This window comes from Ensifer sp. 22521 (assembly GCF_052044795.1).
GTDB lineage: Bacteria > Pseudomonadota > Alphaproteobacteria > Rhizobiales > Rhizobiaceae > Ensifer.
In genome coordinates, this window is sequence record NZ_JBQENM010000007.1 from 196,556 (window position 1) to 250,954 (window position 54,399).

The 54,399-nt window shown below is 63.2% G+C and carries 56 protein-coding genes (1 of these 56 running past the window's edge); 28 read left to right on the forward strand and 28 right to left on the reverse strand.

What is annotated here, in order from left to right; translation table 11 throughout:
- Positions 1 to 36, reverse strand: the 5' end (the start) of a protein-coding gene (locus ACTJKE_RS12460) for an arylsulfatase B (protein ID WP_113512517.1). Its footprint begins 1,482 nt before the window's first position; the window shows 36 of its 1,518 coding nt (coding positions 1-36); the start codon lies at positions 34 to 36; its stop codon lies off the left edge, out of view.
- Positions 37 to 748: 712 nt separating this feature from the next.
- Between ACTJKE_RS12460 and ACTJKE_RS12465 the strand changes: the two genes are divergently transcribed.
- Positions 749 to 1,966: an RDD family protein gene (locus ACTJKE_RS12465; RefSeq protein WP_113512503.1), complete on the forward strand. Its 1,218-nt coding sequence runs from the start codon at positions 749 to 751 to the stop codon at positions 1,964 to 1,966.
- A 170-nt stretch (positions 1,967 to 2,136) separates the two neighbouring features.
- Here the strand turns inward: ACTJKE_RS12465 and ACTJKE_RS12470 are convergent, their stop codons facing one another.
- From ACTJKE_RS12470 to ACTJKE_RS12480, 3 genes are all read right to left on the reverse strand, one after another.
- On the reverse strand, positions 2,137 to 2,733 hold the full coding sequence (locus tag ACTJKE_RS12470) for a class I SAM-dependent methyltransferase (RefSeq protein WP_058322434.1): 597 nt from the start codon (positions 2,731 to 2,733) through the stop codon (positions 2,137 to 2,139).
- A gap of 291 nt (positions 2,734 to 3,024) precedes the next feature.
- Entirely contained in the window at positions 3,025 to 3,471 is a 447-nt protein-coding gene (locus tag ACTJKE_RS12475) for a hypothetical protein (RefSeq protein WP_057253765.1), read from the reverse strand.
- 162 nt (positions 3,472 to 3,633) lie between these two features.
- Positions 3,634 to 5,271 carry an arylsulfatase gene (locus ACTJKE_RS12480; protein WP_082616045.1) on the reverse strand — a complete coding sequence of 546 codons (1,638 nt, stop codon included), beginning with the start codon at positions 5,269 to 5,271 and terminating at the stop codon, positions 3,634 to 3,636.
- Between the two features lie 553 nt (positions 5,272 to 5,824).
- Here ACTJKE_RS12480 and ACTJKE_RS12485 point away from each other — a divergent pair.
- From ACTJKE_RS12485 to recX, 3 genes are all read left to right on the forward strand, one after another.
- Entirely contained in the window at positions 5,825 to 7,054 is a 1,230-nt protein-coding gene (locus ACTJKE_RS12485; protein WP_113512501.1) for an aminotransferase-like domain-containing protein, read from the forward strand.
- Positions 7,055 to 7,324: 270 nt separating this feature from the next.
- Complete coding sequence (locus ACTJKE_RS12490) at positions 7,325 to 8,095, forward strand: siderophore-interacting protein (RefSeq protein ID WP_113133712.1); 771 nt, start codon at positions 7,325 to 7,327, stop codon at positions 8,093 to 8,095.
- A gap of 262 nt (positions 8,096 to 8,357) precedes the next feature.
- A complete protein-coding gene (gene recX / locus ACTJKE_RS12495) occupies positions 8,358 to 8,918 on the forward strand; it encodes a recombination regulator RecX (protein ID WP_440636511.1) in 561 nt (186 codons plus the stop codon).
- A gap of 11 nt (positions 8,919 to 8,929) precedes the next feature.
- On the opposite strand, the gene ACTJKE_RS12500 is transcribed toward recX, so the two are convergent.
- The gene (locus ACTJKE_RS12500) at positions 8,930 to 9,397 is read right to left on the reverse strand and encodes a group III truncated hemoglobin (protein ID WP_093236220.1); all 468 of its coding nucleotides are present in this window, start codon (positions 9,395 to 9,397) and stop codon (positions 8,930 to 8,932) included.
- 151 nt (positions 9,398 to 9,548) lie between these two features.
- The gene (locus ACTJKE_RS12505) at positions 9,549 to 10,058 is read right to left on the reverse strand and encodes an NUDIX hydrolase (RefSeq protein WP_058322398.1); all 510 of its coding nucleotides are present in this window, start codon (positions 10,056 to 10,058) and stop codon (positions 9,549 to 9,551) included.
- On the opposite strand from ACTJKE_RS12505, the gene ACTJKE_RS12510 reads away from it, so the two are divergent.
- Both ACTJKE_RS12510 and ACTJKE_RS12515 read left to right on the forward strand, forming a co-directional pair.
- Positions 10,057 to 10,368, forward strand: a complete 312-nt coding sequence (locus ACTJKE_RS12510) for a hypothetical protein (protein ID WP_162764664.1) — start codon at positions 10,057 to 10,059, stop codon at positions 10,366 to 10,368. The two genes, ACTJKE_RS12505 and ACTJKE_RS12510, sit on opposite strands and share 2 nt — an antisense overlap.
- 28 nt (positions 10,369 to 10,396) lie before the next feature.
- On the forward strand, positions 10,397 to 10,828 hold the full coding sequence (locus ACTJKE_RS12515; protein WP_113512499.1) for a GNAT family N-acetyltransferase: 432 nt from the start codon (positions 10,397 to 10,399) through the stop codon (positions 10,826 to 10,828).
- Between the two features lie 22 nt (positions 10,829 to 10,850).
- On the opposite strand, the gene ACTJKE_RS12520 is transcribed toward ACTJKE_RS12515, so the two are convergent.
- The 9 genes from ACTJKE_RS12520 to ACTJKE_RS12560 all read right to left on the reverse strand — a co-directional run bounded on the left by ACTJKE_RS12520 (position 10,851) and on the right by ACTJKE_RS12560 (position 18,725).
- Entirely contained in the window at positions 10,851 to 11,192 is a 342-nt protein-coding gene (locus ACTJKE_RS12520; RefSeq protein ID WP_057253779.1) for a DUF6616 family protein, read from the reverse strand.
- A gap of 388 nt (positions 11,193 to 11,580) precedes the next feature.
- Positions 11,581 to 12,339: a DUF1194 domain-containing protein gene (locus tag ACTJKE_RS12525; protein WP_440691916.1), complete on the reverse strand. Its 759-nt coding sequence runs from the start codon at positions 12,337 to 12,339 to the stop codon at positions 11,581 to 11,583.
- A gap of 128 nt (positions 12,340 to 12,467) precedes the next feature.
- Positions 12,468 to 13,286, reverse strand: coding sequence for an arginase family protein (locus tag ACTJKE_RS12530; protein ID WP_058327144.1), 819 nt, complete (start codon positions 13,284 to 13,286; stop codon positions 12,468 to 12,470).
- A 129-nt stretch (positions 13,287 to 13,415) separates the two neighbouring features.
- Positions 13,416 to 14,300, reverse strand: coding sequence for an NAD(P)/FAD-dependent oxidoreductase (locus tag ACTJKE_RS12535; protein WP_440691886.1), 885 nt, complete (start codon positions 14,298 to 14,300; stop codon positions 13,416 to 13,418).
- A 172-nt stretch (positions 14,301 to 14,472) separates the two neighbouring features.
- Positions 14,473 to 14,907, reverse strand: coding sequence for an Rrf2 family transcriptional regulator (locus ACTJKE_RS12540; protein WP_058322403.1), 435 nt, complete (start codon positions 14,905 to 14,907; stop codon positions 14,473 to 14,475).
- A gap of 530 nt (positions 14,908 to 15,437) precedes the next feature.
- Positions 15,438 to 16,169 carry a hypothetical protein gene (locus tag ACTJKE_RS12545; protein ID WP_113512495.1) on the reverse strand — a complete coding sequence of 244 codons (732 nt, stop codon included), beginning with the start codon at positions 16,167 to 16,169 and terminating at the stop codon, positions 15,438 to 15,440.
- A gap of 72 nt (positions 16,170 to 16,241) precedes the next feature.
- Positions 16,242 to 17,165 carry a DMT family transporter gene (locus ACTJKE_RS12550; protein ID WP_113512493.1) on the reverse strand — a complete coding sequence of 308 codons (924 nt, stop codon included), beginning with the start codon at positions 17,163 to 17,165 and terminating at the stop codon, positions 16,242 to 16,244.
- Positions 17,166 to 17,181: 16 nt separating this feature from the next.
- A complete protein-coding gene (locus ACTJKE_RS12555) occupies positions 17,182 to 18,153 on the reverse strand; it encodes a DMT family transporter (RefSeq protein WP_113512491.1) in 972 nt (323 codons plus the stop codon).
- Positions 18,150 to 18,725: a TetR/AcrR family transcriptional regulator gene (locus ACTJKE_RS12560; protein WP_058327140.1), complete on the reverse strand. Its 576-nt coding sequence runs from the start codon at positions 18,723 to 18,725 to the stop codon at positions 18,150 to 18,152. The genes ACTJKE_RS12555 and ACTJKE_RS12560 overlap by 4 nt, the downstream gene beginning before the upstream one ends.
- Before the next feature lie 241 nt (positions 18,726 to 18,966).
- Here ACTJKE_RS12560 and ACTJKE_RS12565 point away from each other — a divergent pair, with 241 nt between their 5' ends.
- The 3 genes from ACTJKE_RS12565 (at position 18,967) to ACTJKE_RS12575 (ending at position 21,465) form a co-directional block, all read left to right on the forward strand.
- Entirely contained in the window at positions 18,967 to 20,370 is a 1,404-nt protein-coding gene (locus tag ACTJKE_RS12565) for a DUF1254 domain-containing protein (RefSeq protein WP_113512487.1), read from the forward strand.
- A gap of 173 nt (positions 20,371 to 20,543) precedes the next feature.
- The gene (locus tag ACTJKE_RS12570) at positions 20,544 to 21,239 is read left to right on the forward strand and encodes an SOS response-associated peptidase (protein WP_113512515.1); all 696 of its coding nucleotides are present in this window, start codon (positions 20,544 to 20,546) and stop codon (positions 21,237 to 21,239) included.
- Between the two features lie 10 nt (positions 21,240 to 21,249).
- The gene (locus ACTJKE_RS12575; RefSeq protein WP_113512485.1) at positions 21,250 to 21,465 is read left to right on the forward strand and encodes a hypothetical protein; all 216 of its coding nucleotides are present in this window, start codon (positions 21,250 to 21,252) and stop codon (positions 21,463 to 21,465) included.
- A gap of 21 nt (positions 21,466 to 21,486) precedes the next feature.
- Here ACTJKE_RS12575 and ACTJKE_RS12580 read toward each other — a convergent pair whose 3' ends face one another.
- Positions 21,487 to 21,873 (reverse strand): hypothetical protein, encoded by a 387-nt coding sequence (locus ACTJKE_RS12580; RefSeq protein ID WP_113512483.1) that lies wholly within the window; start codon positions 21,871 to 21,873, stop codon positions 21,487 to 21,489.
- Positions 21,874 to 22,151: 278 nt separating this feature from the next.
- Between ACTJKE_RS12580 and ACTJKE_RS12585 the strand changes: the two genes are divergently transcribed.
- A complete protein-coding gene (locus ACTJKE_RS12585) occupies positions 22,152 to 22,757 on the forward strand; it encodes a histidine phosphatase family protein (protein WP_058327157.1) in 606 nt (201 codons plus the stop codon).
- Positions 22,758 to 22,823: 66 nt separating this feature from the next.
- On the opposite strand, the gene ACTJKE_RS12590 is transcribed toward ACTJKE_RS12585, so the two are convergent.
- A complete protein-coding gene (locus tag ACTJKE_RS12590) occupies positions 22,824 to 23,747 on the reverse strand; it encodes a bifunctional helix-turn-helix transcriptional regulator/GNAT family N-acetyltransferase (RefSeq protein ID WP_440636520.1) in 924 nt (307 codons plus the stop codon).
- Between the two features lie 364 nt (positions 23,748 to 24,111).
- Between ACTJKE_RS12590 and ACTJKE_RS12595 the strand changes: the two genes are divergently transcribed.
- The gene (locus ACTJKE_RS12595) at positions 24,112 to 25,848 is read left to right on the forward strand and encodes an adenylate/guanylate cyclase domain-containing protein (protein WP_113512479.1); all 1,737 of its coding nucleotides are present in this window, start codon (positions 24,112 to 24,114) and stop codon (positions 25,846 to 25,848) included.
- Between the two features lie 212 nt (positions 25,849 to 26,060).
- On the opposite strand, the gene ACTJKE_RS12600 is transcribed toward ACTJKE_RS12595, so the two are convergent.
- Positions 26,061 to 26,714 (reverse strand): hydrolase, encoded by a 654-nt coding sequence (locus ACTJKE_RS12600; protein ID WP_113512477.1) that lies wholly within the window; start codon positions 26,712 to 26,714, stop codon positions 26,061 to 26,063.
- Positions 26,715 to 26,869: 155 nt separating this feature from the next.
- Here ACTJKE_RS12600 and ACTJKE_RS12605 point away from each other — a divergent pair, with 155 nt between their 5' ends.
- On the forward strand, positions 26,870 to 27,763 hold the full coding sequence (locus tag ACTJKE_RS12605; protein WP_113512513.1) for a LysR family transcriptional regulator: 894 nt from the start codon (positions 26,870 to 26,872) through the stop codon (positions 27,761 to 27,763).
- A gap of 174 nt (positions 27,764 to 27,937) precedes the next feature.
- Here the strand turns inward: ACTJKE_RS12605 and ACTJKE_RS12610 are convergent, their stop codons facing one another.
- The gene (locus tag ACTJKE_RS12610; protein WP_113512475.1) at positions 27,938 to 28,858 is read right to left on the reverse strand and encodes a LysR family transcriptional regulator; all 921 of its coding nucleotides are present in this window, start codon (positions 28,856 to 28,858) and stop codon (positions 27,938 to 27,940) included.
- 310 nt (positions 28,859 to 29,168) lie between these two features.
- On the opposite strand from ACTJKE_RS12610, the gene ACTJKE_RS12615 reads away from it, so the two are divergent.
- Positions 29,169 to 30,611 carry an MFS transporter gene (locus ACTJKE_RS12615; protein ID WP_113512473.1) on the forward strand — a complete coding sequence of 481 codons (1,443 nt, stop codon included), beginning with the start codon at positions 29,169 to 29,171 and terminating at the stop codon, positions 30,609 to 30,611.
- Between the two features lie 78 nt (positions 30,612 to 30,689).
- Here the strand turns inward: ACTJKE_RS12615 and ACTJKE_RS12620 are convergent, their stop codons facing one another.
- A complete protein-coding gene (locus ACTJKE_RS12620) occupies positions 30,690 to 31,064 on the reverse strand; it encodes a DUF4180 domain-containing protein (protein WP_440691887.1) in 375 nt (124 codons plus the stop codon).
- A 388-nt stretch (positions 31,065 to 31,452) separates the two neighbouring features.
- On the opposite strand from ACTJKE_RS12620, the gene napE reads away from it, so the two are divergent.
- The 9 genes from napE to ACTJKE_RS12665 all read left to right on the forward strand — a co-directional run bounded on the left by napE (position 31,453) and on the right by ACTJKE_RS12665 (position 40,144).
- The gene (gene napE, locus ACTJKE_RS12625) at positions 31,453 to 31,641 is read left to right on the forward strand and encodes a periplasmic nitrate reductase, NapE protein (RefSeq protein ID WP_058322415.1); all 189 of its coding nucleotides are present in this window, start codon (positions 31,453 to 31,455) and stop codon (positions 31,639 to 31,641) included.
- A gap of 8 nt (positions 31,642 to 31,649) precedes the next feature.
- Positions 31,650 to 32,150, forward strand: a complete 501-nt coding sequence (gene napF / locus ACTJKE_RS12630; RefSeq protein WP_440636525.1) for a ferredoxin-type protein NapF — start codon at positions 31,650 to 31,652, stop codon at positions 32,148 to 32,150.
- Positions 32,143 to 32,427 carry a chaperone NapD gene (locus ACTJKE_RS12635; RefSeq protein WP_440636527.1) on the forward strand — a complete coding sequence of 95 codons (285 nt, stop codon included), beginning with the start codon at positions 32,143 to 32,145 and terminating at the stop codon, positions 32,425 to 32,427. Before napF ends, ACTJKE_RS12635 begins: the two co-directional genes overlap by 8 nt.
- Entirely contained in the window at positions 32,424 to 34,931 is a 2,508-nt protein-coding gene (gene napA, locus ACTJKE_RS12640) for a periplasmic nitrate reductase subunit alpha (RefSeq protein WP_058322418.1), read from the forward strand. Before ACTJKE_RS12635 ends, napA begins: the two co-directional genes overlap by 4 nt.
- A 110-nt stretch (positions 34,932 to 35,041) precedes the next feature.
- Positions 35,042 to 35,497, forward strand: coding sequence for a nitrate reductase cytochrome c-type subunit (locus ACTJKE_RS12645; protein WP_057253823.1), 456 nt, complete (start codon positions 35,042 to 35,044; stop codon positions 35,495 to 35,497).
- 4 nt (positions 35,498 to 35,501) lie between these two features.
- On the forward strand, positions 35,502 to 36,200 hold the full coding sequence (locus ACTJKE_RS12650; RefSeq protein ID WP_162764663.1) for a NapC/NirT family cytochrome c: 699 nt from the start codon (positions 35,502 to 35,504) through the stop codon (positions 36,198 to 36,200).
- 571 nt (positions 36,201 to 36,771) lie between these two features.
- Positions 36,772 to 37,194: a YciI family protein gene (locus ACTJKE_RS12655; RefSeq protein ID WP_113512463.1), complete on the forward strand. Its 423-nt coding sequence runs from the start codon at positions 36,772 to 36,774 to the stop codon at positions 37,192 to 37,194.
- A gap of 499 nt (positions 37,195 to 37,693) precedes the next feature.
- On the forward strand, positions 37,694 to 38,542 hold the full coding sequence (locus ACTJKE_RS12660) for a hypothetical protein (protein WP_113512461.1): 849 nt from the start codon (positions 37,694 to 37,696) through the stop codon (positions 38,540 to 38,542).
- A gap of 162 nt (positions 38,543 to 38,704) precedes the next feature.
- Positions 38,705 to 40,144: a DUF1254 domain-containing protein gene (locus tag ACTJKE_RS12665; RefSeq protein ID WP_113512459.1), complete on the forward strand. Its 1,440-nt coding sequence runs from the start codon at positions 38,705 to 38,707 to the stop codon at positions 40,142 to 40,144.
- Between the two features lie 154 nt (positions 40,145 to 40,298).
- Here the strand turns inward: ACTJKE_RS12665 and ACTJKE_RS12670 are convergent, their stop codons facing one another.
- The gene (locus ACTJKE_RS12670) at positions 40,299 to 40,655 is read right to left on the reverse strand and encodes an antibiotic biosynthesis monooxygenase (RefSeq protein ID WP_162764673.1); all 357 of its coding nucleotides are present in this window, start codon (positions 40,653 to 40,655) and stop codon (positions 40,299 to 40,301) included.
- A 125-nt stretch (positions 40,656 to 40,780) separates the two neighbouring features.
- Here ACTJKE_RS12670 and ACTJKE_RS12675 point away from each other — a divergent pair, with 125 nt between their 5' ends.
- From ACTJKE_RS12675 to ACTJKE_RS12685, 3 genes are all read left to right on the forward strand, one after another.
- Positions 40,781 to 41,668: a LysR family transcriptional regulator gene (locus ACTJKE_RS12675; protein ID WP_113512663.1), complete on the forward strand. Its 888-nt coding sequence runs from the start codon at positions 40,781 to 40,783 to the stop codon at positions 41,666 to 41,668.
- Between the two features lie 112 nt (positions 41,669 to 41,780).
- Positions 41,781 to 42,548, forward strand: coding sequence for an adenylate/guanylate cyclase domain-containing protein (locus ACTJKE_RS12680; protein ID WP_058327124.1), 768 nt, complete (start codon positions 41,781 to 41,783; stop codon positions 42,546 to 42,548).
- A gap of 202 nt (positions 42,549 to 42,750) precedes the next feature.
- On the forward strand, positions 42,751 to 44,283 hold the full coding sequence (locus tag ACTJKE_RS12685; RefSeq protein ID WP_162764674.1) for a PAS domain-containing protein: 1,533 nt from the start codon (positions 42,751 to 42,753) through the stop codon (positions 44,281 to 44,283).
- Between the two features lie 69 nt (positions 44,284 to 44,352).
- On the opposite strand, the gene ACTJKE_RS12690 is transcribed toward ACTJKE_RS12685, so the two are convergent.
- Positions 44,353 to 44,871 (reverse strand): GNAT family N-acetyltransferase, encoded by a 519-nt coding sequence (locus ACTJKE_RS12690; RefSeq protein ID WP_057253840.1) that lies wholly within the window; start codon positions 44,869 to 44,871, stop codon positions 44,353 to 44,355.
- Positions 44,872 to 45,338: 467 nt separating this feature from the next.
- Here ACTJKE_RS12690 and ACTJKE_RS12695 point away from each other — a divergent pair, with 467 nt between their 5' ends.
- Positions 45,339 to 46,535: a TCR/Tet family MFS transporter gene (locus ACTJKE_RS12695; RefSeq protein ID WP_440691888.1), complete on the forward strand. Its 1,197-nt coding sequence runs from the start codon at positions 45,339 to 45,341 to the stop codon at positions 46,533 to 46,535.
- Here ACTJKE_RS12695 and ACTJKE_RS12700 read toward each other — a convergent pair.
- The 5 genes from ACTJKE_RS12700 to ACTJKE_RS12720 form a co-directional block, all read right to left on the reverse strand.
- The gene (locus ACTJKE_RS12700; protein ID WP_440691889.1) at positions 46,463 to 47,053 is read right to left on the reverse strand and encodes a GNAT family N-acetyltransferase; all 591 of its coding nucleotides are present in this window, start codon (positions 47,051 to 47,053) and stop codon (positions 46,463 to 46,465) included. The genes ACTJKE_RS12695 and ACTJKE_RS12700 overlap by 73 nt on opposite strands.
- Positions 47,054 to 47,529: 476 nt before the next feature.
- Positions 47,530 to 48,219, reverse strand: coding sequence for an RES family NAD+ phosphorylase (locus tag ACTJKE_RS12705; RefSeq protein ID WP_113512671.1), 690 nt, complete (start codon positions 48,217 to 48,219; stop codon positions 47,530 to 47,532).
- Positions 48,216 to 48,620, reverse strand: coding sequence for an antitoxin Xre-like helix-turn-helix domain-containing protein (locus ACTJKE_RS12710; protein WP_440691890.1), 405 nt, complete (start codon positions 48,618 to 48,620; stop codon positions 48,216 to 48,218). Before ACTJKE_RS12710 ends, ACTJKE_RS12705 begins: the two co-directional genes overlap by 4 nt.
- 201 nt (positions 48,621 to 48,821) lie before the next feature.
- Positions 48,822 to 50,579, reverse strand: a complete 1,758-nt coding sequence (locus tag ACTJKE_RS12715; RefSeq protein WP_440639637.1) for an adenylate/guanylate cyclase domain-containing protein — start codon at positions 50,577 to 50,579, stop codon at positions 48,822 to 48,824.
- A gap of 312 nt (positions 50,580 to 50,891) precedes the next feature.
- Entirely contained in the window at positions 50,892 to 51,941 is a 1,050-nt protein-coding gene (locus ACTJKE_RS12720; RefSeq protein ID WP_093234769.1) for an aldo/keto reductase, read from the reverse strand.
- Between the two features lie 293 nt (positions 51,942 to 52,234).
- Here ACTJKE_RS12720 and ACTJKE_RS12725 point away from each other — a divergent pair, with 293 nt between their 5' ends.
- Positions 52,235 to 52,423 carry a hypothetical protein gene (locus ACTJKE_RS12725; protein ID WP_244495692.1) on the forward strand — a complete coding sequence of 63 codons (189 nt, stop codon included), beginning with the start codon at positions 52,235 to 52,237 and terminating at the stop codon, positions 52,421 to 52,423.
- The gene (locus tag ACTJKE_RS12730) at positions 52,423 to 53,142 is read left to right on the forward strand and encodes a SphA family protein (protein WP_440691917.1); all 720 of its coding nucleotides are present in this window, start codon (positions 52,423 to 52,425) and stop codon (positions 53,140 to 53,142) included. Before ACTJKE_RS12725 ends, ACTJKE_RS12730 begins: the two co-directional genes overlap by 1 nt.
- A 361-nt stretch (positions 53,143 to 53,503) precedes the next feature.
- On the opposite strand, the gene ACTJKE_RS12735 is transcribed toward ACTJKE_RS12730, so the two are convergent.
- Positions 53,504 to 54,184: a glutathione S-transferase family protein gene (locus tag ACTJKE_RS12735; protein ID WP_057253852.1), complete on the reverse strand. Its 681-nt coding sequence runs from the start codon at positions 54,182 to 54,184 to the stop codon at positions 53,504 to 53,506.
- Positions 54,185 to 54,399: the final 215 nt, after the last annotated feature.

Genomic DNA, 54,399 nt, shown 5'->3' on the forward strand with positions numbered 1-54,399 from the left:
GCCCGCGCGGGCGTTGTTCGCTTGCAGGTCAGACATGCGCACCCCCTGGAAAATAGACCCCGCCGGCCGGCGGATCTTTTCATTCGATATTGCTAATATCTACATCTTCCGGTAGCGCCGTCAATCGGTTTGCCGCGGCGCCGGCGCTGGGCTTTATCCTGAGAGCCGTTCGCCGACGAAGGCGCGTGAAGGCCGCCACGGGAAGGGCAATCTCGCCTCCGAGCGGGCCGGGGCGCCTCGGGCAGTTGAAGGAAATCAAGTCGTTCGGCATTCCGATCGAGAGCCGAATCTTGAAGTTGTGCGGGTCTTGATGTTGGAATCGTCATTGTGCGGCGCCGAAATAAATTTGCTGCGGAGCAATAATAATGCCGAGTAATATCAATTGAACGTCAGTATAGCCCGGTATTCTTCTTCCAAACCGTGGAAATATGTGCTCTCATAGGTTTAGTTGGAAGGAGGAAATGCCATGCTCTCGTTCTTCGAGCATTTTGCACTTTTCGACGCATTGATCGTTGCAGCGATCTGCACGCTTTTGATCCTGAGTTACTTTAGCAGCGAGGCCTGAGGCGAAGCGGATCGGATACCGGGTTCGGCCGATGCACGGTGCCGGCTGCTGCCGCTTCGGCGCGCCAGAGCTGTTGTTGTGACGACGGCGCGGCGACAACTCCTGGAATGTTCATTTTGATTTCTGCAACTTTACCGCTGCGATGGCTTTTGCTACTCGTGCCGCAAGGCAAGGGGCAACAGCATGGCAGCTTGGTACTACTCGGCAGGACCAGAACAACATGGGCCTGTCGGTGACGACGAGGTTCGTACCCTCATTCGAGACGGCAAGATTGCGGACGAGACCGTCGTCTGGCGGGAAGGGGCGGAAGAACGGCGGGTGGCCGCAAGCCATCCCGAACTTGCCGAGGTCTTCGCAACGCTGCCGGAGCAACCGGGCGCGCTGGAACCTGTCGCCGAACCGGTCGCGGTCCTGCCAAGGCCGGCCGTCAGCTACCGGCCCTGGCCGCGGTTTTGGGCGCGCTTCATCGACAATTTCCTGTTCGTCCCGCTGCTTGGCGCGGGCATAGGTCTGTGGGCTGTCTTCTACGCGCCGAGCACCTACCTGCGAATGGTTTCCATGCCCAGCGTGCTGCTGGGCTTGATGTTGTTGCCCCTCGTCGCGGTGGTGCTTGCCATCAGCATGGCCGTCACGGGGACCACGCCCGGCAAGGCAATCGTCGGTGTGCGAGTTCCCGTGCCGCCCGGTCGCGACCGCTTCGCGTTCTTCCTGGTCAGGGAGTTCATGGTCTGGGTGGCGGGCCTGGGGTTCGGCATTCCCTTCGTTTCCCTGTTCACGCAAATCCGGCAGCACCGGCGCGTTGGCCTGGGGCAGCCCGCGAGCTACGACGATGGCAATCCGGCAGTTCTTGCCGATCCCTCAGAGGTTCGTTTCGGGGTCGCGCTCGCCGTTTCGGCCGCTCTGTTTGTCGGCACCTCCGTGCTCGGGATGGAGGATCGGCAGATGGAGAGGAACCTCCGCACAACCCAATCCTGGTCCAATCCGGTGACGCAGAGGGCGGCAACTATCGGAGCGTCCTGGCAGCCCGAGGAACTCGAAGTCGAGGATGGTCGCGCCTTCTATTTCTTTTCCGCCGAACTTCTGTCGGAGGCGGTGTTCGGTCACGAACAGCTCCCGTCCGAAGGCGTCGAAACCGCCGTTTATGCGGAGGCGCTTGCGTTCGCCTTGGCCTCGGATATCGAGATCACCTCTGCGTGGCAGCCAGTCACGGTCCTCGACATGACAGCCTTGCAGGCAACGGGGAAGGCTTTGGGTGTCGAGGATACGCGTGTTGAAGTGACGGTGGCCGTCAGCGGACGCGACGCGTGGAGAACGTTGGTCTACACCCGCGGAAGTTCTGGGGAGCAGCAGGCGGAGGCGAAGCGGTTTGTCGACGCCATGTTCGCAACGGCGCCGAAGTAGGCGTCGCTTGCATCGGTGGGGGATCGAATGCCTGTCGGGCAGAAGTGTGCAGCGGTTTTGCGGCGACGACGTTCATGAAAACAAGAGCTTAAAGCCTGGCGTGTGACACCTTTTCATGCGACAGGCCTTGGGGACACGCAGGTTGGCGAGACTCGGGCGCTGAGCGGGCGTCAGGCCGATCGGATTGCCGCGACATGCAGCCAGCGGGTCGGCTCGCCGTCGTAGCCGCCGCCATCGGCCTCGCTGATCTCGATGTTCGACCAGCGGCTGTGCTGGAGGCAAGTGCGAAGCCATTCTGCCGAAGGATAGTTGTAGTAGCGCCCCAGGCGGTCGTACCCCTCCGCCTCGCCGGCCTTGAAGCTCGCGTGGAGAACACCGCCCGGCCTCAGCGACCGATGAACGCGCTCGAGGACGTCGGCGAGCTCGGCGCGCGGCACGTGCAGGAGCGACGCTTCGGCCCAGATCCCATGGAAGCGGTCGTGCCAGTCGATCTCCTGAAACCTCATCACCTTGACCTTGCGACCGATGCGCTTTTCCGCCTCGCGGGCCAGTTCCGCCGAGCCGTCGCAGGCGGTGACGTCGAGAGCGGCTTCGAGCATGACGAGGCTGTCGTCCCCGCCGCCGCAACCAAGGTCGAGGACGGCGGCGCCCGGCGGCAACGCGCGCATGAAGGCGGCGAGCCGCGCCGTCGGCGGCTTGCGGTCGCGTGCGGCATAGGTGGCGGCGTTGTCGCGGTAAAAGGCGAGGGTGTCGTCGGGTTCGGCCATGCGTTCGTCTTGGCTGCGGTCCATGAGAGAGCGAGCGTAGCGGATGGTAGTCGCCTGCCACTGTCAAGGCCTGCGCGGCGCAGGCCGCTCGACGACCGGTTCGTCGGTGCGCCGCCGATCACTATTGCAAACACTGGAATTCCTCTTCGGAAGGCTTGAAGCCATCCGATCCGATCGATCCGCGACTGACGTCCGTGGCGAACGTCAGCCTCGCCGCCAATGTCACCTGATCAGGTGTCACGCCCTGAACTCATGTCAAACAGCCGGCGAGACCGGCAACTCCTTAACGTCTCACTTGGCGGCCTGGGTGGCGCCGAGGACGTAGCCTCCGTCCCAGTGCCAGATCTGCTTGTCGTCGACCGTGACCTTCACGATCGCCTGGAAACCGGCGAGCGTGCCGCTGCCCGCATGAAACGCACAGGTTCCAAGCGGCGGACTGGCCGATTCGTAGACGATGCAGTATCCGAGCGCCGAGTCGCCGTTTCCGACGGCGATGACCGCATTGCTGCTGGAGAAGAGCGGATTGGTGATCACCGGTCCGTAGTAGAGGATCTTGGTGCCCGCCGGGATCGCCTCAAGGTTCGATTCCGTGATGGTGCAGAAGCTCGGCGTGTCGCCGGTGAACTGGCTGCACTCCTTGGAGATCTTCAGGGGCTGCGTCGCGGGCGCCGTGGGTGCCGCAAAGGCTGCGGATGCCAGCGCCAGGGTGGCGCCAGCCGACAGGATAAACAGTCTCATGGCCTAGTCCCTCCGGTCGAATGAAGGGCGAAATTCTACTCTTCAGCTCCTCTGTCCGCAATTTCGTTCCTTTGAACTCTCCGGCAACGGGTGCGGCTTCTTCCGCCGCCGCCATCCCGCAGAGGCTGCCCTGCGAGATGGAAGCGGCGAGGGGCATCATGCCTATTGTTTGCCGCCGGTCGAGAGCTTGTCCATCACCTCGTCGAGATTGAAGCTTGCCGGCTTCTGGCGGATCGGGAACTCCCTGAAGCTTTCCAGCCACTTGGCGACCAGCGCCTGCGAGGGCACGAGGATGAAGGCGCGCTCTGCCATCCAGCGGTCGTATTCGAAGGATTCCGGGCCGCGCTCGAAGGGGTCGGCGCGGATGTTGATGATCCAGGGGACGCGAAGGCTGGTGAATTCGCGCTGCCAGACGCCGATGCCGGTGTGTTCCTGGATCTTGAAGTTGACCTTCCAGTCCTGCACCCGGATCGCCACCAGTTCGCCGTCGTCGTTCCAGTAGAGGAATTCGCGCCGGGGCGAATCCATCACTTCGCCGCGGAAGAAGGGCATCAGGTTGAAGCCGTCGAGGTGGACCTTGAAGGTCTTGCTGCCGGCCTCATAGCCGGTGAGGCACTTCGCCACGATATCCGGCTCGCCCGCGGCGGCGCAGAAGGTCGGGATCAGGTCGTAATGCGAGAACATGTCATTATAGACCGTGTTCGGCTTGATGACGCCCGGCCAGCGGATCAGCATCGGAACGCGATATCCCCCTTCCCAGTTGGTGGCCTTCTCGCCGCGGAACGGTGTCGTACCGCCATCCGGCCAGCTCATCACTTCGGCGCCGTTGTCGGTCGTGTAGATGACGATGGTGTTTTCGAGAACGCCAAGATCCTCGAGCTTCTTGAGCAGCTCGCCGACATGGCCGTCATGCTCCACCATGCCGTCGGGGTAGAGACCCTTGCCGGTCTTGCCTTGAGACTCTGCCTTCAGGTGCGTGAAGATATGCATGCGGGTCGAGTTGAAATAGCAGAACCACGGCTTCTGGGCATTGTGCTGGCGGTCGATGAAATCGAGGGCGGCCGCCAGGAACTCGCTGTCGACCGTTTCCATGCGCTTCTTCGTCAGCGCGCCGGTATCCTCGATCCGGCCATCGGCATAGGAGTGGATGACGCCGCGCGGGCCGAAGCGCTTGGCAAATTCCGGGCTCTTCGGATAATCGGGATTTTCCGGCTCCTCCTCGGCATTGAGGTGGTAAAGGTTGCCGAAGAACTCGTCGAAGCCGTGGGCGGTCGGCAGGAACTCGTCCTTGTCGCCCAGGTGGTTCTTGCCGAACTGGCCGGTGGCATAGCCCTGCGCCTTGAGCAGTTCGGCAACGGTCGGGTCTTCCGGCTGCAGGCCGAGATCGGCGCCGGGCAGGCCGACTTTCGTCAGGCCGGTGCGGATCGGCGACTGGCCGGTGATGAAGGCGGCGCGCCCGGCGGTGCAGCTCTGCTCGCCATACCAATCGGTGAAGAGAGCACCCTCATTGCCGATGCGGTCGATGTTGGGCGTGCGATAGCCCATCATGCCGCGGTGATAGATGCTCGGATTGAGCCAGCCGATATCGTCGCCCATGATCATCAGGATGTTCGGCTTGCCGCCGCCGGCGGCAGGCGCTGCTGATTGCTGCGCGTGCGCCGCGGGGGCGGAGACGGTCAGCGCCGCTGCGGCCAATGCACTGCCACCAAGCAGCAGGTCGCGGCGGCTGACACTCAAAAGCGGTTCGTTCTGAGGCTGTCCGTTCTGTTCGGGTTGATCGGATATTGGATGCTTGCTCATGGCATGTCGCTCCATATCGCCAGTGGATCGGGACCTTTGTGCCGCGTCATTGCTGCGATCGGGCCTGCGATCGGATCGAGCCGAGGGCAAATCATGCGGCACGTGAAAGCGCTGCAGCGGCCGTTGACGTCCGTCCGGACAGACGGCGCTGCCATGAAACACAATCGGTGGACGCATGACTGTGCGCCCGGCAGAGGCAGGCGGCAAGAGCGTAACAGTTACGCAGTGGCTTGCTTTGCCCGGGGCCGCGTGGCATTCGGCTTGGACTGACGTAACGTCAGGCCCCGGACGCAACGTGCGAAGAGCCCAAAAAGCCCGAAAAACGCACGGATTTAGGTCAATAATATTGACATAAATTAGCCATCGTGGTCCTGTCGCTTCGCCGTCCAGAGCGTCGCGCTCTCAAGTGGGATCGCTTGAAGTGGAAAGATGCTCTAGAACGAAAATGCCCGAGCGTCCTTTGTGCGTTCACCTGAAAGCACGGCGCTCTACAACGACGCGGGAGAAAGCGGAGAACCGCTTTCCGCACCAATAATCTCTGAGGAAACACCCCATGCTGGATTGGGAACACATCTTCGCGACGCGCTCGAGCCGGATGCGCGCCTCGGAAATCCGCGAACTTTTGAAGCTGCTCGATCGTCCTGACATCATCTCGTTTGCCGGCGGCATTCCCGACCCCGCGCTGTTTCCGGATGCGGAATTCAAGGACGCCTATGCGGAGATCTTCGCAGGCCCGGCCGTTGGCGCGGCGCTGCAGTATTCGGTCAGCGAAGGCTACAAGCCACTGCGCGAATGGCTCGCCAAGCAGATGGAAAAAATCGGCATTCCCGCAGGCGCCGACAACATCTTCATCACGTCGGGTTCGCAGCAGGGTCTCGATTATCTCGGCAAGCTCTTCCTGTCGCCTGATGATACCGCACTCGTGACCTGGCCGACCTATCTCGGTGCGCTGCAGGCCTTCAACGCCTATGAGCCGACCTACGACCAGCTGAACCCGAACGGCAACCGCACGCCGGAAGCCTACCGCCAGGCGGCAGGCGAAGCGGGCGGCCGCGTCAAGTTCGCCTATCTGTCAGCCGATTTCGCCAACCCGACCGGCGAGACCGTCGACCGGGCCGGCCGCGAGCGCGTGCTGGCGCTTGCCGAAGAGCTCGACATCGCCGTCATCGAAGACGCCGCCTACCAGTCGCTGCGCTACGACGGCGAGCCGGTGCCGCCGATCCTGGCGCTCGAAATCGCCAAGAAGGGCGATATCAACAACACCCGCACCATCTATTGCGGCTCGTTCTCGAAGACGCTGGCCCCGGGCCTGCGCGTCGGCTGGGTCTGCGCCTCGGAAAAGGTGATCCGCAAACTGGTGCTTCTGAAGCAGGCGGCCGATCTCCATTCCTCGACGATCAACCAGATGGCGATCTGCACGGTTGCCGAGCGCGGCTTCGACCAGCAGGTGGCCAAGATCCACCGGGTCTACAAGCAGCGCCGCAACGCCATGCTGGCGGCGCTCGAAAAGTACATGCCCGAGGGTGTTTCCTGGACGAAGCCGGAAGGTGGCATGTTCGTCTGGGTGACGCTGCCGAAGGGCATGGATGGTGCCGCACTGCTGGCGAAATCGATCGAGACGGTGAAGGTCGCCTTCGTGCCCGGCCGCGCCTTCTTTGCCGACGGCTCGGGCGAAAATACGCTGCGCGTCTCCTTCTCCTGCGCCAACGACCAGATGATCGACGAGGGCATTCGCCGCCTCGGCGATCTCGTCCGCGGCGAAGCGGCGGCGCTGGCTGCCTAAGACGCCAAGCTTCCGGTCCAGAAAAAGAACGCGTCCGCTTCGGCGGGCGCGTTTTTCTTTTGGCTGGCGCCACCACGAAGATGTGATCAGGATGACGCATTGATCGGTGCGGGCCCTTCCGGTAGACAGAAGGCGTGACATGACCGGGCGTATCCCGGTCACGTAAGCGTTAACGTCACTCAACGCGTATGATCGAACGGCTTGAAGCGGCTTCGATCTGCGCGACTGTGTCCTGCGGATCGAGGTTTTCGAGCCCCCTAAGGGATGCAAATGGACAATCCTCTCAACTATTCCAACCTTGCTGCGCCGCGCATCGAGCGTGTTCGCCATGAGCTCAGGCGGCGGTCTCTCGTCGTCTCCGGCATCGAGCGTATTACGCCCGGCATGCTGAGGATCACGCTTTCCGGTGAAGATCTCGCGGACTTCGTCAGCCTCGGGGCGGACGACCACATCAAGATCTTCGTGCCCGGCGCCGATGGCACCGTGGAGCACCGGGACTATACGCCCCGGCGCTACGACAACGACGCACGCATCCTGGCGCTCGATTTCGCGCTGCACGAGGCGGGGCCCGTGACCGCCTGGGCGATGAATGCTGCGGTCGGCGATCACCTCGAAATCGGCGGGCCGCGCGGTTCGGCCGTCGTCTCGGGAGATTTCCGGCGCTGGCTGCTGATCGGCGACGAAACGGCGCTGCCGGCCATCGGGCGGCGGATCGAAGAGACGCCTGATGGCCACGAGATCACCAGTATCGCGGCTGTCACCGGGCCGGACGAACGCCAGGCCTTCCGCACCGAAGCGGCGCTCACGACCCATTGGGCCTATCGTCCGCTCGATAGGGCGAGCGACCCTTCGGCGCTGCTCTCGGTCGTGCGTTCGGTGAAGCTCGAGCCCGGCACCTTCGTCTGGATTGCGGCTGAGGCCGCGGTGACACGGGCGATCCGCAGCCATTTCGTCGAGGAGCGTGGCCTGCCGCTCACCTGGCTCAAGGCCTCCGGCTACTGGGTGAAGGGTAAGGCGGACAGCACCGAGAAGTTCGACTAGCGACCGCGAGAACGGAGGGCCACCGGTTCGAAAGATCCGCGCGGTCCTTCCGTCGCGGCGCCCTCATGCCCGCGCCCGCCTTTCGGTGCGCTCGCCGCCATTCCAACGGAACAACGCCCGCGAAAACTGTGAGCCGGGTTGGCTGCGGAATTGCCTTGTCCGGGAGAGTCAGGTCATTTCGCATTTCGATGCGGCGCTGGTCCGATCCCTCGGATCGCGATCGGCTGTTGCTGACTGTGGTCACTACGAGGGTAGGGCAGGCTTGAACCTCAACGACGAGACAGAGCAATCGGATCAGCCGACGCCACGCATGTATGCCTGGGCGCGCAATTCCGCGGCCTATCGGCTTCACCGCCAGATGCTGACGGAGAAGCAGCTTTTCGATGCGATCGCGCGCAAGGCGCGGGAGAAGTTCGAGGATATCAGCACCACCCAGGTAGAGTTACTGGCCGCTGCCGCCGTGACCTTCGCCTATGACAACGGCGCGCTCAACGATCAGGCCTATGCCGAGATCAAGACCCGCTCGGGCATGCGCGGCGGCAAGTCGAAGCGGGCGATCGCGCAGAAACTGTCGCAGAAGGGCATCGCGAAAACCGATGTCGCAGCGGCGGTTGCGGAGGCCGACGATCTCTATGCCGCCGTCGTTCTTGCGCGGAAGCGCGCTTTCGGCCCGTTTCGCAAGATCGATCTCGACGAGAAGCGCACGACGAAGGAGCTTTCCGCCTTTGCCCGGGCCGGTTTCAGCTTCGAACTGGGCAAGCGGGTTTTTGCAATGTCCTTTGACGAGGCGGAGGAAATCCTGATCGCGGGCCGCTTGCTCTGACGGCCCGTCCGTCACCCGCGCTTCAGCGCGGGGTCGTCGAGGGCGGGATTGTAGAAGAGGGAAAGCGTCAGGCTGCGGGCAATACGCTCGGCCGTCGCCATGAACCAGGCCTTGGCCTCCTGGTTGGGCGCGATGTCGTCGAGGGTGGTGGAGAAGAGTTCCAGCCATTTCGGGAAGAGATCCGGCGTCATGTTGGCGACGCCGACATGGGCCTGCACCGGCTTGCCGCCATAGGCGCCGTTGCGGAAGGCGACGGCCGACCAGAAGCTCTTCATCTTTTCCATATGCTCCGGCCAGCGGCCCGAAAGCCGCGCGTCGAAGACGGGCCCAAGCTCCGGATGGGCGAGCACGCGCCCGTAGAACGTATCGACCAGATGACCGATGAAAGTCTCGTCGACGCCGATCGCCTTCATCTCGGCTTCCGCCCGTTCACGGATCGCCGCGACATGGACGGCGCGGCCCTGCAGTTCGTCGTTCATCCTAATACCCCGGCTTCGGCCCTCGGCTTTGCCGGCCTCATATAGGCGCTGTTGGCGCCAGCGCCAAAGGCCGAACCGCCGATTGCGGCAATCTGTCGTCAATGCGGGGGCGAGTGTTTGCGGTTTGGACGGGACCGCAGGATGCTATCGTTCAGCGCGGCACGAATTCGACCAGCAGTGACTTCAGTTCGATTTCGCGGACACGGCGCGCTGCTTCGTCGGGACTGACCCAGGCGAGAACGCGCTCGCCGCGTTCCTTGAAATCATCCGCCATTTCATCGACTTCGATCTGGAAGATATCGACCACGCAGGGCACGACGTCGCCGTCATCGAGCGATTTCAGATAGGTGTAACTGCCGACCGGCTTTTTCCGGACCTTGCCGCGTACGCCGGCTTCTTGCCAGGCCTCGATTTCCGCCGCCTCGTATGGCTTCTTGCGCTTCATCGGCCATCCCTTGGGAATGACCCAGCGACCGCTCTCACGCGAAGTGACCACCAGGATTTCGATGCCGCTGCCAGCTTTCGCTGGGCGGAAGCAAAGTGCGGCGATTTGCTGGCGAAACGACCCTGAAAACAGCTTCTCGGGCGATCTTGCAAGTTGTTGCAAGAGCGTTCCGGCCTTGCCGGTCTTTTGCCCGCTGTCCTTCTTGGTCGATTTCATGCGTCCCTTTTCTGTCGCGCCCTTGTGCAAGCGCCGGCAGTTTCGCGGCGAGATATTAATGGCAACCGCTTGTTACGCGGAAGCGGTGGCGGATGGCAATCCGATGATCGGGCGTGCTTCATCCACCGAATATTTGCCGCCGCGAGGCGCGCAACTGCGCGCGCCGAGCGTCCCATTGCGTAACCGTTACGTACAACGGACGCCGCGCCAGGGCGCGATCCCCCGCCGCTGGCATTGGCTGGCGGCGGGGATGGCGCCCTTTTGGGGCCCGCATTCCATCGTCATTGCGTGGATCGATCAATCGCCGTAGGTTCCCGCGAAAATTGCGGAACCGGGCCATGCGAATTCGACCTGCGGTCAAGGATGACCATCCGGCGCTCTGTGCGATCGACACCGTTGCGGCGGGCGACCCAACACGATGCGCTGATATCGCCGGCTGGCTGGAAAATGGCTGCTGCCATCTGGTCCAGATCGATGACGAGGTTGCGGCTTATGGCGTGCTGACCCGGCACTTCTTTGGCCACGCCTTTATCGAGATGCTGATGGTCGGCTCGTCCTGGCGCCGGCGTGGTCTCGGCGCGGCGCTAACCGCGCATTTCCAGACGATGTGCGCCGGCTCAAAACTCTTTACCTCGACCAACATGTCCAACCGCGTTATGCAGGATCTGCTGATCAGGGCCGGTTTTCGGCCGAGTGGCTATATCGACAATCTGGACGAGAACGACCCGGAGATCGTTTTCTACAGCCCCCTCAAGCCGATCGCGAGTTAAGGAAGCGGGACACAGGCAGGACCTATGCGGCTTCGCCGAGCTGCGTAAGGTGGCCGGCAAAATCGATGCCTTTGCCGCCGGCGTTGATCGTGTCGAAATACTCATGCCAGCCGGATTGCGCGATACCCGAAACGAGCGCTTCCAGCGCCGTCGCATCCGGACAGCGCCACACCGCGAAGAAGGTCTGCGAGGCCGCGTGCAGCTTGGACTGGTCGACCTTGCCGAAGGTGATCAGCTCCACGCCGAGCGCCGTCAGCGCCGGCATGGCGGAGCCGATCGCGGTGAAGAACTGCTGGCGTCCCTGCCTTGAAAGGGCAAGCCACGCCGGCTTGGCGCTGTAAAGTTCGGTCAGGTAGTGAGGCATAGCCTGCTTTCGTGTCTGCTTGTCAGTCTGAAATCGGAGTGTTCGGTCGGAGAGCCGTTTCATGCTCCTGCAATTTCAGAGTCAACACGTTGCCTGTTGTTGGCTGTGGATGGAGATCCCGGTCGTTGACTGAAGCGGCGCGCCTGCAACCGCGCTGATGGCGCATAGCGCCGCGTGCCTTAGCTGGCGCACCTGGCCCTCCGTCATGCTCGGGCTTGACCCGAGCATCCAGAACTGTGGCCTGAGTGTTTTACGTCGCGCGCATGGATCCTCGGGTCGAGCCCGAGGATGACGGGTGGGGATGTGGCGGACTAGAGCATCCTGCCTCCAAGCCGCATCACTTGAGGGCAGAAGGACGCTCCACGGCAACAGGGCAGCAAGATTGTGTCTACCGTCCGATCATCCGCTCCTGCATCTCCTCGCCGATGAAGCAATTGTAGCCGCTGCCGGCCTGAACCGGCCGCACGGTGGCCGGCTCCATGCGACTTACCTCCAGGCCGGAGATCTCGGTGATCAGCTTGCGCAGGATGGCGCTGGCGAACTCGCCGCTATCGGACACCTTCACCAGAAACGCACCGTCGCCGCCGATCACGCATTCGCGGTAATAGGCGTCGAGGTCGGGGATGGAGGCTGAGTCCGAGGCTGCGTGTGTTTTCAGCATGATCGGCAGGCCATCGATGACGATGCCGCGGGCGACGGTGGAATTGCGGGCGACCGGCGCCGGGACGCCGGAATTGTTGGGGCCGTCGCCGGAGATATCGATGACGCGGCGGCTGCCCTCGAAGGGGCTGAAATCGAACAGCCGTCGCGTGAACGCAAGGGTGTTGGAGATCGAGGTGAAGGCGATCCGCCGGATCGGTTGCCGACGCAGGAGCTCGGAATATTGCGCCGCCGTGTCGCGACCGTCGATCAGCGTCCAGGGCGTGACCTGCACCGCCGAGCCGCCCCACTCGACATAGGTGACTGCGATGCGGCCGAGCGGGCCGTTCTCGATGGCCTCGATCAATTCGGGCTCGAGAAAGGCGGCGACATAGCCCTGCCGCTGCAGCCGCTGCTCGTCGAGTTCCATGGAGTAGGAGACGTCGACGGCGAGCACCAGTTCGAGGTCGACCGATAGCGGCTTGGCGGAGATGCTTCCGCCGAGCAGTCAAGCGCAGGCAAGAAGGACCGATCTGAGCGTCATTGCAGCCGACACCGAACGCAAGCAGGAGGATCATGCTACGCCCAAACCGGCTGTCCGCAATGAGGAGCGTTGGCAGCCTGCCGAGGGCGAGGTCAGCGGCGCAGCTTTTGCAGAAGCGGTTCCAGTGCCTCGATCAACGGTTCAGGCGTCACCGGTTCGCCGCCCTCCGACCAGGCGTTCTGAAACTCTGCGATCTCCAAGCCGACGACTTTGCTCTTGGCAAGGACTTCGCAGGCCGCGCGCAAGTCGTCGAGCGACAGCCCGTCGTCATGCTGATAATCGGTCGGGACGATGCCAGGGTTCAGCACGTCGCAGTCGAGATGGATATAGACAGGCCTGCCGGCGACGGCCTCGGCAAGCTTCTGCGCAAGGTCGGCGCCGGGGCGGATATGCGGGATGTGCCCCACAGCGATGAGGCTAACTTCGAACAGATCGAGGTCGCGCTGCCCGACCAGGACGACATTGCGAACGGAGACACCGTGCCCAAGGCCGGATTTCCAGAGGCCGCACGGCCCCGAAAGCGCCAGCCCGCCGAGATAGCCGGTGCTGCTGGTATCAGGTGTGTTCAGATCGCCATGCGCGTCGAACCAGACGACGACGGCATCGTCATGGTGCCTGGCGACGGCAGGCAGGGTTGCTAGCGACACCGCGCAACGGCTCGTCGCCGCCAGCGAGAACGATCCTTCGGCGTAAACCGCGTCGAAGCGATCCTGCATGCGCCGGAGTGCCGGCATCGCGGCTTCGAGCTCGACCGTCCAATGGCCGTTCAGCGCCGGTTCCGGCTCTCCGATCACGACGGTTTCAAGACCGAGCCTTCGAGCGAGATGGGAGGCGATCGATCGGGCGCCCGGAATGGCCAGGTCATTGTGGTCGCCGGCGCGACCCTGGAAGCAGGTGAGGGCTATTGGCATCGATCACTCCAACTTACGTTCGGACCGAACGAAGCACAGGGGCAGTCGATTTGACAAGGCTGGAAGCCGAACGACGCAGGGCGGATGCGTCCGTTCGGCTTCCACCGCAGGCCCTGCGGTGGCTGCTCTCTATCCGAAAACCAGCGAGCGGTGCAGTTGCGCCCCTGCCCAGGCGCCGTCGCCGACGGCGAGCGAGACGGAGTGGGGAACGCGGCCGACGTCGCCGCAGGCATAGGCGCCGGGAATGGTCGTTTCCTTGGCGGCCGTGGCCCGGATTTGCAGCCCCATCGGTGTTTCCTCGATCTCGCAGCCGAAGCGTTCGGCGATGTCGCTGGCGGGCGTCGTGCGGGTGGCGACGAAGAGGCCGGAGAAGGGCAGGCGGCGGCCGTCTGTCAGCACCACTTCCGCGAGGCCTTCGAGCCTGACGATCGGGGTTTCGTCGATGGTGACACCGCGTTTGACGAGGTCGGCGCGGCCCTCCTTGTCGAGCGCGATGGCGCCATTGGTGAAGAAGGTCACCTTGCCCCATTCGGGAATGAGCTGCGCCTGGTGGATCGACATCGGGCTTGCCGCGATGACCGCGATCTCGCCCTCGTTGAGCTCGTAGCCGTGGCAATAGGGGCAATGGAAGGCGCTTCTGCCCCAGCGCTCGGCCAGCCCCTCGATGTCAGGCAGGCCGTCCTTGACGCCGGTTGCAAAGAGCAGGCGTCGGCCCTCGAAGGACGCACCGTCGGCGGTGGTGACGACGAAGGCGTCCTGCTTGCCGCTGGCGGTCACGGCGCGGCCCTCGATCCAGGTGAGCGTCGGATAGGCGGAGAGCTGCGCCCGCGCGGTTGCGGCGATCTCGCCGGGCGCGATGCCGTCCTGGCCGAGGAAGCCATGGGAGTGGCTGGCAGACCGGTTGCGGCGAATGCCCTCGTCGATGATAGCCACGCGCCGGCGGGCGCGCAGAAGCTGGAGGGCGGCGGCCATGCCGGCATAGCTGCCGCCTATGATGATGACGTCCTGTTGCATAGTTCAAGTCCTTTAGGTTGGGCGCAGATCAGCCCACCGGTCTCTTGAACCAGTGCGTCGACCCGAGCCTTTGGGCATGGAATTCCAGCCGGAAAACCGCGCTTCACGCGGTCCCGGGATGGGCGGATGTATTTTGATCGATCACGTCATGACGTCGATCGATCGGCTGCTGTCATTGCGATCGAAGCCGGTGCCGCCTGGCGAAATCCTCGGCGAGGTCGGCGAGCGTCACATGGGCGAAGCGGTCGAGCAGCAGCGCCTCGGCCTCGGCAAAGGCCGTGTCGAGGGCGGCGTTGACCGCCTGCTCGACGAGGCATTCCGGCATTTCCTGCCGGTTGCCGATGGCAAAGATCGCGGGCTCGCCGAGCGTCTCATGCAATTGCCGGAGCGTCACGGTCTTGAGATCGGCGGTGATCGCCCAGCCGCCCGCATGGCCGCGGGCGGAAGAAACGATGCCGGCATCACGCAGGAAGCCCATGGTGCGGCGGACGACGACCGGATTGGTGCGCATGCAGAGCGCAAGCTCGTCCGAGGTCAAAGGTTCGCCGCGCTCGGCCATGTGGAGAAGCGCGTGCAGAACGGAGGAAAGGCGGCTGTCTTTTTTCATGTAACTTCAATTATTACGAATCGAAGCGTGATGCAAGGGGGGTGTGACGGGCAGCGGGCCTGACGGTGTGGCAAGGCGTTTCTCCAGTCCTCATTCCTGTGCTTGTCACAGGAATCCAGCCGCGCCGCGTCCGCGACGCGAGGGACTTCTTCCCACAAAGCTAGAAGGCATCGCGCCGGGACCGCCTATTACGCCGCGCCGACGCACGGCTGCTGGATCTCTGTGACGAGCACAGAGATGAGGGTGGGTGGGGCTCCCTCACTCCAAACAGCCAGAGAAACTTTGGACGCTACTGACGCCAACAACACCTCCCTCATTCCTGTGCTTGTCACAGGAATCCAGTAGCGCCGCGTCCGCGGCGCTAGGGGCTTCTCCACAAATGTGGGAGTCAGCGCCGGGGTCACATCTCGCGCCGTGCCGACGCACGGCTGCTGAATCTCTGTGACGAGCACAGAGATGAGGGTGGGTGGGGGTCTCTCGTGGCAAGCAGACAGGGCAGCGATGGGGACCATGCTGACCTCAGGCTAGGCCTAAGGCGCCAGATGGAGGGCGCCGTAGGGGTTGTATTTGAACTCTTCCTCGTCGTAGGCGTCGACCGGCAGTAACTTGGCGCCACGGCGCGCCACGACCTTTTCGACACCCTCGGCGAAAACCTCCTCGGCAACAGTATCGATCATCGCGCTCAGCGCCAGTTCGTCGTCGGACAAGCTTCTTGGCGCGTGGACGTCGGGGATGCCGACCAGATGAAAGCCGATGCTGTAGAGATGTTCGGCGGTGCCGATCGGCCGCTTGCCGAAGGCGAGGCGGCAGGGGCGGGCCAGGGCGGCACCCCTCTTGTTCTCCGCGTCGTGGGCAAGCTGCTTCCACCTGGCAACGCCGTGTGCGACGCCGGCGCTCTCGCCCTTGGCGGCAACGATGCCATTTTCCAGTGCATGGACGACCAGCCGAAGCGCCCGGGCGGAGGTCTCCACGGCATCCTCGGCCGTCATCGGCGGGCCGAGCACATAGATCACTGAGCGGTGGTCGCTGACCGCCTCTTCGTCCGCTTCGGTCCAGGCACCTTTCTGGACGCGATCCCAGCACACCTCGAAGGACATCGGCATGCGATCGTCCGGCGCATCTTCGGAAAACGTGTAGTCGATCTCGAAGCCGGGGGCGAAACTGTCGATCGCCGACTGGATCATGCCGCACAGCTCGGAGAAGGGCCGCTCTCCGCCGAGCAGGCAGAGCACGTGACGTGGTTTGACTTCGGAAAAGCTCATGGACGTGACCGCTGCCCTGATTGTTTGGTGGAAAGCTTTCGCAAGGACCACCGCAAGATGCAAGCCGTCCTGTCAGCCGAGAACCGGCCGTTGTGCCCGTGCGACGATGATGATGCCGAGAAGCGAGACGGTGAGGCCGGCGGCCATGGCCCAGGAGAGAGGCTCGGCGAACATGACGAAGGCCCAGATCATCGTCACGGGTGGGCTCAGATAGAGAATCGCGGTGACGCGGGCGGGCGAGGACTTCTTGAGCGCCAGGTAATAGAGGCTCCAGGCGCCGAAGGTGGCGATGAAGACCAGCCAGAGGATGCCGCCGACGAAACCCGGATCGAGAACAGGCAGCACGCGGCCTTCGTGCCAGGCGAAAAGGGCAAAGATCGCGGCAGCCGACAGGCACTGGATGCAAAGGCTCTGGTGCACCGGCATGGCGCCTGCCGGGCTGCGTTTCTGCAGAAGTGTGGCCAGCGCCAGCGACAGGGTGCCGAGAACAGGCAGGCCATAGGCCCAGAGCGGAACTTTGCCGAGATCGAGCGACCAGCCGGAGGCGATGAGCACGCCGGTCAGGCCGATGAGGGAGCCGAGCCATTGGCGGGCGTTGAGCGCCTGGCCGAGAATGGGCCAGGAGAGGATCGCGACCGCCAGCGGCAGCATGTCGGCGATCAGCGCCACGAGGCCGGTCGGCACGCCGTAGGAGATGGCGAGCGCAAAGCCGGCGAGATAGCCGGACATGGCGAGTGCGCCGAAGAGCATCTGCGGCGCCGCATTCTTCAGCCGGATTTTCGGCCCGATCGTCAGCGCGAAGGGCAGCAGCAACAGGCCGGAGACGAGGCTGCGCCAGAGCAGGATCAGGAAGATCGGCGCATGGTCGATGGCAAATCGGATGCCGACGAAGCCGGCGCTCCAGGAGACCACCAGCGCCGCTTCGAGCAAGATCAGAATGACGATCGCGGAGAACCGGTTTGCCTGGCGTTGGGGCAGCGCAGCAACGTCGCTCATCTCAAGGCTTCCGGCTTCAGCGGGTGTGGAGCGCCGCGTCGATCGCGGCATCGGATCGCTCAGGCTTGGCGCGGCGATGCCGCCCCGGCACCGGAACGGTCAGGACGAAGAGCGAGCCGACGATCAGGCCGATACCCACCCAGCCCTCGGTCGGCAGGCGCTCGCCGACGATGACGACCGCAAGCACGGCGGCAATGACCGGTTCGAGCAGCGACAGCGTGGTCGCCATGGTGGCCGACACGCGGGCGAGACCATAGGCGAAGAGCACATAGGCGACGAGCACCGGCACGAGCGCCATGTAGACGCCGACGGCGATGTTCGTCCACGACGCGAGCAGCGGCGCGCCGGTGAAGGCGAGCACCGGCAGGAGAGCCACGCCGCCGACGCCGAAGATCGAGCCCATGGCGGCGCGCGGCGGGATGCCCGCCTGCATCAGCCGGCGCGCTACCCAGGAATAGAGCGCATAGAGCAGGCCGGAGACGAGGCCGAGCAGAACGCCGTAAAGGACCGCCGCCGCGTCCTGAGCGTTTCCGCCGCCGTGGCCGGCGCTTTCGGAAAAAGTGAGAAGCACGGCGCCAGCAAGGCCGGCGGCAGCGCCCAGTAGCCAGCGGGTCGTGAGCTTCTGGCCGTCGAAGATGCGCTCGATCAGCGAGGCTGCCAGCGGCGCCGAGCCGATGGAGATGACGGTGCCGATGGCGACGCCGGCGAGGTGCATGGAACTGTAGAAGGCGAGTGGATAGATCGCGACCGAGAGCGAACCGAGGACCAGCATCGGCCATTGTGCAGCGATCCGGCTGCTGCTCTTGACGATCGAGTGCAGCGCCGTCAGCGCCAGGAGCAGGCCGCCGAAACCCATGGCGACGGCGCCGATGCCGAGCGGGCTGACACCTGAGGCAAAGGTGGCGGTGGTGCCGGTCGTGCCCCAGAGGGCGGAGGCGATCAGCACGCAGGCAAAGCCGACGAAAGAAACGGAATTCTGGGAGGTCATAGCTGGTCCATGATGGAGATGGCGATCCTGCGCGCGGATTTCAGCCTGATGTCGTTGCCGTCAAGGCCGGCGCGGGACATCGCGCCTTCGAGCAAGAAGGAGAGATGCTCTGCGGTTTCGTCGATCGCGGCCCCGGCGTCGGGCCGCATCTCGCTGAGATACTGCTTGAACAGCGTTTCGACCTCGTCCTTCTGCAGGGCGACGATGGCGCGGGCGGGGTCACCGACGGAAAGCTCGGCTGCGGCATTCAGCAGCCCGCAGCCGCGGAAGCCCCAGGAGTAAGCCATCTCGGCGTGGTCGACATAGCTATCGAAGATCGCCAGCACCCGGTCTCGCGGCGTTGCCGCGTGTGCCAGGCGCTCACGGTAAAGCTCCTGCCATTCCTTGTGCCGGGCCTCGATATAGGCATTCACCAGATCGGTCTTGGACGAGAAGTTGTTGTAGAGGCTCATCTTGGCGACGCCCGCATGCGCGGTGATTGCATCGATGCCGGTGGCACCGACCCCATCTCGATAGAACAATTCGGCCGCAGCCTTCAGCAGGCGCTCGCGCGCCGGCGCTTTCTCGCTCATCGCTTTCTCCAAAACGTTAGGTAGACCGATCTACCTATTTTGAGCCGGAGTCAAGCCCCGAGCCTCGGAGGCGCGGACTTGGCGGCGTTCCGGCGGCGGATTTGCCGCGGCGGTAACTGTTACGTACTTCCCCTCGCGCAGGAGGGCTCTACTTGGTGACAGCAGACTTTGTCGGAGCGGGGCCACGCGCTTGATCGCGGCTCGATGCCCAGGCTTTCAAACGCCGAAAGTGAGGATCCACATGCTTCGGGTTGCCTTTACAGCGCTTGCGCTCCTTGCCGGAACGGCTGGTGTCGCCGCACAGGACGTTTCGCCGGAAAGCCTTCAGCGCCGCGCCGTCGAGCGCCGGGCGACGGAGGCGGTCATCTGGGGCATGCCGGCCGTCAACGCCGACCTGATGCTGCAGGAGGCGCTTTCGAAGACCAAGGCCAAGGTCAACGAGATCGTCTACTGGTCGCGGCCGGTCAACTGGAAGAACCAGACGCTGACGCCGAACCCGGACGCGATCTACTTCATGTCGTTCTGGAACGTGAAGGACGGACCCATCGTCATCGAAATCCCGCCGGCAGAAGGCGGATCGATCGCCGGCAACATCGTCAATGCCTGGCAGATGCCGCTTGAGGATGCCGGGCCGGAGGGAGCGGACAAGGGCAAGGGCGGCAAGTACCTGATCCTGCCGCCGGACTACATGGGCGAGGTGCCGGAGGGCTTCATTCCGCTTCGCTCGGACACCTTCACAGGTTTTGCGCTGCTGCGCTCTAACCTGAAGAGCCATGCCGACGCCGATATCGAAAAATCGGTCGCCTATGGCAAGAAGATCAAGATCTACCCGATGCCGGTGACCGACAAGCCGCCGGAAACGGTCTTTACAGACGCCTATGATGTGCTGTTCGACAGCACCATCCGCTACGATGCGAGATTCTTCGACAACCTGAACCACGTCGTGCAGACGGAGCCCTGGCTCGAACGCGACCGGGTGATGATCGATCATCTGAAAACGCTCGGGATCGAGAAGGGCAAGCCCTACCAGCCAAGCGACGAGACGAAGAAGCTTCTCGACGCGGCGGCCGCCGAGGCCAAGGCCGAGCTTTCCGCACGCTATGACGCTGGCTTCCCTGTGATCAACGAGGGCATCCGCTGGTTTCCGGCCGGCCTGCCGGACATGGTGGCGGCCGCCACGGACGCCTATGCCGACCCGAACAGCTATCCGGTCGACGCCCGCGGCGTGACCTACACGCTCGGCTTCACCGGCATCAAGCATATCGGCACGGCGCAATTCTACCTGATGGCCAACAAGGATAAGGACGGCAACGCCTTCGACGGCAGCGCCAACTATCGCCTCATCGTGCCGAAGGATGCGCCGGTCAAGCAATACTGGTCGGTGACGGCCTATGACCGCGAGACCCATGCGCTGATCCGCAACATGGACAAGGCAAGCGTCGCCTCGATCGGGTCAGGCGTTCAAAAGAACGCCGACGGCTCGGTCGAGGTCTTCTTCGGCGCCAAGGCGCCAGCGGGCAAGGAGGCCAACTGGGTGCCGGTCGATCCGAGCCGCAAGTTCGAGCTGCTCTTCAGGCTCTACGGCCCGGAAAAGCCGCTGTTCGAAAAGAGCTGGAAGCTGCCCGATGTCGAGAAGATGAAGTGACGCGCTAGAAGAGGGCGCTGGCGCCAAACTTCTTGGAGCCCGGAGAGGGCCATGGGCTACGGCCGTTGACCCGGAGCGGCCGGGCTATACCTTTTGCCTGCGGCTCCGGCGCCTGTTGAATGCGCAAAGCCGATGCTGCCGTTCGTTTTGCCGCCGGTTCCAGAGGAGCGATCATGTGCGGACGCGTCTATCTGAAGACCAATCTCGAGGGATTGCTGCGCGCCTTCGGCTTTGCGGCGCGCGGCGGCGTCGAAGCGCTCGCCAACCAGTTTCCGCGCTATAACGGCGCGCCGACGCTGATCTATCCAATCATCATCCGCGACGTGATCCGCGATCCCGATCTCTTCGGCCCGGTCTTCGTTTCGGCGCGCTGGGGGCTGATCCCGAGCTGGACGAAGGATCCGAAGGCAGGGCGGCCGCTCGTCAACGTGCGCAGCGACACGATCGCGACGAAGTTCCGTTCGTCCTATCAGCGGCGCCGCTGCCTGGTGCCGATCGACGGCTTCTTCGAGTGGAAGGACATTCACGGCACCGGCAAGGACAAGCAGCCCTATGCCATCGCCATGAAATCGGGCGAACCCTTCTGCCTTGCCGGCATCTGGGAGACATGGCGCGACCCGGCAACCGACGAGGATATCCGCACCTTCGCGATCGTCACCACCGATGCCAACGCCATGATCGCCGATATCCACGACCGCATGCCGGTGATCCTTCATCCTGAGGACTACGAGCGCTGGCTTTCGCCAGAGCCGGAAGCGCCTGACCTGATGAAGCCGTTTCCGCCGGAATTGATGACGATGTGGAAGATCGGAAGCAAGGTGGGCTCGCCGAAGAACGATACGCCGGATATTCTCGATCCGGTGGAGTGAGAGAATCATCTTGCTGAAGAACGAAGGCCACGTTTACGTACTGTACCTGGTCGTACCTGTACTCGCCGCATTTCTGATCCGGGAAACCTATTGGTTCATCCGGTCATTGCTCTTTTACAAAGGCAATGGCTGGGACTTCACCGTCGATTTCGGGCCGAAGATGTACAAGGGCGAATCGATTGATCCTGACTTTGAGATGTCGCCCAGGGAAAATTATGGGATTTAGTAGCAACTACCACCAGATCGCTCATTTAACCTGCTGCGACGGCGATGTGGCTTGGATTTGAGATACCCGGTGCATCTTGGCCTCATGCAGATTCCAGATCGTCAGAAGCAATGTCGTCACGGCGAAGAAGGCCAGCGCTGCCAGATGGATTTTACCAATGCGGCGCGCGAAATAGGATCTGGCTTTGGCCTCGACAGCCAGCCCCACGGCTCGACGGTATCTGTCGTCTTCCAACAGATACCGAGCTATGCGCCCAACAGAACGATCCCGCGCGCTGGACCGATCATCGTCCTTTGGCCCTGCACTCAACCCCTGACGCACGCCGCTAAAGAGCAGGATCGCCAGCAACACCCAGAACAACAAAAAGGACAGGCCAGAAAGCTGCCCGCTGGAGGTAGTCATATCCATTGAAGTCTCCAGGCTATGCAGCAATGATCGCCTCTGCCATCAAGAAGCAATTGAAGCAGAATTTCAACCTCAGGACGCAGTCTTCTGTTGAATTACACGGTCGGATGTTCGCCATGTCGGTGGCCGTTGCGACATAATTCCGAAAAATTACTCCTCGGCTATCCTATCAGCTTACTCGGTTCGGCCGCCTTTCTCGCCGCTTTCTCCATCCCTTTGTTCTGAGCGAAACTCCAGTGCACCGAACCAACGTTTCCCTTTCCGATTCGGCTGTGCCGACGGTGATCTATCTCCTTCGCCATGGCGAAACCGTCTGGAACACGCTCGGGCGGTTTCAGGGGCAAAAGGATTCACCGCTTACGAGGTGTGGCATCGAGCAGGCGGATTTCGTCGCGGCGTTGCTTCACGCGGAAATCGAAGGTGATGCTCAAGCCTTCGAGATGCAAGTCAGCCCGCTCGGACGAACCTGCGAAACCGCCGACCGGGTGCAGCGCGTGCTGCCGCTGGCGCGTCGCGAGGACGCGCGACTGATGGAGGTTTCCGTCGGGTCCTGGGACGGTTTGACGATGTTCGAGATTGATAACGAGTTTCCGGGAAAACTCGATGGTTCCGACGCCTTCGACTGGTACTTTCGATCGCCCGATGGAGAGAGCTTCGACGCAGCCTGCGCCCGGGCAAAGAGCTGGCTTGCCGATATCAAGGGGCCGACGGTGGCGATTTCGCATGGGCTGTTCGGCCGGCTGGTGCGCGGCGTCTATGCCGGCCTCTCCCGGCGGGAAATGCTGGAACTGCCGGTTCCGCAGGACGGATTCTACCGTCTCTGTGACGGGACGTTCAGTCTCGTAAGTGGCTCGCCGGCGCGTGTCCCGTCACTGCAAACGCAGTAAACGGGTGCGCCCGGCGGGACGAAATGCCTTCGGCCTTCTGTCGTCCGCAAGCCGGCGGCAGGATCCTCACAGATCCCGCGCCCACGTCTGGCCGGTCAAGTCCTTGCCAAAGCTGTGGTGCTGCTCTTCCTCGATCAGCGCGAAACCGGCCTTCTCGTAGATGTGGCGGGCGGCGTCGAGGCCGGCGTTGGTCCACAGCACCATGCGCGTGTAGCCCTGAAGGCGGGCGTGGCGCATGCATTCCTCGACCAGGCGGCGGCCGATACCGAGGCCCCGCGCGCTCGGCTCGACATAGAGAAGCCGGAGCTTTGCCGTCGTTGCGTCGTGCCGGACGAGAAACACCGAGCCGACGATCTTGCCGTCCTTTTCGGCGATCCAGCACCGGTCCGAACTGGGGTCGTAGTCGCGCATGTATTTGACGATGATTTCCGCGACAAGGGCCTCGAACTCGGTGCTCCAGCCGTATTCCTGCGCATAGAGCGCGCCCTGGCGATGGATGACCCAGCCCATGTCGCCCGGCTGCGGATCGCGCAGGATGTAGCCTGGCGTCCGCTCGTCGCGCAGCAGGCTCTCGATCTCGCCCATCGCGGCGACCAGTTGCCGCTGTTCCGGCACGGACAGCTTTTCCAGCATGGCGACGACTTCGCGCTGGGAGGCATCCTCCAGCGGCTGGAACGTTGCGCGCCCAGCATCCGTCAGTTCCAGCTGTGCGACCCTGCCATCGGCGGGCGATCGTGTCTTTTCGACCAGTCCCTTCTTCTCGAAGCCGGCGATGACCCGGCTCAGATAGCCGGCATCGAGGCCGAGCTCTCGGCAGAGGTCGGTTGCCGTCAGCGCCGGCCGGTGCGCCAGTTCATAGAGAATGCGAACCTCCGTCAGCGAGAAGGCGCTGGCGAGCAGGTGCTCGTGCAGCAGGCCGATCAGGCGGGTATAAAACCGGTTGAAGCGCCGCACCGTCAGGGCGCGGTCGTCGATTTGTTGCGGAGACATGGCGATGCCTTCATAAATTTGCCTTGAGCAGATAATTAGTTGCTTTAGGCAATTAATGTCAAGCGGGGACGGCACCGTGGGCCCCAAGGCTCGACGACCTGAACGGGAGTCTGCTCTGACCCAGGCTTGCTTCGCGAGCAGCTTACGAGAAGCCTCTACCGCTTGGTTCGCCCGCATGGTTCGCCGCTCGATGCCGCAATCGAATGATGCGCAGCGCCGGGTTGCTTCCGGACACTTGCTCCCTCTTGATTTGGTGAGTGCTAATTTAGGTAGGCGATCGCGTCGCTGTACGATAGTATTCTGCGGTGATCTCCTTGGTCCGGAAGCCCGGAACGGGCCGCTTTTCAAAGTGTTTGGCAAGCCCATGGAGCAGAGACTCGCCGCAGTGCTGGCGGCCGATATGGCTGGCTACAGTCGGCTGATGGAAGCCGACGAAGCGGGCACGCTTGCGCGGCTCAGAACCCACCGCATCGAGCTCATCGATCCGGCGATCGCCAAGAACAAGGGCCGGCTGATCAAGACCACCGGCGACGGAATGCTGGTCGAGTTCCAGAGCGTGACCGATGCGGTCAAATGCGCGGTCGAGATCCAGCAGCGCATGAAGCGGCGCAACAGCGACGTGCCGGAGGACCGGCGGATCGAATTCCGCATCGGCATCAATCTCGGCGACATCATCTTCGAGGACGACGACATCTTCGGCGACGGCGTCAACATCGCCGCGCGCATCGAGCAATTGGCCGATGTCGGCGGCATCTGCGTGACCGCCGCGGTGGCGACACAGGTGGCCGACCGCCTCGAACTGCCGATCGAAGACCTTGGCGAGAAGATACTGAAGAACATCAGCCGCCCCGTGCATCTCTATCGCATCGGGCCCGAAGGCGTGATCCTGCCGGCGTCGCCGGACGAGGCCGATGCGAAAAGGGCCGTCTGCAAGCCGACGATCGTGGTGCTGCCGTTCGACAACATGAGCGGCGACCCGGATCAGGAGTTCTTCGCCGATGGCCTGACCGAAGACATCATCACTGCGCTGTCGCGCCGCCATGAGCTCTTCGTCATCTCGCGCAATTCGAGCTTCGTCTACAAGAACCAGCCGGTCAACGCGCGCGAGGTGGCCGCACGGCTCGGGGCGCAATACCTGGTGGAAGGCAGCGTTCGCAAGATCGGCGAGAGGGTGCGCGTCACCGTCCAGCTCATCGACGCGCTCAACGACGCCCATATCTGGGCCGACAAATACGACCGGCAGCTGAACGATATCTTCGCCATTCAGGACGAGGTGACGGCGGCGATCGCCGCCACCTTGCCGGGCCGCGTCGAGGCCGCCCAGCGCGACCAGCTCTCCCGCACGAAGCCGGCCAACATGGCGGCCTATGAATGCGCGCTCGCCGCCAAGGTGCTGCACCATCGCAGCACCGTCGCCGACAACAGCCAAGCCCAATCGCTGATCGACCGGGCGGTGGCACTCGACCCCGGCTATGCCCATGCCCATGCCTGGCGGGCCTGCATCCTCGGGCAGGCCTGGGTCTACGGATGGTGCGCCGACAAGGACGCGACCTGGGTGGAGGTCAATGCCGAACTGGAACGGGCGCTGGCGCTCGACGACAACGACGCCGACGTGCACCGCATCCTTGCGGCCGTCAACGTCAACAACAACGAGCTGACGATGGCGCGCTATCACCAGGAGCGTGCGCTCTTCCTCAACCCCAATTACGACCTCGTCGTGGTGCAGCAGGGCGAGCTTCTGACCTGGCTCGGGCGGCCGGAAGAGGGGGTGGAATGGATCCTGAAGGCGATGCGGCTCAACCCGCATCACCCCGAACGCTTCTGGAGCCACCTCGGCAAGGCCCATTTCGCCGCCCGCCAGTATGGCGAGGCGATCGAGGCCTTCATGCATCTTACGAGCATGGACGAGACGCAACACGCCTTCGTCGCCGCCTGCCACGGCTGGCTCGGCGACAACATTGCGGCGAACGCGCATATGGAGAAGGTTCGGACGCTGGCGCCGACGTTTGGGATCGAGACGTTTCTTTCGACGCTGCATTATGCGCAGGAGAGCGATGCGCAGCATTTGCGTGAGGGGCTCACCAAGGCTGGGGCGGGGTGAGCTGTCTCGACGCCAGGCGACGGGCATTGCGCGATGACGGTCGCCCTGGTGGCGCCCGGAAAAACGACTGTAGCTCGCCACGATTTTCTGGAATTTTGACCGCCAAAGCCGGAAAAACTGTAATTCCAGTTAGCGACGCTGGTCGCGTTTCTAGCGACCAGCTCCAGTTTCAGAGGCCGCTCAAATGGGCAGCCTTGAGAATTCGCCACGCCTCAGCCTGCGTTGCTCGGTACCGGCGTGTTGAGCAGTTGTTGCTCCCACAGGAACGCGATGCCGCTACCAGCGGCATGATGCTTGAGCACGTCCGTCAGCTCGGCGGCATGCTGGGTGCGGGCCCAGTCGCGCTGCCATTCCGACGCCAGCGCCAGCCAGGTCATCATGTTCGCACCGGCCGCGATCATCCGTTGGATAGCGACCTCGTGAGCCTCGACCGAAGTCCCTCCCGAAGCGTCGGTGATGACCGTCACGTCCCAGCCTTCGCCGAGGGCCTGGATCACCGGCATCGCGACGCAGATCTCGGTCCACAGGCCGGCGATGATCAACTGCTTGCGGCCCGTCGCCTTGACCGCATCCACCACCTTCCGGTCCTCCCAGGTGTTGATGAACGTCCGGTCGATCACTTCCTGGCCCGGGAACACATCGGTGATTTGCGGGAAGATGAGACCGCCACGCTCAGCGATCACGCTGGTCAGGATGGTCGGTACGCCGAAGGCCTTGGCGGCCTTCGCCAGAGCCGTCGAATTGTTGACCACCATCTGCGGATCGTGGCTGTTTAGGTTTGCGAGCTGGTAGGGCTGATGGTCAATCAGAACGAGTACGGAATCCTCCGGGCGAAGAAGCGAAGCAAGGCCGTTACGAAAGGTCATGAATACATCCTCTGCTGCCGTTTTGTGTGAGGTCGGCTTACCGGCAGACATGCGCTGACAGCGGCGCTGCCTACGAAACGGACACTGCCATTCCCATTTTTGATACGGTAGCCTTCGTTTGTGCCAAGCTGTGTCGCGAAATGGGGAACGCCAAAGTGGATATCGAAGATCTGCGGACATTCGTGGAAGTGGCTGATGCTGGGGGCGTTTCGCCCGCCGCGCGGCGGCTGGGCGTCTCCAAGTCAATGGTCAGCCGGCGGCTCGTCCGACTTGAAGCGGAACTTGGCGTGCAACTTCTTGCACGAACAACCCGCGGCGCAGCTCTCACAGAAGCCGGGATCACGTTTCGGGACCATGCAGCCAGAGTCTGTGCCGAGATCGACATGGCAAGGGAAACGATCCTACCCGCCGGTGACCTTTGCGGCCGCTTGAGAGTTGCTGTGCCGCTTTCTTTCGGCCCGACCCACTTCGCGCCCGTACTCGCGCAAATGGCGCAACGCCACCCGCAGCTCCATATCCATGCCGCCTACAGTGATCGCTTCGTCGATCTCATCGCGGAGGGCTTTGACTGCGCGATCCGGGTTGGGTATCTCCAGGACTCTAACCTGGTCGCAAGACGCGTCGGGCCGATCTACGGGAAGTTGGTCGCGAGCCCGGACTATGTCAAAACGCATGGTTCCCCCGAGACGCTGGAGGAACTCGTCGCCCATCAGGCCCTCATGCAAGGAACGGAGGGCTGGCAATTTATGGATGGCGACAAGATCATTACGGTTTATCCGCGGGGGCGCTTCAAGGCCGACAACGCCCTAGCTCTCGCCGCCGCTGCATTGACAGGACTCGGCATCGCGTGGCTCCCCGATGGCGTCACCCATGAATATATAGCCTCCGGCGCGCTGGTTCCGGTCATGACACGCCATCCGCCACCTCCGGCAGGTGTATATGTTATCCGTCCGCCGGGGCAGCATCCCGCAAGGAAGGTACGTGTCCTCACCGAAATGCTGATCGAGTGTTTCGAACAAACTCCGGACCCTGCGGGCGTCGGTGTCTAAGACACGAACGGTGCGACGTGTTTGTCCTTAGATCGAGGTCGATTTAAGGAGACATGCAGTAGGGTTAGCGCGGGATCTTCCGCTGACGATTCATCATCGCTGGCTCGACCTATTCCGCATCCGTTAATCTGACGTGACCTAATTCCTCGAACCTGCAAGTCACACGTCCATTGGTCAGTGAGACCAGCCGCGGATCCCTCCAGCTCCACTCCCACACACCTCCCGCACACACCCCCTTAACCACCGATGTGCTGGATCCGCGTCCAGGCGGGGGTGCCAGATCAGTGAGATGGTGATCTCCGAGAGGGTGACGGGCAGGGGGAAGGTGAAGAGGTTTTCGCGCAGCGTTCCGGTGTAGCGTTCGGGGACGCTGGCGATGAGGTCGGTGGCGCGGGCGAGCGCCAAGGCTTCGGAGAAGCTGCCGACGGAGGTGGCGATCTCGCGTTTGAGGCCAGCCGCATGAAGGGCGGCGTCGATCGGGCCGGTGTCGTTGCCGCGGCGGGAGACGTGGACGTGGCGGCCTCCGGCGTAGCGGGCGGGGGTGATCTCGCCGCTCGAAAACGGATGGCCTGATCGGACCACGCCGACGAAGCGGTCGTGGAAGAGGGCCTGTGCCCGAAGCTCCGGGCCAGTCGCTTCCCCAATCACGCCGGTTTCGAGGTCGACGCTGCCTTCGCGCAACGGGCTGCTTTCCCGGTCGAGTTTCTGCACGAAGCGAAGGCGCACGCGGGGGGCTTCCTTGGCTACGCGGGCAATCAGCGCCGGGCCGAAATTCTCGACGAAACCCTCGCGGTTCCTGAGCGTGAAGGTGCGGGTAAGCGTCTTCAGGTCCAGGCTTTCGGCGGGGCGGAGGCAGGCTTCGGCTGCTTCGACCAGGGTGCCGACATGGGCGCCAAGCTCCAGCGCCCGCGGCGTGGGCACGAGGCCACGGCCGGCGCGCACCAGCAGCGGATCGCCGGTTGCCTCTCGCAGCCGGGCCAGCGCCCGGCTCATGGCGGATGGGCTGAGCTGCAGGCGCCTGGCGGCGCGGGCGACGCTGCCTTCCGAAAGCAGCACATCGAGGGTCACGAGCAGGTTGAGGTCGGGTCTGGTCATGGTCTTTCATAGCATGAGTTCGACCATGATGTGGCGTCAAACGCACGAATGAAGTGCAAATGCTGCGCCTTCCGCCCTATGTGGCAGGAGATTAGGTTCTCGGGGAACCGAATTTGGAGGGTTTTCCGATGCTTACACGCCGACTGGCGCCCATGGCCCTTGGCCGTTTTCCGATGTCCCCGATGCCCCGGTCCCATCGCATGGGATTGCCGTACAAACAGAGTCACGAAATCGCTCTAACTCTTTATTTTCAAGGGATTTTCTGTGCGAGAACTGCGCGTCGCGCGGCCTTGGGTGGGGGACGTGACCGATGACCTCGACAGACACAACCATGCCCCCGGCCGCGCTAGCGCCTTCCGTTCGTTGGGTGCTCGCCAGCCTTTCACTTTCCATGCTGCTCTCCTCGCTCGGCACCAGCAGCGCCAATGTCGCCCTGCCGGCGCTGGCGGACGCGTTCGGTGCCTCCTTTCAGGCGGTGCAGTGGGTGGTTCTTGCCTATCTCTTGGCGATCACCACGCTGATCGTCAGCGTCGGACGGCTTGGCGATATCGTCGGCCGCCGGCGGCTGCTGATTGCCGGCATTGCGCTCTTTACCACCGCCTCGGTCGTTTGCGGCCTGACGCCAAGCTTTGCACTGCTGATCGCGGCGCGGGCGGTGCAGGGGATGGGTGCGGCGGTCATGATGGCGCTGACGATGGCCTTTGTCGGCAAGGCGGTGCCGAAGGCGAGGACCGGCAGCGCCATGGGCCTGCTCGGCACCATGTCGGCGGTCGGCACCGCGCTCGGGCCCTCGCTTGGCGGTGCGCTGGTGGCCGGCCCGGGCTGGCGGGCGATCTTCCTCGTCAACGTGCCGCTTGGTCTCGTGGCGCTTTTTCTCGCCCGTCGGCATCTGCCGGCCGACCGGAAGACTGAGGGCAGGCAGCGCCCGCGCTTCGATGTGCCGGGCACGCTGTTGCTGGCGTTTTCGCTCGGCGCCTATGCGCTGGCGATGACGCTGGGGCGCGGCAGTTTCGGCGTGCTCAATGTCGTGCTGTTCTCGGCCGCGGCTCTCGGGCTTGGGCTCTTCCTGCTGGTCGAGGCGAAGCTTGCCTCGCCGCTCGTCCGACCGTCGATGTTTCGCGAGCCCGCTTTAAGCGTCGGGCTTTCGACCAACGTGCTGGTCTCGACCGTGATGATGGCGACGCTGGTGGTCGGGCCGTTCTATCTCTCCCGCGGGCTCGGGCTCGATGCGGCGACGGTCGGGCTCGTCATGTCGCTCGGGCCGGTCATCTCGGCTTTTGGCGGCGTGGTCGCCGGCCGGATCGTCGATCGGCTGGGGGCGCGATCGGTGGTGACGGCCGGTCTCGTGGCAATGGTTGCCGGCTGCGCGGCACTTGCGCTGCTGCCGGGTCTCCTTGGCGTCGTCGGCTATATCGCGGCGATCGCGATGCTGACGCCCGGCTACCAGCTCTTCCAGGCGGCCAACAACACGGCCGTCATGGCCGACGTCGGCCCAGACAAGCGCGGCGTCGTTTCCGGCCTGCTCAACCTTTCGCGCAATCTCGGGCTCGTCACCGGCGCATCGGTCATGGGGGCGGTCTTCGCCTCAGCCGTGGCCGCAAGCGATATCGCCAAAGCCGCGCCGGAGGCGGTCGCGGGTGGCATGCAGGTGACCTTTGTGGTCGCGGGGGTGCTGACCGTGATTGCGCTTGCGATCGCGGCCGGGAGCAGGGTGTTTACGGGAGGGCGCGTCGGTTCCCGCAATACCCGCTGATGGGCGGATAGCTTGATGCAGGATCACGATGGTTTGGTCGCGCCAAACCATCGTGATCGTTCATTTGCCGGCCTGGGATCAGGCGGCCGGCGCGCTCGCAAGCCTGGCGCTGAGCGTCTCGAAATCCGGGACGAACCAGATGGAATTGCCCTTGTTCGTCTCGCGCACGAAATCGGTCAGCGCCTTGCTGCCTTCGAGCCTGGCGCCGATATCGCCGACGATGGCGAGCCGCATGCGGTAGTTGACGAACTTCTGGAACACGTCGCCGGCAATACGGGTCGAAAGATCGAGGAAATCCGGGCCGAGCCGTTCCACAGGGATCGCCACCACGGTGGCCTCATGCGCCCAGGCGTCGCCGAGAAAATCATTGGCGTCGCCCGGCACCTTGAGGAGGGGGCCATCATTTGCGCATTTCAGCACGCGCGCGGTTCCGATTTCGAGAAGCTGTGTCATGCGTTCGGGATAGGGGATAAAGCCCTGGGTTGCAAGAGTGGTCGTGTCAGGCGCTGCCGCCGAGCAAGCGCCGCATCCACCGTCCGTGAAATTCGCCCGACGTTTGTGTTGTTTGACTGGCCCGGGCGACCGGTCTTGAATCGATGTATTATTATAAACATAACGAATCTCGTAAAATTGTTTGTTCTTCGCGAGTTATTTCGGCGCGCGATCCGAGAGTTTCGGACGATTTTCCCGTTGGAATCCTGTTGTTTTGACCCAGATCAATGACCCGCTCAGTTCGCTATCTATTCTGCAACAGGATACATTCTTGTCATCTGCCGGTTACGGGATTGATTTTTATTTCGGGTGGCGCATCTTACCTTAGATTGTGTTGGGGGACGCAGAAATGCCAGAACTCGTTCAGCCACAGCCGATCGAAAGGCCGCCGCGCTCGCGGCGTGCGGAGTTGCTCACCTTCCTGGTGCTCGCCTTCGGCATCTGGCCGATCGTCGCCGTCGGCGTCGTCGGCGGCTATGGCTTCCTCGTCTGGATGCTGCAGATCATCTTTGGCCCGCCGGGCCCGCCCGGGCATTGAGGCCGGCCATGGGCGCAGAACCTCTTTCCCGCCGTGAACTCTTTACCGGCCGCGCCGCTGCAAAGCCCGTCCGCATCCGGCCGCCCGGTGTTTCGGAGGCAAGCCTTGCGGCCTGCACCGGCTGCGGCGCCTGCGCGGAACGATGTCCCACCGGCATAATCCGTCTCGCCGACGGTCTCCCCTTCGTCGACTTCGCGCGCGGCGAATGCACCTTTTGCGGCGCCTGCGCGGACGCCTGTCCTGAGCCGGTGTTCGAGGCAACGGATATCAGGCGCTTCCCCCATGTCGCCGTCATCACCGACACGTGCCTGGCGCGCCGCAACGTCGCCTGCCAGTCCTGCGGCGAAAGCTGTCCCGAGCAGGCCATTCGCTTTCGCCCGCGCATCGGCGGGCCGTTCCTGCCTGAGATCAACGAGGCCAAATGCACCGGCTGCGGCGCCTGCATCGGCGGCTGCCCGGTCAGCGCGATCGCGGTCAAGGCAATGGAAGCGGAGGTGGCTCATGTCTGAGGCCGTAACGGCAAAGGCGGGCACGCCCTATCACATTTCGAGCGCCGTGGTCGCCACGATGCCTGACAGCACCGAGAGCATCCTTCAGACGCTTCAGGGAATGGAAAACGTCGAAATCCACGGTCACGGCGGCGGCAAGATTGTCATCGTCATCGAAGGCACCAGTACGGGCATGCTCGGCGAGTGCCTGACGAAGATCTCGCTGCTTGATGGGGTGATCTCGGCCAACATGGTTTTCGAGCATGTCGAAATGGAAGAGGAAAGGCAGGAGCCATGAGCGGACAACTGACGCGGCGTGACATTCTGAAAGCCCACGCAGCCGGCATCGCCGCCGCCACGGCCGGCATAGCGCTGCCTGCCGCCGCACAGCCGGTGCCCGGCGGTGTAAACGCGCTGGAGATCAAATGGTCCAAGGCGCCGTGCCGCTTCTGCGGCACGGGCTGCGGCGTGATGGTGGGCGTGAAGGAGGGCCAGGTCGTCGCCACCCACGGCGACATGCAGGCGGAGGTCAACCGCGGCCTCAACTGCATCAAGGGCTATTTCCTCTCCAAGATCATGTATGGCAACGACCGGCTGACGACGCCGCTTCTGCGCAAGCGCGGCGGCGCCTACGCCAAGGACGGCGAGTTCGAGCCGGTGAGCTGGGACGAGGCCTTCAACGTCATGGCCGAGCAGGCGAAGAAGGTGCTGAAGGAGAAGGGGCCGACGGCGGTCGGCATGTTCGGCTCCGGCCAGTGGACGATCTTCGAGGGCTATGCCGCGACGAAGCTGATGCGGGCGGGCTTCCGCTCCAACAACCTCGACCCCAATGCCCGCCACTGCATGGCGTCTGCCGCCGTCGCCTTCATGCGCACTTTCGGCATGGACGAGCCGATGGGCTGCTACGACGATTTCGAGAACGCCGATGCCTTCGTGCTCTGGGGCTCGAACATGGCGGAGATGCACCCGATTCTCTGGACGCGCGTCGCCGATCGCCGCCTCGGCCAGCCGCATGTGCGGGTCGCGGTGCTTTCGACCTTCACCCATCGCAGCATGGACCTGGCCGACATCCCGATCGTCTTCAAGCCAGGCACGGATCTGGCGATCCTCAACTATATCGCCAACCACATCATCGAGACTGGCCGCGTCAACGAGGACTTCGTCAGCAAGCACACCAAGTTTGCCCGCGGCGTCACCGACATTGGCTATGGCCTGAGGCCCGACAATCCGGTCGAGGTCAATGCCGCCAACTCCAAGGACCCGGGCAAGACCGAGCCGATGGATTTCGAGGCGTTCAAGGAATTCGTTTCGGAATACACGCTGGAAAAGACCGTCGAACTGACCGGCGTCGAGCCGGAATTCCTGAAGCAGCTTGCCGAGCTCTATGCCGACCCCAGCCGCAAGGTCATGTCGCTCTGGACCATGGGCTTCAACCAGCATGTGCGCGGCGTCTGGGCCAACCAGATGGTCTATAACCTGCACCTTCTGACCGGCAAGATCTCCGAGCCCGGCAACAGCCCGTTCTCGCTGACCGGCCAGCCTTCGGCCTGCGGCACGGCGCGCGAGGTCGGCACCTTCGCGCACCGCCTGCCGGCGGACATGGTGGTGACCAATCCCGAGCACCGCAAGCATGCGGAGGAGATCTGGCGCATCCCGCACGGCATCATCCCGGAAAAGCCCGGCTATCACGCCGTGCAGCAGGACCGGATGCTGAAGGACGGCAAGCTCAACTTCTACTGGGTGCAGGTCAACAACAACGTCCAGGCGGGACCCAACACCGCCAACGAGACCTGGCAGGGCTATCGCAACCCGGACAATTTCATCGTCGTTTCCGATGCCTATCCGACGATCACCGCGATGAGCGCCGACCTGATCCTGCCCGCCGCCATGTGGGTGGAGAAGGAAGGGGCCTACGGTAATGCCGAGCGGCGCACCCATGTCTGGCACCAGCTCGTCCAGGCCCCCGGCGAGGCGCGCTCGGATCTCTGGCAGTTGGTGGAATTCTCCAAGCGCTTCATCACGGACGAGGTGTGGCCGAAGGAGATCCTCGACGCCAGCCCCGAATATCGCGGCAAGACGCTGTTCGAAGTCCTGTTCAAGAACGGCGAAGTCGACCGCTTCCCGATCACCGACGTCAGCGCCGAGTACGACAACAACGAGGCCAAGGACTTCGGCTTCTACATCCAGAAGGGCCTGTTCGAGGAATATGCCACCTTCGGCCGCGGCCACGGCCATGACCTGGCGCCCTATGACACCTATCATGAGGTCAGGGGCTTACGCTGGCCTGTCGTCAACGGCCAGGAGACGAAGTGGCGCTACCGCGAGGGCTTCGACCCTTACGTGAAGGCGGGCGAGGGCGTGAAATTTTATGGCAACAAGGACGGCAAGGCGATCATTCTCGCCGTGCCCTACGAGCCGCCGGCCGAATCCCCCGACGAGGAATACGACACCTGGCTGGTGACCGGCCGGGTGCTCGAACACTGGCACTCGGGCTCGATGACCATGCGGGTGCCGGAGCTTTACAAGGCGTTTCCGGGTGCACGCGTCTTCATGAATGCCGAGGACGCGCGCAAGCGCGGCATCAACCAGGGCATGGAAGTGCGCATCGTCTCGCGGCGCGGCGAAATCCGCTCGCGCGTCGATATCCGCGGCCGCAACCGCATGCCGCCTGGCGTCATCTTCGTTCCCTGGTTCGACGCGAGCCAGCTCATCAACAAGGTCACTCTCGACGCCACCGATCCCATCTCCAAACAGACGGATTTCAAAAAATGCGCGGTCAAGATCGTTCCCGTCACCCTCTAGGGTTTTTTCGGCTGAAGCGGATTTGCGGAAACGTCCTGTCTCTTTGTTTCGGGACCGTTCCTCAGGCAAGACCGCTTCGCACCTTTGCTGGCCCGAAGCGGCCCGTCTGGATGGCGATGGCCGCCGGGCTGATGGTGTTCGTCACCACCGCCGCCGTGGCTCAAGTTGCGGAAAAGCTGGTGCCGCAGCTCGAAGGCCCGACGCCGCAGATGGCCACCGAAGCCGCGGCACCGCTGCCGAAATGGGTGGTCGACGACAAGCGCAAGATGCGCGCCTATCCCGACCAGCCGCCGGTCATCCCGCATTCGATCGAGGGCTACGAGCTTTCGGTCAATGCCAACCGCTGCCTTTCCTGCCACAAGCGCGAATTCACCCAGGATTCGGGCGCGCCGATGATCAGCGTCACCCATTACATGACGCGCGACGGGCAGATGATCGCTGACGTTTCGCCGCGGCGCTATTTCTGCACGGCCTGCCATGTGCCGCAGGCGGACACCAGCCCGCTGGTGCCGAGCACTTTCAAGGACATGAGCGAATTGGGTTTCAAGCCGGCCGGAAGCGAGTGACATCATGATCGCATGGATCAGGAAACTTATCCTCTGGGCCTGGCACATCATGGCGACGCCGGCCGGCACGCTGGGCTTGGGCTTCCTCACGCTCGGCGGCTTTGTCGGCGGCGTGATGTTCTGGGGCGCCTTCAACACGGCGTTGGAACTCACCAACACCGAGAAGTTCTGCACCTCCTGTCATGAGATGCACGACAACGTCTACCAGGAGCTGACGCGCACCATCCACTTCTCCAACCGCTCCGGCGTGCGCGCCACCTGTCCGGATTGCCACGTGCCGCACCAGTGGACCGACAAGATCGCCCGCAAGATGCAGGCGTCGAAGGAAGTCTGGGGCAAGATCTTCGGCACCATCAACACAAGGTCGAAATTCCTCGAAAAACGGCTGGAGCTGGCCCAGCACGAATGGGCGCGCATGAAGGCCAATGACAGCCTGGAATGCCGCAACTGCCATTCCTCCGTCGCCATGGACCTGCAGAAGCAGACGCAGCGGGCGGCCGAGATCCACACCCGTTATCTGCTTTCCGGCAAGGCCACCTGCATCGACTGCCACAAGGGCATCGCGCATGAGCTGCCCAACATGGAAGGCATCGATCCCGGCTGGAAGATGCCGCCGGAGCTCGAGGGCAAGAAGATGGCCAACCAGACGCCGATCGACGACCTGCGGCAGGCGCTGGCGGAGCTGCATCAGCAGGTGCAGTAGCACGCTGTGGCCGAGGATTTCGGCCGGAGAGAACGCACGATGACAGAGGGCCATGCCGGCGCGGCGTGGCCCTTGTTCGTTCATTGGGCAGTGGGACGCCCATCAAGGCCTCCTCATTCCTGTGCTTGTCACAGGAATCCAGCCGCGCCGCGTCGGCGGCGCGAGAGATCTTCCAAATGTCGAGTGTTGGCACTCCATCTCCCGCCGTGCCGACGCACGGCGGCTGGATCTCTGTGACGAGCACAGAGATGAGGGTGGAGGGTGCTGCGACCGCCGAGCCTACGGAGCCTACGAGGACGGGCAGCAATGGACAGGCTGGCCATGGCTTTCCGTTCGCCTCCCTCCACATCATCATTTTTCCTGAAAAATTTCGCCAGCGATGTCGGACCCATCGTTGCCCGTTCGTCATTTAGCCAGGGAGGCCAATCTGGCTTCCTCCACCGGAGCGGGATAGGAAAAAAATCCGCGCGGGCCTTTCGCCCGCAAACCGCTCTCACTATCTGGGTTTCACCGCGCCGATACCCCCAGGGGTCGCAACGACCGGGACCGGCGTGACAGAGGAGATTGGACGATGCGCGTAGTGGTTTTTGTAAAGGCGACCGAGGACAGCGAAGCGGGCAAGATGCCGACGACCGAGCTTCTCGAAGCCATGGGCAAGTACAATGAGGAACTGGTCAATGCCGGCATCATGCAGACGGGCGAAGGCTTGCATCCTTCCTCCAAGGGCGCCCGCGTCGCCTTCGACGGGCCCAATCGACTGGTCATCGACGGCCCCTTCGCCGAGACCAAGGAACTGGTCGCCGGCTTCTGGATCTGGACGGTCAAGGACATGGACGAGGCGATCGCCTGGGTGAAGCGCTGCCCGAACCCGATGCCGGGCCCGAGCGAAATCGAAATCCGCCCGGTCTTCGAGGCCGCCGATTTCGGCGACGCACTGACGCCCGAGATCGCCGCACAGGACGAGCGCCTGCGCGAGAAGATCGCCAAGCAGTAGGGACGTCACTCTGCTGACGGTTAAGGGTGGGCTTGCCCCTCTCCTCGGGTTTAACCCGAGGACTAACCCTCTCCCTGCCAAGCGGGGAGAGGGGACGAGCCCGGTTCGCGGCGTTTTCGAACGCGGCCGCAGTCAGGGTCAAACGGGGTTTAGTCGGGGGCAAACCAATTAGCCCGGAGTGAAACTGTGGCGCTTGTTGTCGAGGCGAGCGGGCGCCACGCGTGCCCTTCTCCCCGCGCGCGGGGAGAAGGTGGCCGGCAGGCCGGATGAGGGGCGAGCCCTCACCGGGCGGATGAGGGGCAAGCCCTCACCGGGCGGATGAGGGGCAGCCGCAAGTGTTGGGCGGTGAGCGGGAAGAAGCAGCCCGCATGTCGGATGAGCGGCTACCACAGTGTCCGAACCGTGGCGCCGTTAGCGGTCCGCTCCGTCGGTTTCCCGTAGAGATTGTATTAACCATATTTGCTTACCTATTCTCAGGGGTTTCAACCGGAGTGGGGCAATGGTCAGGGCGAGCGGTTTCGTCATTTTTCTTTTATCAAGTGTTCAGTTCGCGGCCGCCGCCGATATCGACGGTCCGCTGGTCGGGACGCAGGACGCCTATGAAGTGCCGGTGGAGCAAGCATCCGGCGGCGTCGTCGGCTACATCGAGGGCTCCTATGGAGCCGGCGTCGATACACCCGGCGATATCGATACGGATGCATGGGACCTGCGCGGCGCCGTGAACTTCGATGCCGGTGCCGGCCTGAACCTGCAGGTCGATCTCGGCTACACGCGCGCGTCCTATGAAGACGTCGATACCAACAGCTATGACGGCGCGCTGCACGGCTACTACCGCAACGATCTCTATGCGGCAGGCGTCTTTGTGCAAGGCGCGCGCCTCGACCCGGGCATTGGCGTCGACCTCAACGATTACATGGGTGGCCTCGAAGGGGCCTATTTTCTCGATACCTGGACGCTGCATGGTGCGGTCGGCTACGGCCAGGCGAGCGTGGAAGACTTCGACGACATCGACGCCGATCATTACATGGGCTCGCTCGGTGCCCGCATTTACGCGACCGACAACCTGCGCTTCGACGTCGACGGCTCGCTTCATCGCATGAGCGAAAACGACCTGGATTACGATCTGCGCAGCCTGAAGCTGACGGCCAACTACCGGCTGGACGCTTTCCCGGTCACGCTCTTTGCCGGCTACAAATACACCAATGAGGAGCTGTCGGGGCTGAGCGCATCGGTCTCCGGTGACACCAGCACAATCTTCGGGGGCCTGCGCTTCTCCTACGGTTCCGCGACGCTCAAGGAAGAAGAGCGCCTCGGCCCGGTCTGGTCCAGCAACCGCCTGTCGTTCTGATCGGCTGCTTGGCAGTCGCATCTCGTGCTGCCCCGCGAGTCGGGGCAGCTGATCGCAGCAAATGCCGCTAGCTCGCGTGAAATTCACACGGATACAATGCCTAGTAGCATTATTTAGTATGTGCTAACCTCTCGTCGCCATGAGGGCAAGAGGGAGGCGAATATGGACATGACACGTCGTGCCGTCGCTTTGGGAGGCGCTGGCCTGCTCGCAACGGTTTCAACTTTACCTGCGAATGCTCTGGAATCTCCGCTGATCGATCCGGTCGAGGCGGCTGACGAATTCTGGTTGGCGGTGGAAGCCTATATCTACGGCTATCCCCTGGTGACAACGGAAATGACCCGACGGGTCGTCACCAATGTGGCGCAGCCCGAAGGCAGCAAGGGGCCGATGGGGCATATCATCAAGCTTAGGGAGTATCCAAACGCTTCCTTCAAGGACGTGACCGCGCCGAACGCCGATACGCTTTATACGACGGCCTTCGTCGACGTCAGCAAGGAGCCCTGGGTGCTGTCGATCCCGGACATGAAGGATCGCTACTTCCTGTTTCCGATGCTCGACGGCTGGACGACGGTGTTTCAGGTGCCGGGCAAGCGGACGACCGGCGACGGGGCGCAGTCCTATGCGATCACCGGGCCTGGCTGGCAGGGCACCGTTCCCGACGGCGTGACCGAATACAAGTCGGCAACGAGCATCGTCTGGATCCTCGGCCGCATCTATTGCGATGGCTCGCCCGAGGACTATGCGGCGGTTCACGCGCTGCAGGATCAGTGCAAGCTCTCGCCGCTCAGCGCCTACGGCAAGGACTGGACGCCGCCGGCGGGCAAGATCGACCCGACCATCGACATGAAGACGGCGGTGCGCGAGCAGGTCAACCGGATGGACGCGGTCGAGTACTTCACGCTGCTTTGCGACCTGATGAAGACCAATCCGCCGACGGCTGCGGATGCAGAAGCAATCGCCAAGTTCGCCGAGATCGGCATCGTGCCCGGCAAGGATTTCGACAAGAGCAAGCTGGATGCCGCTTTCATCTCGCGCATTCCCGCCATGGCGTTCCATCGCATCATGCTGCATTTCAAGTTCAGCGATGGCGACGTCCAGGACATCAATGGCTGGGGCTTTACCACCAAGACCGGCATCTACGGCACGGGCTATCTGCAGCGTGCACTGATCACGGCGATCGGTCTCGGCGCCAATCGTCCTCAGGATGCGATCTATCCGACGTCGCTGAAATCCAAGGACGGCCTTTTCTCCCGCGCCTACCATGGCGCCAACAAATACGTCATCACCTTCCCGAAGGGGCAATTGCCGCCGGTGCGCGGTTTCTGGTCGATCACCATGTATGACGAGGACTATTTCTTCGTCGACAATCCGATCAATCGCTATTCGATCAGCGCACGCGTCAGCCCCAAGGCCAATGCCGACGGGTCGACGGAGATCTACATCCAGAACGAAACGCCCGGAGCTGACAAGGAGAACAACTGGCTGCCGGCGCCGAAGGGCAAGTTCATCCTGATGATGCGGCTCTACTGGCCCGACGACAGCCCGCCGTCCATTCTCGATGGCTCATGGGTCATCCCGCCGGTGAAGAAGGCGGGATGATAGAGGCGCTATAGGCCCTGCGTCTTCACGTGGAGGCGCAGGGACTACAGCGCCGCGCGTCTTATCAGACGCGCAAAGGTCGCTGTAGCACTTTGAATTGCTGCATGTTTTTGTCCTTCAATCGGCTACGATTAAAGGAAACATGCAGCAGCGATCAAGCCGCGGAGCCGCGCTTCGGCAGCACGAGGTCGCCGACCGTATAGGTGTGAAACTCGCTCCGGGAGACTTCATCCAGCTTCCGGAACTTCTCCACGAACACCGGATCCGAAAAGAATTCGTCGACATTCCCGGTTCCCTGGATTGCCTCGACATTGACGACCGTCTGTCCGTCCGTGCTCTTCGCCAAGGTGCTCCACAAAAAGCCTTCCTTCCGTTCGGCGACGTAGTGCACGACGTCCTGGATGATCGCGAAGGCTTCCTCCTGCTTGCCGGGGTGAGCGTGGATGACGTTGACGACAAAGGTCGTCGGAGCGGGGGAAGCTGAGAAAGTGGGGGTAAGGCTCGTATTCATGGGGCTCTCCATTTGAACGTCGCAGCGCATCGACCGCGACGACATCTGGATATCGACGGAGAAATAGCGGATAAACGAGCGGGTATTCTCATCACTTCGGAAATTAATTCCGCAATCGGCAGACGATGGACAAGCTCGGAACGCTCAGCATTTTCATTCAGGTCGCAGAGGCAGGCAGCTTCGTGGCCGCCGGCCATCGGCTCGGCCTTTCGGGTTCTGCGGTCGGCAAGGCCATCGCGCGGCTCGAAGACGAGATGGGCGTGCGTCTCTTCAATCGGTCGACGAGAAGCATGGCGCTGACCGAGGACGGGAGCTTCTTTCTCGACACTTGTCGCCGCATCCAATCCGAATTCGAGGCAGCCCAGGCGCAGCTGTCGCGGTCGCACGCGACACCGCGCGGCCAGCTTCGTGTCAGCCTGCCCTTGGCCGGCATGCTCCTGATGCCGACCATATCGGATTTCATGCACGGCTACCCGCTGATCAACCTCGACCTCGATTTCACGGATCGGCTGGTCGACGTCATCGAAGAGGGCTTCGATGCCGTCATCCGAACAGGCGAGGTCAAGGATACGCGCCTGATGAGCCGCAAGCTCGGGACGTTCCGGCACAGGATCGTCGCGGCTCCGGAGTATCTCGCCGCGCACGGTCGGCCGAAGGTGCCGGAAGACCTGCTCGGGCATCGCTGCCTCCATCACCGGTACGCGAACTCCGGCCGCCTCGAACCCTGGCCGCTCGTTCGTGACGGGCGCGAGGTCAAGCTCGATCTGCCCGTGACCACGGTTGCGAGCACACTCGAGCCCTTGATCTTCCTGGCGGAGCGATCCTTCGGCATCACCTGTCTGCCGCCGTTCGCCGTGTCGTCGGAACTGGCGGAAGGCAAGCTGGTATCGCTGCTGGAGGATTGCCTTCGCGAAACGGGCACATTCCGCGTGCTGTGGCCGACCAATCGATATCTCTCGCCAAAGGTCCGTGCCTTCGTCGACTTCATGGCCGCGAACCTGTTTGCCGAGTAACGGCCGGGCCGTACGGCAGGCGCCTTGTATTATTCCAGCCGTTGCTAAAGCGCGACAAATGGCAGAAGCTCCGTCTACGCCACTTTGGCCATGTGAGCCGGAGACGCAGACCATGACCGAAGCCTCTACCATGCAGCCGGCCAATCGCGGCGACGCCAGGATCTGCCGCGGATGCTGGGACCAGATGCACATGCCGATCCCCATTCGCGGGCCGCTGGCGCTGCCGTTTCGTGCCTTCGGCATCACCCGCAGCAAGATGAACCCGAACATCTGCACGATCTGCGAGCGCTCCTTCCGTTACGTCAAGAAGCAGAGTCACGTAGCGGCAAGCGCGACCATTCTTTTTGCCGACATCCGCGGCTTCACCCATTTGTCCGAGCGCATCGAGCGCATCCGGCTCAGCGAAATCGTCAGCCTGTTTCAGGATCGCTGCGCCGAGGCGATCTGGGCGCATGACGGCATCGTCAACAAGCAGATGGGCGACGGGCTGATGGCGATCTTCAATTTTCCCATTATCAGGAAAGATCACGCAGAAGCCGCGATCCGGGCGGCGCTCGATATCCAGCGGCTTTGCGCGCAAGCACTCGGCAGCCTGGACCTCGACGGGCTGGGTGAGCAACCGCTCGGTGTCGGGGTCGGCATTCACTCGGGCGAGGTCGAGATCGGCGAGTTCTCGAGCTTCCGCAGCGATTTCACCGCGATCGGCGGCACGGTCAACCTGGCGTCGCGGCTTGAATCCCAGGCCGAGGCGGGCGAGATCCTGATCTCGACCGAGACCGCCGCTGAGGCGGCAGCGCTCACGATGGGCGCCGGAACCCGGCTGCTTGTCCTGAAGGGCATCGACCAGCCGGTGGAGGCGAGGGTGCTGGCGGCGCACTGATCCGGCGCACCGTTGCAACCCCGAGGCAGCCCACGGAGGGAGATTGCACTGAGGCGATAGGGGTGGGCCCGGAGCAAGCTGCCAGCAGTTGGCGCGGATTTGCGCGACAACGTCCTTTGCACGGCTGCCGCTGCGCCCTTGGGTGTCTCGTCGGGAAGGGAGCGACTCGATGACCATTGCGCACCATCAAGGCCCGGAACAGATGAAGGGCGAGCTGGAAGACAGCGAGCGGCTGCAGGCCATCAGCCTCGAACTGATCAAGGACGGGCGACCGCAGGCCGTCTACGAGACCATTTTGGATGGTGCGGCCGCCATCATGCGTTCGCAATTCGCCAGCCTGCAGATGCTGGATGCCGACCGGGGCTCAACTGGAGAGCTACGCCTGCTTTCCCATCGCGGCTTCAGCGACGAGGCCGCGCAATTCTGGCATTGCGTCAGCATGGACCGGGCTTCCACCTGCGCGCTCGCCCTGCGCACCGGGCGGCGCGTCGTCGTTTCGGATGTCGAAACCGCTGCGTTCATGCAGGGTACGGCGGATCTGGCCCATTACCGGCAGAGCGGGATCCGCGCCGTGCAGACCACGCCGCTCCATTCGCGCGTCGGAACGCTCATCGGGATGTTGTCGACCCATTGGGCGCATGTGCACCGCCCGAAGGAGCGGGAACTGCGTCTCCTCGACGTGCTGGCGCGACAGGCGGCCGACCTGATCGAGCGCGAGAAGACGGAGACGGCGCTTCGGGCGAGCGAGGAACGGTTGCGGACGGCGGTGGAGGTCGGCGGTCTGGGGCTCTGGGACTGGAATGTCCTGACCGGAGAGGTGCATTGGAGCGACGAGTATTTTCGCATGCTGGGTTACGGGGTGGACGAGGTGACGCCCAGCTATGAAAACTGGTCCGCGCGCATCCACCCGGATGACCGGGCGGAGACCGAGGCCTTGCTGCAGCACGCGCGGGAGGCCCGCACAGAGTTCGTCACGGAGTTTCGCACCCTGCATCCGAATGGCGCCGTTCGCTGGCTGCACGGCCGCGGCCGTTTCTTCTACGATCAAGGCGGGCAGGCGATCCGCATGGTGGGCGCGATGACCGACACCACCGAGCGGCGGCAATGGGAAGACCGCCAGAAGGCGCTGGTTGCCGAGCTGCAGCATCGCACCCGAAACCTCATGGCGGTTGTCCGGGCCGTTGCCGAAACCACCGCCCGCAGAGCCAAGGACCTGCCGGATTTCAGCGCGCATTTTCGCAGCCGCCTGTCGGCGCTGGCCAGGGTCCAGGGCCTGTTGTCGCGCCTGGCCAACCAGCAGCGGGTCACCTTCGATGAGCTGCTCCGGGCAGAACTGGCGGCGGTGGATGCGGATATGGGGCGTGTGCGGCTGGACGGTCCCAGCGGCGTGAAGCTGCGTTCGTCGACGGTGCAAACGCTGACCATGGCCCTTCATGAACTGGCCAACAATGCCGTCAAGTACGGTGCCTTGGGTCAGGCCGGTGCAGCACTTTCCGTTCGCTGGCATGTCGAGGCCGGGCAGGATCAAAAGCTCTGGCTTCACATCGACTGGCACGAAAGCGGCGTGCGCATGCCGCCGGCAACCGGTGCCGGCGAGGGCATCGGGCACGGGCGCGAACTGATCGAGCGGGCGCTGCCCTACCAGCTTGAGGCGAGAACGAGCTTCGCCCTTGGGCCGGATGGCCTGCGCTGCACCATCTCCATGCCGGTCTCCGAGCTCAACATGGCTCGATGAGGCAGGCTTCGACACTGTTCTGCAACCTTGCTCTGCCACTGCGAAGACACATCGCGAGGGGGGACGCGACTACCCGGCCAGAGGGGCTTCCATGAAGATGAGATGGTTGCGCAGTTCGGGAGGTGCTTTGTAGTAGGGTGCGATCTCCTGGAATCCCAGGGAGCGGTAGAGGCTCAACGCCTCATCGTGGTTGCGGCCGGTATCCAGCCGCATGGCGGCATAGCCCCGCTCGGCAGCCACGCGCACGAGGGCCTCGGCGAGACGGCGGCCCAGCCCCAAGCCTCGGCCCTCCGGGCTGATGAACATTCGCTTCATCTCGCATGTACGTTCGTCGATCCGCTGCATCATCACACAGCCGACCACCTTTCCGTTCAGGCGGGCAACAAGAATCTCCCCATCTGGAGCCGAATGGATTTTCGGCAGGCTGTCCAGGAGTGCGGCCCATTGTTCCGGCGTGTAGTACCGGTCGACGAACCAGGCGTTTTCGCCATAGCGCGATCGGCACCAGTCGAGGAAGCCGTTGCACAAGGATCGAATGGCAGGAAAGTCGTCAGCTTCGGCCGGGCCGATCTCGGAGTTCTGTTCCATCGCTGCGCTCCACTCACGAATTCTGCATCGGAAAGCGGGCGCTCCGTCCCGAGTTCCGCGGCCACCGAAAGGGAGGCCACAGTCGGGCCGGGCTCAAGGACTTGTCCGCTCTGACGAATGTCGTGGTTTCTGCCGCAACTGTAGTCGAAAAAGGCCCTGTTGACCATTTGCCGGTGCTGAGCGCGGCGCGCTTCTGCTTCCGCAAAAACGTGGGGCTTGCCGCGTCCCGCCATCCGGTGTTAATTGCATGCCATCGCGAAAAGCGACTGCTTCCCTTGATCCGCTCAGTGGCGGAGTAAACAGGTGGACGAATCCACGTCCAGGCAGTCAAGCACACGCCATCCCTGCCGTTTGAGCACGGATCGGCCAGCGTTTCCCAAAACCTATCGCCTGCATCGTCAGGTCACCCAATCGCAAGGCATCGGCGCCTCTTGGCGTGGGCGTGCTTGCGTTGATCGGAACGCATCATGAAGAAATCCCTCATCGTCATTTTTACTGCCATTGTGCTCGATGCCGTGGGCATCGGCCTCATCTTTCCCATCCTGCCTTCGCTGCTGAAGGACGTGATCCATGCCGACAACGTGGCGCCCTATATCGGCACGATGACCGCGCTCTACGCGGTCATGCAGTTCATCTGCGCGCCGGTGCTGGGTGCGCTCAGCGATCGGCTGGGCCGCCGGCCCGTGCTCTTGATCTCGCTCGCGGGTGCTGCGGTCAACTATCTGTTCCTCGCCTTTGCGCCCAATCTCTGGATGCTCTTTGCGGGCCGTGCGATCGCGGGGCTGACGAGCGCCAACATGTCGGTCGCAACCGCCTACCTCACCGACATCACGCCCGAGGACAAGCGTGCGCAGCGCTTCGGCCTGTTCAACGCCATGTTCGGCATCGGCTTCATCATCGGCCCGGTTCTCGGCGGCGTGCTCGGCGACCACTGGCTGCGTTTGCCCTTCGTCGCCGCGGCGGTCCTGAACGGCTGCAATTTGGCTCTGGCGTACTTCGTGCTGCCGGAGTCGCGCGCACCGAGCCGCGAGAGGATCGACCTTGCCGCGCTCAACCCGCTTCGGCCGCTGCGCTGGGTGTTCTCGGTGAAGAGCGTGCTGCCGATCGTCTTTCTCTTCCTGATCTTCAGCGCCACGGGCGAGGCCTATGGCACCTGCTGGGCGCTCTGGGGCAGCGAGACGTTCCAGTGGAACGGGCTCTGGATCGGCCTATCGCTCGGCGCCTTTGGCGTCTGCCAGACGTTTGCCCAGGCGGTTCTCCCGGGACCGGCCGTAAAACGCTTCGGCGAGCGCGGCGCCATTCTGGTGGGCGTCGCCGGCGTCTGCGTTGCCCTGACCGTCATGGCCTTTGCGACCGAGGACTGGATGATCTTCGCGATCATGCCGGTCTTTGCGCTCGGCGGCATCGGCGTGCCGGCGCTGCAATCGCTCGCGACCCGGCAGGTCGACGAGAACCAGCAGGGCCAGTTCCAAGGCGTGCTGGCCTCGGCCGTGAGCCTTGCATCGATCATCAGTCCGCTCGCGTTTTCGAGCATCTACTTCGTCGTTCGCGCGCAATGGCCGGGCGCGATCTGGCTTTCGGTCGTCGTCGTTTATGCGCTGGGCGGGCTGCTGGTTCTCGGCCTGCGCCTGACGAAACCGGTGGCGGCCTCAGTCGCGTCATAACGCCCCGCGGGGCATGTGGATGGGATCGCAATGATCCCATCCGCTGCCGAGCGGGACGATGCTCCGAGGGGCAATTTCGATGGGCGATCCAGCCGCATCACCTTCTCCTCGCCGAGCATCATGCCGGTCTCGCGGAAACCGAAGCGGTGATAAAGGGCGTGGGCGCGGGTGTTTTCAGGGTAGACGCCGAGATAGATGTCGCCGCATTCGGGGATGCCGGCCATATGTTCCAGCAGGGCGGCAAGCGCCTTGACACCGTAGCCCTTGCCCTGGTGGCGGGCGTCGATCATCAGGCGGTAGATCCAGTGGTTGCCGTCATCCGGATCGAGCGCATACATGGCGAAGCCGACGGGGGCGCCTTCGGCTATCACAGCAAAGCCGACGCATTCGGGGCGTTCGGCGAGTTCTTGCAGCGATTCCTCGTTGCTGGCGATGAAATCCATCTGGCTTTCGTGCACGTCCAATTTTCGGATGGTGTCGGGATCGACGGCATCGACTGGCAAAAGTGTGATCGTCATTCGTTTCCTCGTGTTTGACGCTCGGTGCCGGTATCCGGCGCGGCGTTTGCAGCACGCCCCTCATCCGCACGGTGAGGATTGCTCCTCATCCGCCTGCCGGCACCTTCTCCCCGCCTGCGGGGAGAAGGGACGCTGCGGCGCTTGCCTGTGTCCATCTCCAGCGTTTGCAGGTCGGGCCATCCTGTCTGGTCGCAGCCATCAACGGGCTACGGCGAGGCGGGACGCTTACCGTTTTCCCTCTCCCCGCCTGCGGGGAGAGGGGGAGGGTGAGGGGCAGTTTCTTGGCGGCTGCGTGGCGCGTGTTCCGCCGGGAAAAGGCGTCAATAACAATTTGATTTATAAGTTGTTTCTGTTCAGGCCGAATCCGGCCCCGGCAAGTCCAGCGCGGGAATCCGGAAAGGCGAGCCCTTGTCGGGGAGGCGCATTGCGGGAACATTGCGGGGCCGCTCTCGGCGCTTTCGTCGGTTCCTGCCGGATCAAGCCTCATCCAGAATGCGCGGCTCGGGCACGCCGGTCCATTCGAAGGTGATGGTGCGGCCCTGGCGGATGTTCTGGATGACGGCGGGGCGGAAGACGGCGAGGCATTCGCCCTCGGGGTCGCGGGCAGACGGGTAGATCAGGCCGTTGCCGCCTTCCGCCAGAATGGTGGCGGCGAGCGCCTGGCCGGCGGGGTAGGCGACCGCCGTATCGGCATCGAGATAGGTGGCTCCCTTTTCTGCGCGCGCATCATGAAAGCGGCAGGTGAAGCCGGCGATCAGCTCGCGGTAGCGGCCGATGTCGTGAAAGCTGCCGGCTTCGCTCAGCGCCCGGGTGCGGTGATAGACGATTTCCGCCTGGCAGGTTTGAAGCGCGCGCGGGCCGAAGGCGCAATACCAGGCGCCGCGCTCCTCGCCGTTGAAGCGGTTGCCCGGCGGGCGCGCATGGCAGAAGGCGGCATTGATCAGCGACCAGCCGTAGCCGAAGGTCTCGTTCAGCAGTTCGGCCGGATCGACGCCGACAGGCAAGGCGAGGGGGCTGAGGCGCGCCGAGGTCATCGCCTCCAGCCGATTGAGGATTTCGATCTCGTCGTCATCGTCGGCGAGCGGCTTGACGGCGGGCTCGTCAATATAGGCGGTCGAGATCAGCCGGACGGTCGCCGGCTCGTTGAAATCGATCTCGGGTATCATAGGCCGCCGCGCAGGCCATCGAGATAGCGTCGCACCTTCAGCATCACCGGAATGCCGCCCTCGATCATCAGATCGACGGGCGAGTGGCCATTGAACAGCGGGCCGGTATTGACCGCCTTCGGCCATTGATAGGTGAGTGGGCCGTTGAAGAAGAGCCGCAGCCCCTTGAAGATGCCGACGATCAGGCTCGCGCGCATGCGCTTGTCCTGGTCGAGCCTGCCCTTGAAGTCACCCGCCTTCATGCGGTTCCAGGTGGCGATCGGCACGTCGAACAACTGGGCCGCCTCTCTGTTGGTGAGGTTCCAGAGGTCGCAGGCTTTGACCACGGCCTTGACGATGACAGCCTCTTCTTGCCGGGCCGTTTGCCGATCAGAGGCGAAAGCCGGTTGAGCGTTGGCCATGGTCGTCTCCTATGCCGCGACTTCGTGTATCATATGATATGAAATGGCGATGCTGGGCGAGAAGTCAAGGGGCGATGGCGACGTTTGCTTTGCGGGGTGCTGCCGGAGAGACATCACCGCCGAGGCTCCGGCTGGATCGGAATTTTCCTGCGTGCGTGCCTCTGATGGGGAGCGATCGGTTCTCGAGGTCGATCCAACCCGTCAATTCAGGCCGGCACGGGCAAGTCCCTCGATCAGACGCGCCCGATCCTCGGCGCGAACGAAAGAAGATGTTGCTGCGACGGCGTCCCGTGAGATGTCAGGGACTAGCGACTTGAGCCGTCCGAGCAAGTCCGTGGCAGCCTCCTGGTTGTCCAGAAGTCCGGCACAGGCCGTGCCGATGATCAGCGGAACCGCGTGGCCGGACCGCAAGCGATGCGCGTCCCGTGCGTAGCTCAATCCAAGTTCGTAATTCGCGCCCTGGAAATAAGCCATGGCGTAGTAAAACTGAAAGTCGCCGAGAAAAGCCTCGCGGGGGCTCAGTCTGAGGGCGTAGTCGATGCAAGGAATGGCGTCCGCCGCGCGGCCCCCGTTGGCATGCGCAAGTCCCAACTGGCCGTGTGCAAACGCGGAGTTGGGGTTGATCGCGACAGCCTGGCTGATCGCTGCCATCGCCAGGACATTGTCACGCGTCGCAAAGGCTATCATCGCCTGCGCAAGGTAAGTCCACTGTTCCTTATCGTCCGCGGCGATGGCTTGTTGGACGAAATCCCTGGCAAGGGCCAGGGCGTGTCCCATGTCCTCCCACCCCTGGAACGCGCGCCACACGGTAATCCAACCTTTCATCGCGAGCGCCTGGGCATAACCGGGAGCCAGTCCGATTGCCCGATCGAGCAGGGGGAGCATCTTGCCGCTGCTCTCCTCAGACAACTGGGAACACAGGAACACCGCCCGCACGACACATTCCCAAGCATCAAGGCCATGATGCGGCTTGGGGCTTTCGCGGGCATGCTCTGCCGCCAGGAGTTCCGGCCCGATGCGGCCGACGACGCTTGCAGTGATTTCGTCCTGAATGACGAAGATGTCGCCGAGGTCGCCGTCGTACCTCTCGGCCCAGAGTTGGACTTCGGAGGCCGCATCGATGAGCTGCGCGGTCACCCTTACCCGGTTGCCGGACTTGCGCACACTCCCCTCGAGAATATAGCGGATCCCGAGTTCGCGCCCGATGGCGCGCACATCCACGGGCTTTCCCTTGTAGGTGAACATCGTGTTGCGGGCGATCACGAAGAAGCCCTTGAGCTTGGATAGCGCGGTGGTGATGTCCTCGGTGAGTCCATCGCTGAAGAAGTCCTGCTCCGGGTCGGCGCTCATGACGTTGAACGGCAGCACGGCAATGGATGGTCGATCCGGAAGTGCGGGCCTGGGCGATACCGTTCCTGCGGTCGTCCTTTCCAGAAGGGGGCGGTACAGTCGCACCGGCCGCTCCATGTTCTTGAGCGCGCGTTCGCCGAGGTACTCGTAGCCGCAGTCAAGCTTGCCCGGGAGGTGATCGTACGCCGTGCCGGAAATGCAAATGCCGCCTGGATCCGCCAAGGTCTGGAGGCGGGCCGCGATGTTGACGCCATCGCCGTAGAGATCCCCATCAACCTCATGGATCACATCACCGAGATTGACGCCGATCCGGAAGATGATGCGTCGCTCCGTCGGGATATCGGCCTGGTTCTCGGCAACCCCCTTCTGGATGGCGACCGCGCACGCGACGGCATCGACGACCGAGCCGAACTCCACGAGCGCACCGTCGCCCATCAGCTTGACAATACGGCCCTGATGGTCGGCCAGCAGCGGATCGATCACCTCCCGGCGCAGAACCTTGAGGGCCGACACCGTCCCGGCCTCGTCATGTTCGACGAGGTGGGAATAGCCGACGACATCAGCGGCCAGGATCGCGGCCAGCCGCCGCTCTGCTCTTGCCGTTGCCATGGCTGTCTCCCCCTCAGGAGATCCGCCGGATGAAGCCAGGCAATTGACGCGACATGCACCATCCGGCTGCCCGACACCGCGACCGTGCTGGTTCATGATACCACTGAGACGGTCGTATAGCGACGCTTCACGAGAGTACCGCCTTCAACAGGAACAGGATCCGCGAAGCGGTCACTGCAAAGGTCTGTTGCGGTCCAATGGAGAAGGAAGGTCGGTTTTCCTCACGAGATCGCGTCGGCCTTCATCGGAGTCTTGTGGCACTTGCTCCATGATGCTGAAGAGGCGTTGGCGAGCCGGATAGGGCACCTTCCTCTACAAATGCGGCCCCAGCAGCGACAGATCCGCTTCGCCGAGCCGGTCCTTGGCGCTCCGGAGCTGGTGCCAGTAGGGGTAGATCACCGGCGGCAGGCTGACGGCGTCGAGCAGTTCCTTTTCCTCGTCGGAAAGCTTCAGGCCGGCGGCGGCGAGGTTGTCGCTGAACTGTGCCTCCGTGCGGCCGCCGATGATGACGGACGTGACGCCCTTGCGGCCGATCAGCCAGGCGAGCGCGACCTGCGCCGGCGAGACGCCGCGCTCGCCGGATATCGCCACCAGCATGTCGACGATCTTCCACAGCCGCTCCTCGTCGCGGATCGGCGGCTCGTTCCAGCCGGCGAGCTGGCGCGTTCCCTCTGATGTCTCGCCCCGCCGGTGCTTGCCCGAGAGCAGGCCGCCTGCAAGCGGGCTCCATACGAGCACGCCGAGCCCCTGATCGATCGAGATCGGCATCAGTTCGTATTCTGCCTCGCGGGCTTCCAGCGTATAGTGGATCTGCTGGCTGACGAAGCGCTGCCGGCCCTCGCGCGCGCTGATGCCGAGCGCCTTCATGATGTGCCAGCCGGAATAGTTGGAGCAGCCGATGTAGCGGACCTTGCCGCTTCGGACGAGGCTGTCGAGCGCTTCCATCGTTTCTTCGAGTGGCGTCTGGCCGTCCCATTCATGCACCTGGTAGAGATCGATGACGTCGGTCTTCAGCCGCTTCAGGCTCGCCTCGCAGGCGGCGATCAGGTGGTGGCGCGAGAGCCCGCCGTCGTTCGGTCCGGGCCCCATGGAGAAGCGTGCCTTGGTGGCGACCAGCACGCCGTTCTTGCGCTTGCCGCCAAGCACCTCGCCGATGATCTCCTCTGAGTAGCCGGTCGAATAGATATCGGCGGTGTCGATCAGGTTGACGCCGGCGTCGAGGCAGAGATCGACGTAGCGGCGGGCGTCCTTGAGGCCGACATTGCCGACCTCGGCGAACTTGCCGCGGCCGCCAATCGTCATTGTGCCCATGGTGATAACAGAGATTTTCAGGCCGGAGCGGCCGAGCAGCCGGTATTCCATGGTCTCGGATCCTTTGCTGATGCGCTGGGAAAAGGAACGAAAACGCAAGCCTCCGTTGTGGAACAAACCGAAGGCGACAGGCGGTAAGGTAGCGGCCTGTGCCGGGCGGGCAAGATGTGTATGCCTGCACCGTCCTGCAATCGGATGTTGCGGTTCTTGAGGCTCCTGTTTCTTAGGGCTGGCTTGAAGATGGCGGAATGCTATCGTCTCTGCCGAGAGATGAGGGGGGTCACTCGATGAGCGTTGCCAAGAGTTTGCTGTCCGCATAGGCAATCGCTGCCGGCCTGTGTTGCGTGGTCGCGCCTTCGACGGCGAACGCGGCTGAAAACGGTGCCGGCTTCTATCTGCTCGGTGCCCGTGGCCCGATGGCCGGCCTTCTCGCACCGCCCGGAACCTACTTTCAGAACGACACCTATTTCTATGTCGGTGAAAGCAGCTTCCGCTCGGCGGCCAGATCGTCGGCGAAGTCGACGCGACCCTGATCGGCGTCTTCGGCACCGGCCTCTGGGTCATGCCCGAGGAGGTGCAAGGCGGCAATCTCGGCTTTACCGCGATCGTGCCTTTCGGCGGCCCCGACATCGATGCAACGCTGTCAGCGCCGAGGGCCGGCCGTTCGGCCTCCGCAAGCGACTCGATCTTCACCATCGGCGACCCGGTGGTTGGCGTCGTGCTCGGCTGGCACGAAGGCGATTTCCACTGGACGGCGAACGCCAGCCTCAACGTGCCGATCGGCGACTACCAGAAAGGCGAGCTCGCCAATCTCTCCTTCAATCGCTGGGCAGGCGACTTCACCCTTGCCGGCACCTGGTTCAACCCGGAAGCCGGTTTCGACCTTTCGGGTGCGGCGGGCTTCACCCTCAACGGCGAGAACCCGGCGACGGACTATCGCACGGGTACGGAATTCCACGCGGAATGGGCGGTTACCAGGCACTTCGGCCAGGAATTCTCCGCCGGCGTGGCGGGCTACTTCTACCAGCAGGTGACGGGCGACAGCGGTCCCGGTGCAAGCCTCGGCGACTTCAAGGGCCGTATCGCCGCAATCGGCGGCACCATGGGCTACAATTTCAAGATGGCCGAGACGCCGGTCTCTCTGACGCTGAAGATTTTCCAGGAATTCGGCGCCAAGAACCGGCCGGAGGGTACCGCCGGCTTCGTCACCATCGCCTTCCCAATCGGCACGCCGCCGGCGCAGGTGAAGTAGGCTCCGCTCTCCGCAGGTTGCCCCTCATCCGCGCGGTGAGGGGGGCCCTCATCCGCCTGCCGGCACCTTCTCCCCGCAGGCGGAGAGAAGGGACACGTGGCAACCGCTCGTCTCAGCGACAAGCATCTTCGATTTTTCTCTGACAACAACGGCTCCGCTCGACAACGCTGCGAAGGGGCACGTTCCCTCGCCCCGCGAGCGGGGAGAGGGCTAGTCGTCGGGTTGAACCCGAGAAGAGGGGCAGACTTCGTCTGGATTTGGCGGCGAACGGAGCGGTCGACGGCGTCACAGTGCGTCTTGCCATTCCGATTCACGAAGGCGCTCTATCTCCCTGTATCCCCTTGTGTTTCTAGCGCTTGGCTCACATCTCGAAAAACCGCTCGGGCATCAGGTTCCGGTAGGGAAACATATGGAAATAAGGCCGCGCTTCGGTGAGCACGCGGCGCACGGAGGCGCGCTCAAGCAGGCGCTCGAAATAGGCTGCGAGATGCGGGTATTTCTCATCGAAGGGCTCGACGATGCCGCCATAGAAGAGCGCAGGCGTGGCCGCGCAATCGGCAAGGCTGAAGGCATCGCCGGCGGCGAAGGTGTTCTCAGTGAAATGCTTGTCGGCCATGCCATAGGCAACGGCAAGGGAAGCGCGGGCGTCGGTGACGCCGCGATGGTCGTTTTCGCCTGATGCACGCAGCGTATCGGTGACGATCTTCTGCATCGGCACATGGATGTAGAGATCGAAGAAGCGATCCCAGAGGCGCGCCTTGAGGGCCGTATCCTGATCGTCGGGGATCAGCCGCTGGCGGCCGGGATAGTGGCGGTCGAGATATTCGATGATGATGGAGGTTTCGGGCATCACGACATTACGGGCGCTGTCGGTCAGAACCGGCATCTTGCCGACCGGCCAGAGTGCTGCAAAGCGGGCCGCTTCCTCAGGATCGAGCAGATCGACAAGGCTGCTCTTGAAGGGGGTATCGTTCTCGTAAAGCGCGATCAGCACCTTATGGCAGAAGGACGCAAGCGGATGCTGGTAAAGCGTGAGGGACATGCGGACGGTCTCCGGCTCGGACGGTTCCAATGAATGGATGGCGCTTCGATAGAACTAGCGCCGCGCTTTCGATTGTCGATCTCGACAATGATATAATTTCACAACCGGTTTAAATTGACAATCAGATTATGGGCATCCGGCGACGCCGATTGTCGACGCAGCGGGCACCGGAACTGTGCCGAATTTGCGCATAGCCATTGAAAGCGCAAAAGCTG

Excerpts from the sequence above, each read along its gene's own strand:
- ACTJKE_RS12735 (WP_057253852.1), bottom strand. The coding sequence starts at position 54,184 with ATGTCCCTCACGCTTTACCAGCATCCGCTTGCGTCCTTCTGCCATAAG.
- ACTJKE_RS12715 (WP_440639637.1), bottom strand. The coding sequence starts at position 50,579 with ATGGCAACGGCAAGAGCAGAGCGGCGGCTGGCCGCGATCCTGGCCGCT.
- ACTJKE_RS12545 (WP_113512495.1), bottom strand. The coding sequence starts at position 16,169 with ATGAGCTTTTCCGAAGTCAAACCACGTCACGTGCTCTGCCTGCTCGGC.
- ACTJKE_RS12515 (WP_113512499.1), top strand. The coding sequence starts at position 10,397 with ATGCGAATTCGACCTGCGGTCAAGGATGACCATCCGGCGCTCTGTGCG.
- ACTJKE_RS12675 (WP_113512663.1), top strand. The coding sequence starts at position 40,781 with ATGGACAAGCTCGGAACGCTCAGCATTTTCATTCAGGTCGCAGAGGCA.
- ACTJKE_RS12650 (WP_162764663.1), top strand. The coding sequence starts at position 35,502 with ATGATCGCATGGATCAGGAAACTTATCCTCTGGGCCTGGCACATCATG.
- napF (WP_440636525.1), top strand. The coding sequence starts at position 31,650 with ATGGGCGCAGAACCTCTTTCCCGCCGTGAACTCTTTACCGGCCGCGCC.
- ACTJKE_RS12570 (WP_113512515.1), top strand. The coding sequence starts at position 20,544 with ATGTGCGGACGCGTCTATCTGAAGACCAATCTCGAGGGATTGCTGCGC.
- ACTJKE_RS12700 (WP_440691889.1), bottom strand. The coding sequence starts at position 47,053 with ATGACGATCACACTTTTGCCAGTCGATGCCGTCGATCCCGACACCATC.
- ACTJKE_RS12635 (WP_440636527.1), top strand. The coding sequence starts at position 32,143 with ATGTCTGAGGCCGTAACGGCAAAGGCGGGCACGCCCTATCACATTTCG.
- ACTJKE_RS12720 (WP_093234769.1), bottom strand. The coding sequence starts at position 51,941 with ATGGAATACCGGCTGCTCGGCCGCTCCGGCCTGAAAATCTCTGTTATC.
- ACTJKE_RS12560 (WP_058327140.1), bottom strand. The coding sequence starts at position 18,725 with ATGAGCGAGAAAGCGCCGGCGCGCGAGCGCCTGCTGAAGGCTGCGGCC.
- ACTJKE_RS12550 (WP_113512493.1), bottom strand. The coding sequence starts at position 17,165 with ATGAGCGACGTTGCTGCGCTGCCCCAACGCCAGGCAAACCGGTTCTCC.
- ACTJKE_RS12695 (WP_440691888.1), top strand. The coding sequence starts at position 45,339 with ATGAAGAAATCCCTCATCGTCATTTTTACTGCCATTGTGCTCGATGCC.
- ACTJKE_RS12645 (WP_057253823.1), top strand. The coding sequence starts at position 35,042 with ATGGCGATGGCCGCCGGGCTGATGGTGTTCGTCACCACCGCCGCCGTG.
- ACTJKE_RS12540 (WP_058322403.1), bottom strand. The coding sequence starts at position 14,907 with ATGAAAAAAGACAGCCGCCTTTCCTCCGTTCTGCACGCGCTTCTCCAC.
- ACTJKE_RS12555 (WP_113512491.1), bottom strand. The coding sequence starts at position 18,153 with ATGACCTCCCAGAATTCCGTTTCTTTCGTCGGCTTTGCCTGCGTGCTG.
- ACTJKE_RS12600 (WP_113512477.1), bottom strand. The coding sequence starts at position 26,714 with ATGACCTTTCGTAACGGCCTTGCTTCGCTTCTTCGCCCGGAGGATTCC.
- ACTJKE_RS12680 (WP_058327124.1), top strand. The coding sequence starts at position 41,781 with ATGACCGAAGCCTCTACCATGCAGCCGGCCAATCGCGGCGACGCCAGG.
- ACTJKE_RS12510 (WP_162764664.1), top strand. The coding sequence starts at position 10,057 with ATGCGTCCCTTTTCTGTCGCGCCCTTGTGCAAGCGCCGGCAGTTTCGC.
- ACTJKE_RS12465 (WP_113512503.1), top strand. The coding sequence starts at position 749 with ATGGCAGCTTGGTACTACTCGGCAGGACCAGAACAACATGGGCCTGTC.
- ACTJKE_RS12530 (WP_058327144.1), bottom strand. The coding sequence starts at position 13,286 with ATGCCAATAGCCCTCACCTGCTTCCAGGGTCGCGCCGGCGACCACAAT.
- ACTJKE_RS12690 (WP_057253840.1), bottom strand. The coding sequence starts at position 44,871 with ATGGAACAGAACTCCGAGATCGGCCCGGCCGAAGCTGACGACTTTCCT.
- ACTJKE_RS12710 (WP_440691890.1), bottom strand. The coding sequence starts at position 48,620 with ATGGCCAACGCTCAACCGGCTTTCGCCTCTGATCGGCAAACGGCCCGG.
- ACTJKE_RS12615 (WP_113512473.1), top strand. The coding sequence starts at position 29,169 with ATGACCTCGACAGACACAACCATGCCCCCGGCCGCGCTAGCGCCTTCC.
- ACTJKE_RS12505 (WP_058322398.1), bottom strand. The coding sequence starts at position 10,058 with ATGAAATCGACCAAGAAGGACAGCGGGCAAAAGACCGGCAAGGCCGGA.
- napA (WP_058322418.1), top strand. The coding sequence starts at position 32,424 with ATGAGCGGACAACTGACGCGGCGTGACATTCTGAAAGCCCACGCAGCC.
- ACTJKE_RS12620 (WP_440691887.1), bottom strand. The coding sequence starts at position 31,064 with ATGACACAGCTTCTCGAAATCGGAACCGCGCGCGTGCTGAAATGCGCA.
- ACTJKE_RS12480 (WP_082616045.1), bottom strand. The coding sequence starts at position 5,271 with ATGAGCAAGCATCCAATATCCGATCAACCCGAACAGAACGGACAGCCT.
- ACTJKE_RS12535 (WP_440691886.1), bottom strand. The coding sequence starts at position 14,300 with ATGCAACAGGACGTCATCATCATAGGCGGCAGCTATGCCGGCATGGCC.
- ACTJKE_RS12665 (WP_113512459.1), top strand. The coding sequence starts at position 38,705 with ATGGACATGACACGTCGTGCCGTCGCTTTGGGAGGCGCTGGCCTGCTC.
- napE (WP_058322415.1), top strand. The coding sequence starts at position 31,453 with ATGCCAGAACTCGTTCAGCCACAGCCGATCGAAAGGCCGCCGCGCTCG.
- ACTJKE_RS12580 (WP_113512483.1), bottom strand. The coding sequence starts at position 21,873 with ATGGATATGACTACCTCCAGCGGGCAGCTTTCTGGCCTGTCCTTTTTG.
- ACTJKE_RS12610 (WP_113512475.1), bottom strand. The coding sequence starts at position 28,858 with ATGACCAGACCCGACCTCAACCTGCTCGTGACCCTCGATGTGCTGCTT.
- ACTJKE_RS12590 (WP_440636520.1), bottom strand. The coding sequence starts at position 23,747 with ATGTCTCCGCAACAAATCGACGACCGCGCCCTGACGGTGCGGCGCTTC.
- ACTJKE_RS12595 (WP_113512479.1), top strand. The coding sequence starts at position 24,112 with ATGGAGCAGAGACTCGCCGCAGTGCTGGCGGCCGATATGGCTGGCTAC.
- ACTJKE_RS12475 (WP_057253765.1), bottom strand. The coding sequence starts at position 3,471 with ATGAGACTGTTTATCCTGTCGGCTGGCGCCACCCTGGCGCTGGCATCC.
- ACTJKE_RS12655 (WP_113512463.1), top strand. The coding sequence starts at position 36,772 with ATGCGCGTAGTGGTTTTTGTAAAGGCGACCGAGGACAGCGAAGCGGGC.
- ACTJKE_RS12660 (WP_113512461.1), top strand. The coding sequence starts at position 37,694 with ATGGTCAGGGCGAGCGGTTTCGTCATTTTTCTTTTATCAAGTGTTCAG.
- ACTJKE_RS12520 (WP_057253779.1), bottom strand. The coding sequence starts at position 11,192 with ATGCCTCACTACCTGACCGAACTTTACAGCGCCAAGCCGGCGTGGCTT.
- ACTJKE_RS12485 (WP_113512501.1), top strand. The coding sequence starts at position 5,825 with ATGCTGGATTGGGAACACATCTTCGCGACGCGCTCGAGCCGGATGCGC.
- ACTJKE_RS12670 (WP_162764673.1), bottom strand. The coding sequence starts at position 40,655 with ATGAATACGAGCCTTACCCCCACTTTCTCAGCTTCCCCCGCTCCGACG.
- ACTJKE_RS12685 (WP_162764674.1), top strand. The coding sequence starts at position 42,751 with ATGAAGGGCGAGCTGGAAGACAGCGAGCGGCTGCAGGCCATCAGCCTC.
- ACTJKE_RS12470 (WP_058322434.1), bottom strand. The coding sequence starts at position 2,733 with ATGGCCGAACCCGACGACACCCTCGCCTTTTACCGCGACAACGCCGCC.
- ACTJKE_RS12565 (WP_113512487.1), top strand. The coding sequence starts at position 18,967 with ATGCTTCGGGTTGCCTTTACAGCGCTTGCGCTCCTTGCCGGAACGGCT.
- ACTJKE_RS12500 (WP_093236220.1), bottom strand. The coding sequence starts at position 9,397 with ATGAACGACGAACTGCAGGGCCGCGCCGTCCATGTCGCGGCGATCCGT.
- ACTJKE_RS12705 (WP_113512671.1), bottom strand. The coding sequence starts at position 48,219 with ATGATACCCGAGATCGATTTCAACGAGCCGGCGACCGTCCGGCTGATC.
- ACTJKE_RS12490 (WP_113133712.1), top strand. The coding sequence starts at position 7,325 with ATGGACAATCCTCTCAACTATTCCAACCTTGCTGCGCCGCGCATCGAG.